This is a genomic window from Clostridium cibarium (genome assembly GCF_014836335.1).
GTDB lineage: Bacteria > Bacillota > Clostridia > Clostridiales > Clostridiaceae > Clostridium > Clostridium cibarium.
In genome coordinates this window covers 257,211-304,387 of sequence record NZ_JACSRA010000001.1, presented here as the reverse complement: position 1 = coordinate 304,387, position 47,177 = coordinate 257,211, and the positions used below count along the sequence as shown (strand labels likewise).

General features: G+C 29.4%; 17 protein-coding genes (1 of these 17 only partly in view). 8 read left to right on the top strand and 9 right to left on the bottom strand.

Features of this window, described 5'->3' with window-relative positions:
• Positions 1–73 precede the first annotated feature (73 nt).
• Together H9661_RS01275 and perR are read right to left on the bottom strand one after the other, a co-directional pair.
• A complete protein-coding gene (locus H9661_RS01275) occupies positions 74–997 on the bottom strand; it encodes a hypothetical protein (protein WP_191767500.1) in 924 nt (307 codons plus the stop codon).
• Positions 998–1,099: 102 nt separating this feature from the next.
• The gene (perR, locus tag H9661_RS01270; RefSeq protein ID WP_191767499.1) at positions 1,100–1,510 is read right to left on the bottom strand and encodes a transcriptional regulator PerR; all 411 of its coding nucleotides are present in this window, start codon (positions 1,508–1,510) and stop codon (positions 1,100–1,102) included.
• Between the two features lie 195 nt (positions 1,511–1,705).
• Here perR and H9661_RS01265 point away from each other — a divergent pair, with 195 nt between their 5' ends.
• Complete coding sequence (locus H9661_RS01265; protein WP_143316299.1) at positions 1,706–2,035, top strand: hypothetical protein; 330 nt, start codon at positions 1,706–1,708, stop codon at positions 2,033–2,035.
• Between the two features lie 236 nt (positions 2,036–2,271).
• On the top strand, positions 2,272–2,481 hold the full coding sequence (locus H9661_RS01260; protein WP_143316300.1) for a hypothetical protein: 210 nt from the start codon (positions 2,272–2,274) through the stop codon (positions 2,479–2,481).
• Positions 2,482–2,586: 105 nt separating this feature from the next.
• On the opposite strand, the gene H9661_RS01255 is transcribed toward H9661_RS01260, so the two are convergent.
• Positions 2,587–4,062 carry a nicotinate phosphoribosyltransferase gene (locus tag H9661_RS01255; RefSeq protein ID WP_191767498.1) on the bottom strand — a complete coding sequence of 492 codons (1,476 nt, stop codon included), beginning with the start codon at positions 4,060–4,062 and terminating at the stop codon, positions 2,587–2,589.
• A gap of 180 nt (positions 4,063–4,242) precedes the next feature.
• Here H9661_RS01255 and H9661_RS01250 point away from each other — a divergent pair, with 180 nt between their 5' ends.
• Both H9661_RS01250 and H9661_RS01245 read left to right on the top strand, forming a co-directional pair.
• Positions 4,243–6,243, top strand: a complete 2,001-nt coding sequence (locus tag H9661_RS01250) for an ATP-dependent helicase (protein WP_207729606.1) — start codon at positions 4,243–4,245, stop codon at positions 6,241–6,243.
• A 60-nt stretch (positions 6,244–6,303) separates the two neighbouring features.
• Positions 6,304–7,632 (top strand): CCA tRNA nucleotidyltransferase, encoded by a 1,329-nt coding sequence (locus tag H9661_RS01245; RefSeq protein ID WP_143316303.1) that lies wholly within the window; start codon positions 6,304–6,306, stop codon positions 7,630–7,632.
• Positions 7,633–7,966: 334 nt separating this feature from the next.
• On the opposite strand, the gene H9661_RS01240 is transcribed toward H9661_RS01245, so the two are convergent.
• Positions 7,967–8,995, bottom strand: coding sequence for a metallophosphoesterase family protein (locus tag H9661_RS01240; protein ID WP_143316304.1), 1,029 nt, complete (start codon positions 8,993–8,995; stop codon positions 7,967–7,969).
• 328 nt (positions 8,996–9,323) lie between these two features.
• On the opposite strand from H9661_RS01240, the gene polC reads away from it, so the two are divergent.
• On the top strand, positions 9,324–13,673 hold the full coding sequence (gene polC, locus H9661_RS01235) for a DNA polymerase III subunit alpha (RefSeq protein WP_191767497.1): 4,350 nt from the start codon (positions 9,324–9,326) through the stop codon (positions 13,671–13,673).
• Positions 13,674–14,175: 502 nt separating this feature from the next.
• On the opposite strand, the gene H9661_RS01230 is transcribed toward polC, so the two are convergent.
• From H9661_RS01230 to H9661_RS01220, 3 genes are all read right to left on the bottom strand, one after another.
• The gene (locus tag H9661_RS01230) at positions 14,176–15,225 is read right to left on the bottom strand and encodes a metallophosphoesterase family protein (RefSeq protein ID WP_143316305.1); all 1,050 of its coding nucleotides are present in this window, start codon (positions 15,223–15,225) and stop codon (positions 14,176–14,178) included.
• 228 nt (positions 15,226–15,453) lie between these two features.
• Positions 15,454–24,450, bottom strand: coding sequence for a hypothetical protein (locus tag H9661_RS01225; RefSeq protein ID WP_191767496.1), 8,997 nt, complete (start codon positions 24,448–24,450; stop codon positions 15,454–15,456).
• Positions 24,451–24,608: 158 nt separating this feature from the next.
• The gene (locus tag H9661_RS01220) at positions 24,609–33,161 is read right to left on the bottom strand and encodes a hypothetical protein (RefSeq protein WP_191767495.1); all 8,553 of its coding nucleotides are present in this window, start codon (positions 33,159–33,161) and stop codon (positions 24,609–24,611) included.
• A 314-nt stretch (positions 33,162–33,475) separates the two neighbouring features.
• Here H9661_RS01220 and H9661_RS01215 point away from each other — a divergent pair, with 314 nt between their 5' ends.
• The 3 genes from H9661_RS01215 to H9661_RS19810 all read left to right on the top strand — a co-directional run bounded on the left by H9661_RS01215 (position 33,476) and on the right by H9661_RS19810 (position 43,169).
• Positions 33,476–37,093, top strand: a complete 3,618-nt coding sequence (locus H9661_RS01215; RefSeq protein WP_191767494.1) for a carboxypeptidase regulatory-like domain-containing protein — start codon at positions 33,476–33,478, stop codon at positions 37,091–37,093.
• Between the two features lie 100 nt (positions 37,094–37,193).
• A complete protein-coding gene (locus tag H9661_RS01210) occupies positions 37,194–42,617 on the top strand; it encodes a hypothetical protein (RefSeq protein WP_191767493.1) in 5,424 nt (1,807 codons plus the stop codon).
• A gap of 429 nt (positions 42,618–43,046) precedes the next feature.
• The gene (locus H9661_RS19810) at positions 43,047–43,169 is read left to right on the top strand and encodes a hypothetical protein (protein WP_279290124.1); all 123 of its coding nucleotides are present in this window, start codon (positions 43,047–43,049) and stop codon (positions 43,167–43,169) included.
• 79 nt (positions 43,170–43,248) lie between these two features.
• On the opposite strand, the gene H9661_RS01205 is transcribed toward H9661_RS19810, so the two are convergent.
• The gene (locus tag H9661_RS01205; protein ID WP_191767492.1) at positions 43,249–45,612 is read right to left on the bottom strand and encodes a rhamnogalacturonan lyase family protein; all 2,364 of its coding nucleotides are present in this window, start codon (positions 45,610–45,612) and stop codon (positions 43,249–43,251) included.
• 69 nt (positions 45,613–45,681) lie between these two features.
• On the bottom strand, positions 45,682–47,177 hold the 3' portion of the coding sequence (locus H9661_RS01200; protein ID WP_191767491.1) for a rhamnogalacturonan lyase family protein. It continues 829 nt past the right edge of the window; only the last 1,496 of its 2,325 coding nucleotides appear in the window; its start codon lies beyond the right edge, outside the window — the gene reads right to left on this strand; it ends in the stop codon at positions 45,682–45,684.

The following is a 47,177-nucleotide window of genomic DNA, read 5'->3' as shown; positions in this document are numbered from 1 at the left end:
CGCCGTATACCGAACGGTACGTACGGTGGTGTGAGAGGTCGGTAGATAAAATAATTATCTACCTCCTACTCGATTAATTACTATAAAAAGATGAAATTTTAAAAGAGCCATCTATTGTTCGCTGACAAATTAGTTGAATAGTCAGTTGAGATTTAAAAGAGTCATTTTTGTCTTTAATAAACTTTTCAAAATTCAATTTCCATCTCATAGAAGATATGTTGCCTTCATTATCTATATTTTCATCATAAAAGAAACCATTTTGAAAGCTATAAGTGTTATGTTCTTTATCTAAATTCCAGAGTAGAGCTAATTCATTCTCTGACATACCTTCTTTAAAAATATTTGGTATTGCATCTACTTCATAATCTTTTTGAATTAAATTTATAAAATCTTGTATAATATCTATGCTATGAGGTGTTTTTGTATCTTTTGTAATATCCAAGAGTTTATTGTTGATTATCATGAAAGATGTAAAAAAGGAAGTGCTGTCAAAGGAATTGACATTATACACCTCAGGAGTTTTATTACAATTTGAATTTATAATTCCCAAAATATTTTTTTCACTTGTTAATATGTTCTTGAAATTGCCATTTTCCCAAGTGAATATATAATTAATGTTTTTTTTATCTTTAGTGCCTTGGACAATTATTTGAGGACAGGTTCCTCTTCCTAAGTTCTTAACATATAAGGATATTGGCCAATAAGAAGAATTAGAGGCTAAAATATTATTATTGCAAAAATTACTTAAATAATAAGTCTTATTATTTGAAGTGATTTGGACATCGCTAAAACCATTTTTAGAGATAACTGATAACGTGTCTTTTTTTCCATCTCCAGTTAAATCAATTTGGTTATTTTTATCTATATTTATTGGGTTAAAGACATCAGCAAATTTTGAAGAGTTATCAGGGATTAGTAACAAAAACATCATAATTGTGTAAATAAGTAAAATAGAAAAGTAGAGAATTTGTTTTTTAGATATAATAATTAATTTCATTAATAAATCACCTCCATAATTTATATGAAATGATTTATAAGAATATAATTTAACTATTGTAAAACAGATAATAATAAATAAAGATTGCCATATAGGCAATCTTTATTTATTACAACTTGGACATACTCCATAAAAATAAACTTTATTAGAGAGTACCTTGAAATTTGTATGTTTACTTGCTTCAATGTTTAAGTGGTCTAACTCAAAAGAAGTAAAATCTTCAACTTTACCACAATTTATACATTGTATATGAGGATGTGAAGCTACATTTCCATCATACCTAAAGTTCCCTTCACCCACATTAATTTCTTGAATTAAATCTACCTCAACTAGAGTTTTTAAAGCTTTGTAAACAGTAGCTAGACTCATTGTAGGATATTCAGGTTGAAGATCATTATAAATTTTTTCAGCTGATGGATGAGCTGTGGTTTGCATAAGGTATTTATATACAGCTAATCTTTGAGGAGTAAGCTTTAATTTCTTTTCTTTAAATATAGCAGTTATAGTATCCATTAAATACATTCCTTCCATTATAGTATAATTTATTATAGTTTATGGGATAAGAAAAGTCAATTGTTATTCATAGAGTGTTGTAACTAAATAATAATTGCTATTAAATTTTACAAGAAAATGAATATCGATAAATCATTGATTTTGTAATAAAATGGTGCTAAACTTTAATAAGAGAGTAAGCAAGGAGGAATCAATATGGCAAAATATAAAGTTGGAGAACAATTGATAATAGTAAATGATCCTAGTGAAGAAAAAGGAAAGCTAAAGGAATTAACACATTTAACTGTAGAGGATGATTATGCACAGTTTTCTTGGGGTATAAAGATACTTAATGTTGAATATGATAAGCCAAATGTAACATTAACATATAGAAACTTCAAAGGACAAAAGAATAAGGTTTTTGCTATTTGTTCAGATATAGAGAACTTTGATCAAGAAAAAGTTTTAGAAAAAGCTTTATTAAAGGCTTTCCAAAATGAAATTATTGATATATCAGTTTTTAAGAATACTAGCATAGAAAGATAGAAGGTTTACAACCTTCTTTTTTTGTTTTATTACTTTTTTATTATAAACAGATTATTACCTTTATGTTTTAATAAATCTATAATATAATGAAAGAAATAGTAAACTATAAAATGGTAACAATTTAAATTAGCTTTGACTATGGATAAACAAGAGGGAATAACAGAGTTTACTTAAAATGAGTAGTTGTATAAAATATGTCATAATTAATTATGAGGAATTTAAAGGGTGAGGATTTTATGAGTAAATGTCCATTTTGGTCAACTGGGAAAGAAAAAGTAGAATGTTATGGAGAATGTCCAATGAATAGATTTTTCGCTATAGAGGACAATTGTCCTTTTAAAGAATATCTATCGAATAGTAAAATTTCTTTTAAAGAGATTGGTGATTATGAATACTCTTTTGATGATGAACCAGAAATTGATTTTATTTCTGAAATGACAAAATAGTAATTTTAAAAGAATAGAGAATTTAAATAAGGCATAAAAACTACAGATTTAGGGGATTTGTAATTTTTATGCCTTGGTTTCTCTATAAGTAGAATCCTTGATGATTTACTTATAGATGTTACTATATTTATGAAGTAGATCTTGCTTTAAATTCCATAGCTTGTCTGATAAGTCAACATAATAAGTATGAGGATTTTCAAATCTAAGAACTTCTGGCCAAATTTTTTCTGTTTCCTTTTTAGCAAATTCTTTAATTTCTAAAACAGTAGGACTATTATAAACTAGTTGGCCTTCTTTAAATATAGGAATTAATAAATCTTTGGTGTAGAAATTGGTGAGTTTTTTTCTTTTCCAAGTGTGAACAGGATTAAATAGTTCTAAAACTTCATTTTCATTAATTTCTTCATCATGTAATGTCAAAACGTCAGCTAAAGCCATATGATTTTCTTTATCGAATATTCTTACTACCTTTTTAAATCCTGGATTAGTTATTTTTTCATCATTTTCACTTATTTTAATTTTAGGAATTATAGAGCTATCTTTTTCAATAGCAGAAAGCTTATAAACTCCACCAAAAACAGGTTCTGATTTAGCTGTAATTAATCTTTCACCAACTCCAAATGAATCTATGCAAGCGCCTTGTTCTAATACATCCCTTATTATATACTCATCCAAAGAATTTGAGATGACTATTTTACAATCAGTATATCCTGCATCATCTAGCATTTTTCTACAACGTTTAGTTAGATAAGTTATATCTCCAGAGTCTATCCTAATACCTGCAGGCCTAATCCCTTGTGGTTTTAGTATCTCGTCAAATACTTTTATTGCATTAGGTAATCCAGATTTTATTACATTATAAGTATCAATAAGTAGTACACAGTTATCTGGATAAATTTCAGCCCATGATCTGAAAGCTTCGTATTCAGTATCAAACAGTTGCACCCAACTATGAGCCATTGTACCTACGGCAGGTATGTTGAATAGCTTGTCTGAAATAGTACAAGCAGTTGAACTACAGCCTCCTATAACAGCAGCTCTAGCACCGTAAATTGCACCATCATATCCTTGGGCTCTTCTTGAACCAAATTCCATAACAGGACGCTCGTTTGCTGCTCTACAAATTCTATTTGCTTTAGTAGCTATTAATGTTTGATGGTTTACAGTTAATAGAATCATAGTTTCAACAAATTGTGCTTGTATAATTGGGCCTCGCACGGTAACTAAAGGCTCATTTGGAAAAACAGGATTTCCTTCTGGAACTGCCCAAACATCACATGAAAATTTGAAGTTTTTTAAATAAGTTAAAAATTCTTCAGAAAACATATTTTTATTTCTTAAATATTTTATATCATCATCTGAGAAGGCTAATGAACTAAGATATTCAATTAACTCTTCAACTCCTGCCATTATACAGTATCCGCCACCATCAGGTACTCTTCTAAAAAACATATCAAAGTATGCTATCCTATCTTGAAGCCCTTTTTCAAGATATCCATTTCCCATAGTTAATTCATAGAAGTCAACAAGCATTGTTAGATTTCTATCATTGTGTACATCAAATGAGTAAATATTGTTCATCTTAATCTCCTCTTTCAAAATAAATACTTATGCCTATTGTACCTCTATGAGAAAATTATTACAATGATAAGTGGAAGTCTCAATTTTATGTTTGGTTATTCTAATTTATATAGTGAGGAAATGTTGACGGAGTTTTAGTTTAATTAAATAAGGTAATACTTCAATAATAGGAGGATTATTATGAAGTTAGATAAATATCAGTTAAAAGCAGTGAAGGCAAAAGAAAGAAATATACTAGTAGTTGCAGCACCGGGTTCTGGAAAGACAACAGTAATAATTAATAGAATAAATTATTTAGTTAAAGATTTATCTATAAATGAAGGTAACATAATAGTCTTAACATTTACTAAAGCTGCAGCGCTAAACATGAAAAATAGATATTTAGATAGGTTTAAAAGAGATAGAAGTCCTTTCTTTGGTACATTTCATGGATTGTTTTATAAGATTTTATTAAGGGAAGGGCATAAGATAAATATAATTCAAGGATACATGGCTAATAAGATTGTAGAAGGTGTACTCAAGAAGTATTCAGATGATGTAAGTGAAGATAAAATTAAAGAAGCTATAAATAATATATCTTTATTTAAAACATCAGGCATGTCTATAGAAGCGTTTAAACCATCTATAACAAAAGAAATATTCATAGAATGTTATAATAAATATAAAATTTATAAAGAAGAAAATAATCTTATGGATTTTGATGACTTAGCAATTATAACTTTAGATCTAATGAGAAGAAATGAAAGACTAAGAGAAGGTTATAAGGAGTTATTCAAATATGTATTGGTAGATGAATTTCAAGATTGTGATGAACTTCAAATAGAGTTTTTAAAAATGATGAATGATACTAATTCATTATTTGCAGTTGGAGATGAAGATCAGTGTATTTATTCATTTAGAGGGTCAAAGCCAGAATATATGGTTACTTTTGATAAGATATTTAAAGGCGGAAGAAAGTATTATCTTTCAAAAAATTATAGAAGTAATAAAAATATAATTCAGGCTTCGAAAAAAGTAATAGCTTGCAATAATGAAAGAAATAATAAAGAGATTTTTGCAAATAAGGAAACAGAGGGAATAATAAATTGTGTAGCTCCGTATGATGAAAGAATTCAAGGGGAAGAGATATATAGATGTATAAAAGATCTTGAAGCAAGCGGAGAATATACCTATAGTGATAACATAATTCTTTATAGAACCAATATGGAATCAATGAGTATAGTAGATGCATTTATAAGATATAAAATTCCTTTTACAATGCTTGATAAAGAGTTTAATTTTTTTAATCATTTTATATGTAGAGATTTGATAGCTTACTTATCATTAGCAAATAATCCTTATGATAGGGAAGCGTTTATAAATATAATAAATAAACCATTTAGATATATAAGTAAAACTGCCTTAGCATATGTAAGAGAGTATAAGGAAGAAAAAAATCCTTTTGATATATTAATAAACAAAACAGATACGCCTCCTTTTCAAAAGAAAAAGTTAGATGAACTTAAGAGTGATTTTAATTATCTAAAAAAGTCTTCATTAAGTAGTAGTATTCAATTTATAATAACTGATTTAGGGTATATTGATTATTTAAAGGCATATGCTGAAAAGTTTAAAAGTAATTTTGAAGATTTAGAGGATATACTGGAGGAATTCAAAACTTCTGCAGTAGCTTTTAGAAGTATTCAAGAATTTTTTGTACATATAGATGAGGTAAGCAAAAAGCTTGAAGAAAGTAAGAAAAGTAGAAATGAAGATAGAGTGTTATTAAGCACTATTCATGGAGTGAAGGGAATGGAATTTAAGAATGTCTTTATGATTAATTGTAATGAAGATACAATCCCTCATGCGTCTGGTAAGGAAAATAATTTGGAAGAGGAAAGAAGACTTTTTTATGTTGGTATGACTAGAGCAATAGACAATTTATATCTTTTTGTACCTAAAATGAGAAAGGGGAAGTTTAAGGAAGCTTCTAGATTTATCATAGAAGGTGGATTTATTGAAGAAAGCAATTCACAACATAGTTTAAAGAAAGGAACAGAAGTGCACCATAGAACTTTTGGAAGTGGAAGAGTTGATGAGGTTAATGGTGATGAAGTTAAAATTAAGTTTGATGATGGAATAATGAGAAAGTTTTCAGGAAATGTTCTTATGAATAATGGATTAATTATGGTAATCCAATGAATCAAGTTACAATAAAGTAGAAAAAAATAATTATTGAGATAAATAGTGAGGTGATACTTAATGAGTATAAAAATTAATATACCTGAGGATGTAAATCTCATCTTAAAGACATTACAAAATAATGGTTATGAAGCATATATAGTTGGCGGATGCGTTAGGGACAGTATTTTAAATAGATCGGTTAATGATTGGGATATAACTACATCAGCAAGGCCCGAGGAAATAATAAAGTTATTTGAAAAGATTATTCCAACAGGATTACAACATGGAACTGTTACTGTCATGATTAATGATGAGGGATATGAAGTGACCACTTTTAGGAAAGATGGAGAGTATGAAGATAGTAGACATCCTAGTAAAGTAGAGTATGTAACTTCAATTTTACTAGATTTATCACGTAGAGATTTTACTATAAATTCGATGGCTTATAACGATGCAGTTGGTTTAGTAGATCCTTTTGAAGGTATAAAAGATCTAAAAAATAAATTAATCAGGTGTGTTGGGAGGGCTAAGGATAGATTTAGTGAAGATGCCTTAAGAATGTTAAGAGCACTAAGATTTTCAGCACAATTAGATTTTGATATTGACTTTGAAATTACAGAAGCTTCTAAAGAGTTACATGAAAGCTTAAATAAAATTTCGGTAGAGAGAATTCGAGAAGAATTTAATAAAATTCTAATTAGTAATAGTGAAAAACTAGAAATAGGATATGTTTTTAAATTAACAGAGTGCTGGGTGTCAGAGTTAAATGGATTAGAGGAGTTTAGCCAAGATAATCCGAATCATGTTTATTCTTTATTTGATCATACACTTAAGTCTACTAAATTAGTAGAAAATACATTGCATTTAAAATTAACGATGCTATTACATGATTTAGGAAAAGTTAATACAAAGACTATAGATGATGCCGGAATAGCTCACTATTATGGACATCCTAATGAATCAGCTAAAATTGCTGAAAAAATATTGAAGAGGCTAAAATATGATAATGATACTATAGAAAAAGTTTTAACTTTAGTGAAGTATCATGATTCAGAACTAAGAAGTAGGAAAAGTGTTAAAAAAATGTTGAATAGAATAGGAGAGGAGTTATTAAGAGATTTAATTAAGGTAAAGTGGGCAGATATATTATCACAAAATTTAGTATATGCTAAAGATAGACTTACAAACTTAGTTAATGTAGAACAGAAACTGAATGAAATTCTTGAAGCAAAAGAATGCTTTTGTATAAAAGATCTAGCCATCAATGGCAGTGATTTAATTAATTTAGGAGTAAAGCCAGGAAAAGAAATAGGAGTGTTGCTTAATATATTGTTAGATAAGGTAATAGAAGATAATAGTTTAAATAACAAAGAATTTTTGATAGAAATTTATAAAAAAATTATTTAGAAAATAAAGAAGAATGGCGTATATAGGGGGGCACCATTCTTCTTTATTGCATTATTTAATTCTAGGGGAACAAATAATGATTAACTACTATGGCTTTATTATATAAGGATATTGTGGGAATATAATGTGAAATGAATAAAATATTTAAAAGTAGAAGTAATTAAGTTCTTCTTTTTTATATAATTTGTTAACAATTCTTTTGGAGAATTTAGTATAAAAAAACAACTCCTTCTTATAATAAATTATTCTTGTTAAGAAGAAGTTGTCTTTATTAAGTTTACACAAGATTTAGTACAACGATTTATATCTAAATTATTTTCAGTATAATCTGTTATTAAAAATCAACAGTACGTGTATTTATTGTTTTACAGCCAGCATTTGTATATTTAACACCTGTCACAACTATACCATCAGTGTATACTGTAACGTGATATCCTTCAGGCCCATTGCTATCAACTTCTCCAATTGAAGGAACACTAAAAATTTGAGATGATGAATCACCTAAAGAATAGAAATTATCAAAATTCCATACATCATTATTACTAAATTGTTTATGAGTATGTCCAGTGAACATTACAATTTCAGGATGACCACTTAGTGCACTTTTAATAACATTACTGTTATTTGGATAGATGTATCCCCAAGAATCAAAATTAGATCCATAAGTTGTATCATATACAGGTTGATGTGAGAAAATAAACATAGGTTTTCTACCTTTGGCTGTTTTACTTCCTTCGTAAGTATTATCTCCAATAAATGAAGTTAACCAGTTTAATTGATTACTAGAAAGACTTGAAGAACATGGATTAACAGGTATTTCGTCAGTTCCTAAGAATGCAAGTCTATCATTTTTGCTATTAATGTATTGTGAATCATATGAGTTATTACGTTGAAAATTTGTTACTATACCTCTAGTATCTAGAGAACTTTGAATATCATTTATTCTGCTATTAAATAAGTTAAGACCGTAACTATAAGGTCCTAATGTATATGGGCTGCTTTCGGATGCATATTCATGATTACCAATATTAAAATATACAAATGGAAGATCATTTTTGCAGTTTTTCACAATTCTCTTCAATTCATCATAATTTTCAGTTTTAGAATTATCAACTACATCACCATTAATTACTATACACTGCTCATTTTTGTAGTAACTGGAATTTTTCATAGAATATTTTATAGCATTGAAGGTAGTTTCTAACTTCGTAGAAGTATCCCAGGACTTATCAGCGCCTATATGCGTATCAGAAATAACGTCGAATGAGTATGCTGCACTTGCAGAAATTGATGTTGCAGAAATTAATCCTATAGTAGAGATAGTTGCAATTAAAGTTTTTAAAAACATTTTTTTATTTTTCATAGATTACCCCCTAATTATTATAAGTGATTAGAATACACTTACTTAATATTGAAATTATATAACAATAATAAAAAAATGTCAAATCATGGCACAAAGGGTTGGGAATAGAGCTAAGTAAGATAATAAGGAATAATAAGTTAAATAATATAGAAATATTATTAGAAATTGCTAAAATTATGATTTAGTGGAGGCATAATGTTCGAAAAAATAATTATTCATTATATTCAAGAATACAAAATGGGAAGTGTTTGTGATAAAATTAAATGAAATATATTCTATAGATAATAATAATATGACAAAAAATTAAAAAAGAAGGATAATGAGTAGTATGAAAAGAGTAGGCGAAGTTTTTAGTGATTATAAAATGTATGGAAACATAAATACTGCCGTTATAGAATCTGTAGCTATACGAAAGAGAACTAGAATTTTAGAAATGGAAATTAGTTCAGGCAATTATATTGAAATAGAAGAAATTGATAAACTGAGTAAATTTATAAAGGAAAAATTTCAATTAAATGATTCTAGAATAACTGTAAAATATTCAGATGGAATAACTGTAAAACCTATTGAAGAAGAGTTGAAAAACATTGTACTTTATATGGCGAAAAAGCATCCAGTATTAAAGGCTGCAGTGAATAATAGTGAATATGAAGTAGAGGGAAGTAATATTAACTTCAATTTTAGAATTCCAATAGCAAATTTTTTCAAAACTATGGAATATGATAAAAAAATTCATAATGTTATAAAAAATATGTATGGCAAAACTTATAATATAAATTTTATTGATAAAGTAAGCGTTGAAGATATAGTAAGGATGGAAGAAGATAAACGTGCAAATGAGATGGAGTATATAAAAAATGAGATCAAAAATATACAAAATATTAATGCAGCTGTTGAACAATCTAAAAAAGTTGAAGAAAATAATCAGGAAACAAAAGGTAAAGGAGATAGTAAAAAAGGAAATCCATTCTTGATTTTGGGGAGAAGTGCAAATATTAAAGATCCTGTAGTAAAAATAATCCATATTACACCAAACGAAGGAAGAGTAGTAATAGAAGGAGAAATATCTAATATAGAAGCAAAGGAATTAAGAAGTGGAAAAACATTGATTTCTTTTGATTTATATGATGGATCAAGTTCTTTAACTTGTAAGGTGTTTTGCAAGCCTGGTGAAGAAGTAGAAGTGTTATCTAGACTTAAAAAGGCGAAAGGGGTTAAGCTTGCTGGAAATGCAGGGTATAGCAATTTCTCTCATGAAGTTGAACTTATTGCAAATATTGTAATTGAAACAGATGGAATTAAGAGAGTTAAAAGGCAAGATAATTCAGAGGTGAAGAGGGTAGAACTTCACATGCATACACAAATGAGTCAGATGGATGCCATGTCTAGTGCTACTGATTTGATTAAAAGGGCTATGAGCTGGGGAATGAAGTCTATTGCCATAACAGATCATGGAGTTGTACAGTCATTTCCTGAAGCACACAAGCTACTTGGAAGAGATAACAAAGATATGAAAGTAATATATGGGGTGGAAGCTTATTTAGCACCTGATAAAAAGCCATCTACAACCAATATAAAAGGTCAAAGTATTGATACTACATATTGTGTTTTAGATTTAGAAACTACGGGATTTTCCCCAGTAACAGAAAAAATTACTGAAATAGGTGTTATGAAAGTCAAGGATGGAAAGGTTATAGATAAATTTAGCTGTTTTGTAAATCCTCAAAAGCCAATTCCTGCAAGGGTTATAGAGGTTACTAATATAACTGATGATATGGTAAGTGATGCGGAAACTATAGAACAGGTATTTCCTAAACTTTTGGATTTTATTAAAGATACTGTTTTAGTTGCTCATAATGCTGAATTTGATATTAATTTTCTAAAACATAATGCAAGGGTTTTAGGATACGATTTTGATTTTACTTATATGGATACATTATCACTAGCACAGGAAATTTTTCCGGATTTTAAAACTTATAAATTAGGGAGAATTGCTAAGAATCTTGGTATAAAGGTTGAGGCAGCTCATAGAGCTTTAGATGATGTTGATACTACAGTTAAGGTATTTAACATAATGATTGACAAGTTAAAGGAAAGAGGAGCGCAGACTTTAGAAGATATTGATATATATGCTTCTGATGAAGAATCTAAGAAAGTATCTTATAAAAAGGTTAAGACTTATCATGCTATAATTTTAGCAAAGGATTATGTAGGATTAAAGAATCTTTACAAGCTTGTATCATACTCTCATTTAGATTATTTTTATAAAAAACCACGTATTTTAAAGAGTATGTATGAAAAATATTCAGAAGGTTTAATTCTTGGAAGTGCTTGTAGTGAAGGAGAGCTATTTCAATCAATTCTTCTAGGAAGATCTGATGAGCAGATAGAAGAAATTGCAAAGTACTATGATTATTTAGAAGTTCAACCTCTAGGAAATAATGATTATTTAGTAAGGCAGGGGCAAGTACCAAATAAAGAATATATACAAGAGATTAATAAAAAAATAATAGGACTTGCAGAAAAATTAAATAAGCCAGTAGTTGCAACAGGAGACGTTCACTTCTTAGATCCTGAGGATGAAATATATAGACGTATATTAGAAGCAGGACAGGGATTTAAAGATGCAGATGAGCAAGCACCATTATATTTAAGAACAACAGAAGAAATGCTTAAAGAATTTTCTTATTTAGGAAGAGAAAAAGCTTATGAGGTTGTAGTTACAAACACTAATAAGATAGCAGATATGTGTGAGCCAATAAGTCCTATATCTCCAGAAAAATGTCCGCCACATATTGAAGGTTGTGAGCAGACAATTAAGGATATTGCATATGGAAAGGCACATGAACTTTATGGAGATCCACTACCAGAAATCGTTCAGGCAAGACTTGATAAAGAACTTGATTCAATCATAAAAAATGGATTCTCAGTAATGTATATTATAGCTCAAAAATTGGTGTGGAAATCAAATGAAGATGGATACTTGGTTGGGTCTAGAGGATCTGTAGGATCTTCTTTTGTTGCCAATATGACTGGTATAACAGAAGTTAATGCACTTCCACCACATTATAGATGTGCCAAATGTAAGTATTCCGACTTTGAAGATTATGGTGTATTAAATGGTTTCGATTTACCTGATAAAGTATGTCCTGTTTGTGGAGAAAATCTACATAAGGATGGGATAGATATACCATTTGAAACTTTCTTAGGGTTTAATGGGGATAAGGAACCTGATATAGATTTAAACTTCTCAGGAGAATATCAAGCAAAAGCTCATAGATATACAGAGGTTATATTTGGGAAAGGTACAACATTTAAGGCTGGAACCATAGGTACTATAGCTGAAAAGACAGCTTTTGGGTATGTTAAAAAATATTATGATGAGAAGAATATTCCAATAAATAAGGCAGAGACAATAAGAATTTCAACAGGGTGTACTGGTATAAAAAGAACTTCTGGACAGCATCCAGGGGGGATTATAGTTGTGCCAAAGGGAAGAGAAATCTTTGAATTTTGTCCCGTACAGCATCCAGCAGATGATCCTAATTCAGATATTATAACAACCCATTTTGATTATCACTCAATTGACCAAAATCTTTTGAAGCTCGATATACTAGGACACGATGATCCAACAGTTATAAGAATGCTTCAAGACTTAACTGGAGTTGATCCGCATGAGATACCTATGGATGATAAAGAAACTATGTCCTTATTCTTCTCTACAGAGGCTCTTGGGGTAACTCCGCAGCAGATAAATTCACAGGTTGGAACCTTTGGGATTCCGGAGTTTGGTACTAAGTTTGTTAGAGGAATGCTTGTAGATACAAAGCCAAGAACTTTTTCTGATTTATTATGTATATCAGGTCTTTCTCATGGTACGGACGTATGGCTTGGAAATGCTAAGGACTTAATTGATAATGGAGTAATTACCAGCATAAGTGATGCAGTATGTACAAGAGATGATATTATGGTTTATTTAATTAAAAAAGGGCTTCCACCAAACACTGCCTTTAAGATAATGGAAACTGTCCGTAAGGGAAAAGCATTAAAGGAACCTAAATGGGGAGAGTATGAAGAATTAATGAGAGAAAATGATGTGCCAGAGTGGTATATAGAATCTTGTAAAAAAATAAAATACATGTTCCCTAAAGCCCATGCTGCAGCTTATGTAATGATGGCCTTTAGAATAGCTTGGTTTAAGGTTCATATACCTAAGGCTTATTATGCAACATACTTTAGTATTAGAGCAAAGGCTTTTGATGCCGAATTTATGATTTTTGGAAAAGAAAAAGTTAAGGAAAAGATGAAGGAAATCCAAGCTATGGGTAATGAAGCTGGACCTAAGGATAAAGATATGTACGATGATTTAGAGATAGTTCTTGAGATGTATGAGAGAGGAATTAAATTTCTTCCAATTGATTTATATAAATCTCATGCTACAAAGTTCCAACTTGAGGAGGAAGGCATAAGACCATCTTTAAATAGTATATCAGGTATGGGGAATGTGGCAGCGGAAAGTATAGCAAGTGCTGCTAAAGAAAAAACATTTAATTCAATAGAGGATGTAAAGAAACGTTCAAAGATTGGAAATGCTGCTATAGATTTGCTTAGAAGATTCGATTGCTTAAGAGGTCTTCCAGAAAGTGATCAAATGTGCTTTTTCGATGGTCTTATGTAGTGTAAGCAATTAAAAATTTCATGTGAATAGCATACAGAGAAAATACTATGGAGTTTGTTATATAAAATAAATAGAAAAAGCATTCTTCATAATGATATTATCCCTTTATAGTAAATAGTTTTAAATAATAAAACTATTTCTATGAAGGGAAATTTTTTAATAATTATTTAATAAGTAAATTGAATATGAGAAAGTTTTAAGAATGAAAAAAGATAATGCCTTAATTAAATATAAATAAAAAAGAATGGCTTAACATAAGGGGGAGATAAGCCATTCTAAAAAATGAATTTTTAAAGAGAAACAAATAATGCTTTAACTACTTTATGAGTCTAATTATAGAAGTATATTATGACAAAGATGTGGCAGTTTCGTTTAGAGCTATGAAATATGGAAGAAAAATTAATGCATATAATAGTAGAGGAACTTATTATGGAAATAAATAAAGAGGATATTATGAGAAAGTGCTCAATAATATCCTCTTTTAAATTTTATTATTAAATTTCTAGAAATCAACAGTACGTGTATTTACTATTTGACAACCGGCATTTGTATATCTAACGCCTGTTACAACTATGCCGTCGCTATAAACTGTAATATGATATCCTTGAGGGCCTTTGCCTGAATCATTTCCAATTGAAGGAACATTAAATATACTAGCAGAATTATCCCCTAAAGAAAAGAAATTATCGCTATTCCATTCATCATTTTCTTTAAATTGTTCATGAGTATGGCCAGTAAATACTACGATTTCAGGGTGTCCAGTTAACCACTGCTTAACATAGGTGGTGTTATTTGGATAAAGGTATCCCCAATCATCAAAAGTAGATCCATAAGTTGTTTGATATAATGGTTGGTGTAAAAAGATAAACATAGGTTTTTTTGAATCTCCACCCTCGTTTGTATTATCTTGAATTCTACCTTGTAGCCAATTAAGTTGAGTATCAGGATTAAGGTAAGCAGCGCAAGGATTAGTAGGTATTTCATCAGTACCTAGGAATAAAAGCCTATCATTTTTATTATTAATATATTGAATATCATATGAATTATCACGATCAGTATCAGTTACTTTACCCTTTGTATTTGCACTTAGAAGTTTTCGAATATTATTTGTATTACTGTTAAATCTATTAAGACCTGTATGAAAGTCTTCTATAATATTTGGTTGAACATAAGGATTAGCATCATATTCATGATTACCAATATTAAAATATATGTATGGAAGACCATCCTTTTGTTGATTTACTATATTATATAATTTATTATATGATGATTGTTGAGAGTTATCGACAACATCACCATTTATAACAATACATTGTTCATTTTTATATTTTCCGTTTTTTATGTTATTTTTTATAGATTCAAAGGTAGTGTTTAGATTTGCATTAGGATGAAAAGCACCATTAGGTGAAGGATCATCATCAGGTCCTATATGAGTGTCAGAAATGACATCGAATGAGTATGCAGCGCTTGCTGCAGTTGGTGTTACAGATATAAGCCCTATCGTTGAAATAGTTGCAATTAATAATGTTAATAAACTTTTGTGTTTTTTCATTGTTTTACCCCCTGTTAAGTTAAATTTTATAAAATATATAATAAATAAATTATATATTTTAAGAATACAACGACAAAAGAAGTATGTCAAATAATGATAAAAAGTGAAAAAAATATAATTATATACAAAAGCAGTAGATATACTTAAAAAGAACCATATAAATCTTTTGATTTATATGGTTCTTTATCAAAAATATTTTTTCGTAAAATTCAGCTTGCTTTGTAAAATCTAAAGAACTAAATTTTTACTAGCAATACCATTTTCATCTATTACATAATTAACATTATCTATAGTGATAGTGGTATTCCTTGCAGCATATCCCTTATCAGGATAGAAGTAATAAAGATATCCATTGATTGATTGAAGTCCTTTAGGGGCAGAGCCATCAGGGTTAAAATAATAGATATTAGAATTAATACTTTGCCATCCTGTTAGTAAAAAACCTAAAGAATTAAATCCATAAAAGGTTCCATTAATTGATATAACGCCAGTTTGCATAATACCAGTTTCATTGAAGTAGTATGTTTTACCGGTAATATTTCTAAATCCAGTTACCATATAAGCATATTGTGGATCAAAATAATATGTTTTACCACGATAGTTAAGCCAGCCAGTTTTAGCAATTCCAGTTGAATTGAAACAATAAATCTTAGAGTTTATAGTTTGCCAACCAGTAAGCATGATACCAGCATCACTAAATCCATAATTTGATCCATTAATAGTAATAACTCCGGTTTGCATGATACCAGTTTGAGCAAAGTAATATCTGTGATTATCGATAGTTTGCCAACCAGTTTGCATAATGCCATCAGTATTAAGAAAGTACTTACTAGCATTGTAAGTTATAAATCCTGTTTGCATAGCACCATCAGAACTAAAATAATATTTATTATTATTTAAATTTTGCCAGCCAGTAAGCATAATACCATTTGAATTAAAGTAATGTTGGCTAAAATTCTCATCTTTAAACCAACCGGTAAACATAGTACCGTTTTCGTTAAAATAGTAAGTATTATTATTTATTGACTGAATTCCAGTAAGCATAATACCATCTGAATTAAATCCATAATATTTATTATCTATATAGACGATCCCAGTAAGCATGGCACCATTAGAATTTAAGTAATACTTATTATTATTTAAAGTTAACCAACCAGTTTGCATAGCACCAGAAGCATCAAGATAATATTTATTGTAACTAACAGTAATCCAACCGGTTTGCATAACACCATCACTATCAAAATAATAAGTTTTATCATTTATAGTTTGGAAGCCAGTTAATTTATATCCTAAAGAAGGACTAAAATAATAAGTTTTATCTAAAAGTGTAATTAAGCTGGTATTAGCAACTCCATCAGAATTAAAGTAATAAGTATGTCCATTAATTGACTGAATTCCAGTAAGCATAATACCATCGCTACCAAATCCATAGAAATTATTGTTTATGGAAATAGCGCCAGTAGCCATACTTCCATTAGAATTGAAATAATATTTATTGTTAGCCAAAGTTAACCAACCAGTTTGCATAGCACCAGAGGTATCAAGATAATATTTATTGTAGCCAACAGTAATCCAACCAGTTTGCATAGCTCCGTCGCTATCAAAATAGTAAGTCTTATCATTTATAGTTTGGAAGCCAGTTAATTTATATCCTAAAGAAGGACTAAAATAGTAAGTTTTGTCTGAAAGTGCAATTAAACCAGTATTAGCAATTCCATCAGAATTAAAGTAATAAGTATGTCCATTAATTGATTGAATTCCAGTAAGCATAATACCATCACTATTAAATCCATAGAAATTGTTATTTATAGAAGTAATTCCAGTAAGCATAACACCATTAGAATTAAAGTAATATTTATTATTATTTAAAGTTAACCAACCAATTTGCATAGCACCAGAAGCATCAAGATGATATTTATTATAATTAACAGTAATCCAACCAGTTTGCATAACTCCTTCATTATCAAAATAATATGTACTATTATTTATGGTTAAGAAGCCAGTTTGCATAATACCATTTTCATTAAAATAATATTTTTTATTATCTAAAGTTAAGAAACCAGTTTGTCTTATACCGCTAGAATTTAGATAGTATCTATTTGAGTCAACAGTAACCCAACCAGTTTGGAGAGCACCAGTATTATCAAGATAATAGCTGTTGTTATTAACAGTAATAAAACCAGTCAATTTATATCCTAAGGTAGGACTAAAATAATAAGTTTTATCAGAAATTACAGTCCAACCAGTTTTAGCAGTACCATCAGCATTAAAATTGTAGGTATGATCATCAATAGTTTGCATGCCAGTAAGCATAATACCATTAACGTCAAATCCATAAATATATCCATTAATAGTTTGGATGTTAGTAGCCATAATACCGTTAGCATCAAAATAGTATTTATTACTATTAAGTACTAGCCATCCAGTTTGGCGAATTCCTGAAGGATTGAAATAGTATTTTTTTGAATCAATAGTGATAAAACCAGTTTGTAAAATACCATCATCATTAAAATAATAAAAGTAATTATTTATATTAACTAAACCGGTTAATTTATAACCTAAAGTTGGACTAAAATAGTATCTATTTGAATTAATTGTAGTGAAACCAGTAATAGCGATACCGTTAGTGTTAAAGTAATAGGTATGTCCATCAATAGTTTGCAATCCAGTAAGCATAAAGCCATTATTATCAAATGCATAAATATATCCGTTTATGTGAACTATACCAGTTTGAATTAAACCATTTGAATTAAAGTAGTAGATATGCCCATCTATACTTTGTAATCCATATACTCTAGCACCATAACTATTAAAGTAGTATTTATTAGAGTCAATGGTAATCCAGCCTGTTTTAGCAATACCATCAGAATTGAAACAGTAAGTATTTCCGTTTAACATTTGTAAACCAGTAAGCATTATACCATTATCATCAAATCCATAATAACTTCCGTTAATTAATAGAGTGCTACCAGTTTGCATAATCCCACTATTATTAGGATTAAAATAATAAGTCTTACCATCAATTGTTCTGAAACCAGTTTGTTTAATACCAGATAAATTTAGATAATATTTGTAAGAACCAACAGTAATAAAGCCAGTTTGCATAACACCATTGGTATCGAAGTAGTAAGTGTTATTATTTATATTTACAAAGCCTATCATCATATAACCATATGAAGGATGTGAATAGTACATTTTCCCAGAGTAAGGAACCCATCCAGTTTTAGCTTTTCCATCAACATTAAAGTAATAGTTATATCCATTTATAGAATGCCATCCGTACATCATAGTACCATCATTATTAAATCCATAGAAATTACCATTAATATTCTGTACACCAGTAAGCATAATACCATTAGTATCAAAATAATAATTAATGCCATTTATGGTTTGAAGCCCAGTAAGTTTTACACCAGATTCATTAAAATAGTAAGTGTTTCCACCTGATTTAATCCAGCCGGTTTGAAGGACACCATTAGAGTCAAAATAATAGACATTTTTGTCAATAGTTATAAATCCAACTTGCATATATGCGTATGATGGATCAAAATAATGTTTTTCTCCTGACAATGTAATAAAACCAGTTTGAGCAATGCCATCAGTATCGAAATAATAAAGATTTCCATTAATTTTTTGGAGACCAAAAAGCATAGCACCATTATTATCAAAACCATAATACTTACCATTGATTTTTTGTACTCCTGTAAGTAATACACCATTTGAATCAAAGTAATAATTTCTATCATCGATTGTTTGGAAACCTTTCTGTGCTATACCTGATGAATTCAAGTAATACCTATCAAGATGATAGATTGTTCCATAGTTATATCTTGAGTAATAATATGATGTGACATAATATTTTGAAGTCCATCCTGTTTGAATAAAACCATTTGCATTAAAATAGTAGATATTATTATTAATATTTTGTAAACCCATTTGCATTGTAGCATTATATGGGTTAAAGTAATATGTTCTCCCCGATAATGTAACAAAACCAGTTTGAGCAATGCCATTGGCATCAAAGAAATAGGTATTTCCATTGATAAATTGAAGTCCGAAAAGCATAACTCCATTATTATCGAAACCATAATACTTACCATTAATGGTTTGCACACCAGTTAGCATAACCCCATTGGAATTAAAATAATATTTAATTCCATTTATGATTTGAAGACCAATAACTTTTATTCCAGACTCATTAAAATAGTAAGTGCTACCACCTGATGTAACCCATCCAGTTTGAAGGACACCATTATTATCAAAGTAGTAAATATTGTTATTTATAGTTATAAGTCCAACTTGCATGTATGCATAAGATGGATCAAAATAATGTTTTTCTCCTGACAATGTAATAAAACCAGTTTGAGCAATACCGTTAGTATCGAAATAATAAAGATTTCCATTAATTTTTTGAAGTCCGAAAAGCATAGCACCATTATTATCAAAACCATAATACTTACCATTAATGTTTTGTACTCCTGTAAGTAATACACCATTTGAATTGAAGTAATAATTTTTACCATCGATTGTTTGTAAACCTTTCTGCGCTATACCAGATGAATTTAGGTAGTATCTATCAAGATGATAAATTGTTCCATAGTTATATCTTGAGTAATAATATGATGTAACATAATATGTTGAAATCCATCCAGTTTGCATAATACCATCTGTATTGAAATGGTAGATATTGTTATTGATAGTTTGTACCCCAGTTAGCATTACAGCGTTATATGGATTAAAGTAATATGTCTTACCTGATAATGTAATAAATCCAGTTTGAGCAATACCGTTAGAGTCAAAGTAATAAGTATTGCCATAAATAGTTTGGAGACCAAAGAGCATAGCACCATTATTATTAAATCCATAGTATTTACCAGCAATATTCTGTACACCAGTTAACATAATTCCGTTAGTGTTAAAGTAATATTTGTTGCCATCGATAGTTTGTAATCCAGTTAATCTAGTTCCAGTTGAATTTACATAATATCTATATGAACCTTCTTTAATCCAACCAGTGACTAATTTAGAAGTACTATCACTAGCAGTTTTCATAATACCGTTAGGATAGAAGAAATAGCTAGTTCCATTTAATATCATTGATCCTAATTGCATACATGCATTAGATGGATTAAAGTAATATGTCTGTCCTAGATAAGTTATAAATCCGGTATTAGCAACACCGTCAGAATTAATATAATAAGTATTTCCATCGATATATTGCCATCCTGTTAACATTATGCCATTACTGCTAAAGCCATAGTATTTACCATTTATATTACGCACACCAGTGAGCATGATTCCATTATAGTCAAAATAGTATTTATCCCCATCAATGGTTTGCCAACCAGTTAATCTAATTCCAGATTCATTAAGATAGTATCGAGTAGAACTTATATTTAGCCAACCAGTTTGCATAATACCATCAATTCCCAAATAGTAAACATTATTGGATATGTTTTGGAAACCATATTGCGCACAAGCATTTGAAGGGCTAAAGTAATAAGTTTTATTTAAGTAAGTCACAAGACCTGTTTTAGCTGAACCATCGGGATTAAAATAATACATATTTGTGCCAAAAACTTGAAAACCAGAAACCAAATGACCGGCATTATCAAATCCATAATAAGTATTATTAATTGAAATTACACAATTATTTTGCATTGCACCATTAGCATCAAAATAATATTTAGTGCCGTTAATAGTTTGCCAACCAGTTAGTCGAACTCCAGAGGAATCAAGATAATAATATGTTGAACCATATTTTATCCAACCAGTCTGCATAGTACCATCATAGCCAAAGTAGTAATATTTATTATTAATATATTGAAAGCCATATAACATATTCCCAGAGGTAGGGTGGAAATAATAAGTCTTATTCAAATAAGTAAATAGTCCAGTTTGGGCTGAACCGTCAGAAGTAAAATAATAAATATTATTATTAATGTTTTGCCAACCAGTAAGCATAATACCGTTTTTACTAAAGCCAAAGATTTTACCGTTAACATTTGCTGTAATAGTAGACATAGTACCGTTACCATCAAAATAGTATTTATTGTCATCAATAGTTTGCCAACCAGTTAATCTAATTCCAGATTCATTAAGATAGTATCGATTAGAACCTACATTTATCCAACCAGTAAGCATAACTCCATCAGTATCAAAATAATAAATATTACTATTAATATTCTGAAATCCGTATTGAGCACAAGCATTTGATGGATGAAAATAATATGTTTTACCTAAGTAAGTTACAAACCCTGTTTTAGCTGAACCATCGGGATTAAAATAATACATATTTGTGCCAAAAACTTGAAAACCAGAAACTAGATGACCGGCATTATCAAATCCGTAATAAGTATTATTAATTGAAATTGCACAATTATTTTGCATTGCACCATTAGCATCAAAATAATATTTAATGCCATTAATAGTTTGCCAACCAGTTAGTCGAATTCCAGAGGCATCAAGATAATAATATGTTGAACCATATTTTATCCAACCAGTCTGCATAGTACCATCATAGCCAAAGTAGTAATATTTATTATTAATATATTGAAAGCCATATAACATATTCCCAGCGGTAGGATGAAAATAATAAGTCTTATTCAAATAAGTAAATAGTCCAGTCTGGGCTGTACCATCAGAAGTAAAGTAATAAAGGTTGTTATTAATATTTTGCCATCCAGTAAGCATAATACCATCTTTATTAAAACCATAAGTTTTATTGTTAATAGTAACTAAACTAGTACACATAGTACCATTAGAATTAAAGAAATAGGTATTACCGTCAATAGTTTGCAAGCCAGTGACTCTAATACCTGATTCATTAAGGTAGTAACGATAAGATCCTAGATTTATCCAACCAGTTTGCATTTCTCCATTGTTATTAAAGTAATAATATTGATAGTTATCATATACAAATCCAGTTAACATAACTGCATTAGAAGGATTAAAATAGTAGGTTTTTCCTAGGTGATTAATAAATCTGGTTTGAGCAATACCATTATCGTTAAAATAGTAAGTGTTATTATTAATAACTTGCCATCCAGTAAGCATAATTCCGTTGTCATCAAATCCGTAATATTTCCCATTTATCGATATACAGCCAGTTTGCATACTATTAATTACATAGTAATAATATTTATTATCTTTAGTAATCCAATACCTAGTCATCAAACCATTACTCTCGAAGTAATAGTCTTTACCATCAATAGTAATCCAGCCAGTTTGTCTAACTCCATTACTATCAAAAAGATATGTATTTCCATTAATGGTTTGCAATCCGGTTTGCATAACACCGTTAGAATCAAAATAATAGTATTTGCCATTTATGTATATAAAGCCAGTTTGCATAACACTATTTATATAGTAATAGTATTTATTATCATTAATCACCCAATTTTGAGTAGCAACGCCATTATTATCGAAGAAGTAATCTTTTCCATTAATATTAATCCAACCGTTTTGTCTAATACCAGAAGTATTAAAGAAATAAGTTTTACCATTAATAGTTTGAAGACCAGTTAATAATTTTCCATCAGAATTAAATCCGTAGTAGTAACTACCAATAATAACTAATCCGTTTTGAATATTATAATTAGAATCAAAGTAATATTTGTCGTTATTATAGGTGATCCACCCATTTTGTCTAATTCCATTATCATTGAAGTAATAAGTTTTACCGTTAACATTTTGAATACCAGTTTGCATAATACCATTGGTATCAAAATAATAATACTTATTATTAATAGATAAAAGCCCAGTTTGCATAACACCATCTATATAGAAAGAACACTTATTATCATTGATAACCCAATTCTCAGTCATTATTCCAGAAGTATTAAAGAAATAATCTTTTCCATTAATAGTTATCCATCCAGTTTGCCTAATGCCAGAAGTATTAAAGAAATAAGTATTACCATTGATGTTTTGAAGACCAGTTAATAACTTACCATCGGCACCGAACCCATAAAAAGTATTATTAATATTAACTAATCCAGTTTGCATAACACCATTAGAATTAAAATAGTATTTGTCATTATTGTATGTAACAAAGCCAACTTGCCTAATACCAGAAGCATTAAAAAAATATGTGTTGCCATTAATGTTTTGAAGGCCAGTTAGCAATTTACCATTAGCACCGAACCCATAAAAAGTATTATTAATATTAACTAATCCGGTTTGCATAATACCATTAGAATTAAAATAATATTTGTCATTATTGTATGTAACAAAACCGACTTGTCTAATACCAGAAGTATTAAAGAAATATGTGCTTCCATCAATAGTTTGAAGTCCAGTTAATAATTTACCATCATCACTAAATCCATAAAAAGTATTATTGATGTTAACTAATCCGGTTTGCATAACACCATTGGAATTGAAATAATATTTATTATTTTCAAAATCAATAAATCCCGTTTGCATAACGCCATCAGCGTTAAAATAATAGGTGCTTTTATTTATTGATTTAAATCCCGTTTGCATAACACCATTAACATAGTAATAGTGTTTACCATTAACAATATCCCAACCTGTTTTTTTTGTAGTATCATCATTAGTATTTATGTTACTTGACATGGAATTACTTATATTTCCTGAAATGGCATTAGTTCTAGTAGAAGTTTCTGAATAATTATTTTGTGACTTGCTGCTTTTTTGAATTTCTTGAGTATTAGTTCCAGAAGACGAACTAATTAATTCTTTAGAATCCTCATTATTTGGGGCATTAACTAGGTTAGATTTAGCATCAGAAGTAGATTTGGAATCAATTTTTTCTGAAACGTTTTCATTACTAGCTGGACTAAATTGATTAGATGAGGAATTAGAAGCAGAGCTTGAGGCAACTTTAGTAGAGACATCTTCTTTATTTGAAGAATTATCTAAGCTAGGAGAGTTATTTTCTACAGAATTCAGATTAGGCTCTTCAGAAAAATCTGTATTATTAGATTTCATAACATTACTTGGTTGCAAAGTTGAATTTCCATTATTAACATCTTTTGAAGCTATAGTATTCGTGGCTGTGTTATCGTCTGCATTTGAACTCTTTGTAAGTTCATTAAATAAGTTATGATTATTTAATGACAAAAAATCGCTATATGACGAATTATTTTTTTCTACATTTGAAAGAGATTTTACTAATTTTCCATATTCAAAATTAGGCGTAGAGATAGATCCAGCTATATATATGCTTGACATTATCAATGTGAATTTATTTTTTAACATTTATGCCAACTCCTTTCAATTTCTATTTTATTACATAATGAGCTAAAATATCAATATAATAATTAAAATACTATTTTATGACAAAAAGAGACCTGCAAATTAATTGCAGGTCTTTCTTTTAGTTTAGGAATGTTTAAGAAAAAAGTTAATTGTTAAATTTAAATATTTTTAGTTTTATTAACAATACCATTTTCATCTATTACATAGCTAACATTATCTATAGTTATATTAGTATTTTTCGCAACATATCCATTATCAGGATGGAAGTAATAAAGATATCCATTAATTGATTGAAGTCCCTTAGGAGCAGAGCCATCAGGATTAAAATAATAAGTATTAGAATTAATAGTTTGCCATCCTGTTAGTAAGAAACCTAGAGAATTAAATCCATAAAAAGTTCCATTAATAGATATAACACCAGTTTGCATAATACCATTTTCATTGAAGTAATATGTTTTGCCAGTAATAGTTTTAAATCCAGTTATCATATAAGAATATTGTGGATCGAAATAATATGTTTTACCACGATAGTTAAGCCAGCCGTTTTTAGCAATACCAGTAGAGTTAAAGTAGTAAGTTTTAGAGTCTATAGTCTGCCATCCAGTAAGCATAACGCCGCTTAAATCAAATCCATAAACTGAATCATTTATAGTAGTAATCCCAGTTTGCATAGTGCCATTTTCATTAAAGAAGTATTTATGACCATTTAAGATTTGCCATCCAGTAGCCATAATACCATATTCGTTAAAATAGTATTTACTATTATTATAAGTGACAAAGCCAGTTTGCATAACACCTTTAGAATCAAAGTAATATATATTACCATTTATATTTTGTAAGCCAATAAGCATTATGCCATTATTGTCAAAATAGTGTTCATAAGAATTATCATCTTTAAGCCATCCAGTAAACATAACGCCATCAGAATTAAAATAATATGTTTGATTATTTATAATTTGCATTCCGGTAAGCATGACACCATCGGTATCAAAAGCATAGTTATTATCACCTATTGATACAATACCAGTTTGCATAGCACCATTAGAATTAAAGTAATATTTCTTATTATTTAGAGTTAGCCAACCAGTTTCTACTACGCCTTCTAAGTCAAGATAATATTTATTATAACCAAGGCTAATCCAACCACTTTGAAGAGCACCGTCATTATCCAAGTAATAAGTTTTGTCACTTATAGTTTGGAAACCAATTAATTTATATCCTAGGGAAGGGCTAAAATAATAAGTTTTATCAGAAAGTTTAATCCATCCAGTAATAGCAGTTCCGTCTGAATTAAAGTTATAAGTATATCCATTTATATTTTGTAATCCAGTAAGCATAACTCCATAACTATCGAATCCATATAACTTATTATTTATGGAAATAGTACCAGTAGCCATAATTCCATTAGTGTTAAGGTAGTATTTTTTACCACCAATTGTTTGGAAACCGCTAAGTCTAACTCCAGTAGAATCAAAATAGTATTTATTATAGTTAATATTAGCCCAACCAGTTTGCATAACACCATCATTATCGAAATAATAGGTATTGTTATTAATAGTTTGCCAACCAGTTTGCATAATACCGCTATCATCGAAGTAGTACTTTTTATTATCTAAAGTTAAGAAACCAGTTTGTCTTATACCACTTGAATTTAGATAGTATTTGTTTGAATTTACTGTAATCCATCCAGTTTGCAAAGCACCGTCAGCATCTAGATAGTAGTTCTTATTGTCAACGGTAATAAAACCAGTTAATTTATATCCTAAAGTAGGGCTGAAATAATAAGTTTTATTAGAAATTACGATCCATCCTGTGTTAGCATAACCGCTAGCATTAAAGTTATAAGTATGTCCATCTATAGTTTGTAAACCAGTAAGTAATATTCCCGCACTATTAAATCCATAAATATAACCACCAATATTTTGAACTCCAGTTTGCATAAAACCATCAGAGTTAAAATAATATCTGTTTGAATTAATTGTAATCCAACCAGTATTAGCACAACCATAATAATTAAAGTAATAAGTATGTCCACCTATAGTTTGTAAATCAGTAAGGGCGATACCATCACTACCAAGACCATAGACAGTATTACCTACTTTAACTATACCAGTTTGCATAATACCATTATCATTAAAGTAATAATAATGTCCATCTATAGATTGTGTACCTATAAGTGCATAACCATAATAATTAAAATAATACTTATCGGAGCCTATTATGTTCCAACCAATTTTAGCAGTACCAGTACTATTAAAGAAATAAATATTTCCGTCTAGTCTTTGTAAACCAGAAAGCATGACACCATTATCATCAAATCCATAGTAACTACCATTAATTGAAGTTGTACTAGTTTGCATAATACCATTACTATTAGGATTGAAGTAATAGGTTTTACCATTAATAGTCATAAATCCAGTTTGTCTAATTCCAGATGAATTCAAGTAATATTTGTAGGAATCAACAGTAATCCAACCAGTTTCCATAACCCCGTTATTATCGAAATAATAGGTATTATTATTGATAGTTGTAAAGCCAATACTCATATATCCATAGGAAGGATCTGAATAATACATCTTCCCTGAATAAGGTATCCATCCAGTTTTAGCAATACCATCAGAATTGAAATAGTAGTTTAATCCATTTATAGTATGCCAACCATATAGCATGCTTCCATCATTATCAAATCCATAATAAGTATTATTTATAGAAACAATGCCATTTGCCATAATGCCATTAGAATTAAAGTAATACTTCTTACCATTAATAGTTTGAAGACCAGTTTGTCTAATTCCATTTGAATCAAGATAGTATTGATATGAATTATATTTAATCCAACCAGTCTTTAGTGATCCGTCTTCGTCAAAGTAGTAAGTAGTGCCGTTAATGTTAATAAAACCGGTTTGCATATAAGCATAATAAGGATAGAAGTAATAAGTTTTTCCGAGGTAAGTATTCAAACCAGTTTTAGCAGTGCCATCAGAATTGAAATAATAAGTACTATCATTTATAATTTGCCATCCAGTAAGCATAACCCCGTCTTTACTAAATCCATAATAAGTTCCATTAATATTTTGTGCATCGGTTAGCATGACTCCATCAGAATTGAAATAGTATTTGTTTTTATCTATTACTTGGAAACCAGTTAACCTTATACCAGATTCATTAAGATAATAAGTTGAGTTACCTAGAGTAAGCCAGCCAGTTTTCATAGAATAATCATTGCCAAAATAATAGACATTTTTGTCTATAGTAATAAATCCTCTTTCTAAATATCCATAATCTTTATTTAAGTAACAAAGCTTGCCTAAGTAGTTTATCCATCCTGTTTTTATAGTGCCATCTGTGTTGAAATAATAAGTATTACCATTAATTGTATGCCAACCGTATAACATTGAACCATCATTATCAAATCCATAATAAATATTATTTATAGACACAATACCAATTAGCATACGACCATAAGAATTAAAGTAGTATTTCTTTCCGTCAATAACTTGCAAACCAGTTAGACATATTCCAGAAGAGTTGGCATAGTACATAAAATTATCCCATTTAATCCATCCAGTTAGTGAAATACCATCATTACCAAATATATAATAATTATTATTAATATTTATGACTCCAGTTAGTTTATCATGAGAATAGTAATAAGTATTAAAGTAATATCTTTTACCTGATATTGTAAGCAAACCACTTTGAGCGATACCACTAGAATTAAAATAATAGGTATATGATCCAATAGTTTGAAGGCCATAAAGCATAACACCATTATTATCAAATCCATAACAGTTACCATTAATATTTTGCATATCTTTTAGCATATTACAATTAGAATCAAAATAATATCTTTTACCATCTATTGTTTGAAATCCTGTTAACAATACACCATACGGATTTGAATAGTAAATATTAGAACCACAATTATTAGTAATCCATCCAGTTTGCATAACGCCTTTAATGTTAAAGTAATAATAATTATTAGTAATGTTTATTTGCCCAGTTTGCATTGTGGCATAATAAGGATCAAAGTAATATTTATTGTTTGATAGTGTAAGCCAGCCAGTTTGAGCAACTCCATTAGTGTTGAAGTAATAAGTACTTCCATTAATAGTTTGAAAACCATAAAGCATAATACCGTTAATATCAAAACCATAGCGATTACCATTAATAGTTTGCACACCGGTTAACATTATGCCATTAGTGTTGAAGTAATATCTTTTACCATCTATATTTTGTAATCCAGTTAATTTAGTGCCAGCTGAGTTTACGTAATAGTGGTAAGAACTATCTCTAATCCACCCAGTTGCTAATGTATTAGGACTATCACTAGCAGTTTTCATGATTCCATTAGTATAGAAATAGTAGTTAGTTCCGTTTATATTCAATGATCCTATTTGCATGCAACCATAAGTATCGAAGTAATATGTTTTTCCTAAATAAGTTATAAATCCAGTATTAGCAATACCATCAGAATTAAAATAATAAGTATTTCCATTAATACGTTGCCAACCTGTTAGCATTACACCAGAATTGTTAAATCCATAGTAATGTCCATTAATATTTTGTACACCAGTTTTTACACCATAATAATCAAAATAATATTTATTACCTTCAATTGTTTGCCATCCATTTAGTTTTATACCTGATTCATTAAAATAAGAACGGTAAGAACCATAATAATAGTAGCTAACCCAACCAGTTTGCATAGCACCATCATAGCCAAAATAATAAGAATTATTATTAATAGTTTGAAAACCACTATATGAATAAGGATTGAAGTAATAAGTTTTTCCTTGGTAAGTTACAAAATCTGTTTTTGCTGAACCATTAGAATTAAAATAATACATATGTCCATTAAAATATTGAAGACCAGTAACCATAATGCCCATGTTATTAAAGCCATAATAAGTATTATTAATAGAAAGCACACGGTTAGATTGCAGAGTACCGCTAGCATCAAAGTAATATCTATTGCCATTGATTGTTTGGAAACCAGTTACTGCTACACCATATACATCAAGGTAGTATTTTGTAGATCCATTAGTGACCCAGCCAGTTTGCATAGCACCATCGGTGCCGAAATAATAATATTTATTTCCAATATATTGATAACCATATAACATATTGCCATAGTTTTGATCAAAATAATAAGTCTTACCTAAATAAGTAAAAAATCCTTTTTGAGCTTTACCATCAGAATTAAAATAATAAGTATTACAGTATGAATATCCTGGGTCGTAAGCAATGGTTTGCCATCCAGTAAGCATAATACCATCTTTATTAAAACCATAGGTGTTTCCATTTACGGTAACTACAGTAGTACACATTTCACCATTAGAATTAAAGTAATACCTATTACCATCAATAGTTTGAAAACCAGTTAATCTAATACCAGTTGAATTAAGATAATAACGTGAGGAATTGACATTAATCCAACCAGTTTGCATAGAACCATCATTACCAAAATAATAATAATTATTGTCAACATATATAAACCCAGTTTGCATAATTCTATTAAAATAATAAGTATTGCCGAGATAAGTGACAAATCCTATTTGTGATTTACCAGTAGAATCAAAATAATATTTATAGCCGTTTATCATATGTAATCCAGTAAGGATATGACCGTTATTATCAAATCCGTAATAGTCATAATTTATATTAACTAGGCCAGTTTGCATAGTGCCAGAAGAATTAAAATAGTATTTTGTGCCATCAATAGTTTGCCATTCAGTAGCTGCAGCACCTGACTCTGTTAAATAGTAACGATAAGAACCGATATTAATCCATCCAGTTTGCATAACACCATTATTACTGAAATAATAATATTTGTTTCCAATATACTGATAGCCATATAACATATTTCCATAGTTTTGATCAAAATAGTATGTCTTCCCTAAATAAGTAAAGAACCCTTTTTGAGCTGTACCGTCAGGATTAAAATAATAAGTATTGCAGTATGAATATCCTGAGTCGTAAACAATGGCTTGCCATCCAGTTAACATAATACCATCTTTATTAAAACCATAGGTTTTACCACTGACTGTAACTGTATTGGTACACATTATACCATTGTAGTCAAAGTAATATTTATTACCATCAATAGTTTGGAAACCAGTTAATCTAATACCAGATTCATTAAGGTAATAACGTTGAGATCCAACATTAATCCAACCAGTAAGCATAATTCCATTATTATTAAAGTAATAATATTGGTCATTTATGTTTATAAATCCTCTTTCCATATATCCATAAGAAGGATTAAAGTAATAAGTCTTACCTCCATAGGTAATTAACCCAGTTTTAGCTAAACCATTATCATCAAAGTAATAGGTACGGTTATTAATGAATTGCCAACCAGTAAGCATAATTCCATTATCGTCAAATCCATAGTAATGGTTATTTATTGATATAGCACCAGTTTGCATACTGCCATTTACGTAATAGTAATATTTATTTTTGTTAAAAACCCAATAATAACACATGACACCATTGCCATCAAAGTAATAATCTTTACCATTAATAGTAACCCAACCAGTTTGGCGAACTCCGTTATTATCAAAGTAGTAAGTTTTTCCATCAATTGTTTGGAATCCAGTTTGCATAATGCCGTTATTGTCGAAGTAGTAGTATTTACCGTTTATGGATATAAGGGCAGTTTGTTTAATACCATTTATATTAAAGGAATATTTACCGTTATTAAGTATCCAGCTTTGAGTCATGATACCATTGAAATCAAAATAATAATCTCTTCCAGTAATAGTGATCCAGCCAGTTTGTCTAATACCTTCATTATCAAAATAATAAGTATTTCCATTAATAGATTGAAGACCGGTTAGTAATTTACCATCAAGGCCAAATCCATAATAGGAGTTATACCAGTAACCATATCTATAGTATTGCATGGGAAGCAATCCTGTTTGCATGGTACCATCTGAATTAAAATAATATTTATCTCCATTAATAGTAACCCAACCAGTTTGGCGAATTCCATTAGAGTCAAAATAATATGTTTTGCCATTAATTGTTTGGAGGCCAGTTAGTAATTTACCATCAAGGTCAAAGTCGTAATAATAACCACTGATATTAACCAAACCAGTTTGCATAATGCCAGAAGCATCAAAATAATATTTATTGTTATTGTATGTAACAAATCCAGATTGACGAATCCCATTAGTATCAAAATAGTATGACTTTCCATCAACTGTCTGTAGTCCAGTCTGCATAACACCATTAATGTCAAAATAGTAGTATTTATTGTTAATTAGTAAAAGGCCAGTTTGTTTAACACCATTTATATAGAAGGAATATTTATTATCATTAACAGTCCAATTCTGAGTCATAACACCATTGCTATCAAAGAAGTAATCCTTGTCATTAATAGTAATCCAACCAGTTTGTCTAATACCATCACCATTAAAATAATAAGTAGTGTTATTAACAGATTGAAGTCCAGTTAATAATTTACCGTCAGTACCAAATCCATAGTAGTAACCACTAATAGAAACTAGTCCAGTTTGCATAACACCAGAAGCATTAAAATAATATTTACTGCTATTATAGGTAATCCAACCAGTTTGCATAATTCCATCAGAATTAAAATAATAATTATTACCATTAATAGAATTAAGTCCAGTTAGTAATTTACCATTAGTACCAAATCCATAGTAGTAACCACTAATAGAAACTAGCCCAGTTTGCATGATACCAGAAGTATTAAAATAATATTTATTGTTATTATAGGTAATAAAGCCAGTTTGCATAATTCCATCAGAATTAAAATAATAATTATTACCATCAATAGAATGGAGCCCAGTTAGTAATTTACCTTCAGTACTAAAACCATAATAATTACCGTTGATATTAGATAAGCCCATTTGCATAATACCAGAAGCATCGCAATAATATTTATCCTCATTATAAGTAATCCAACCAGTTTGCATAATTCCATCAGAATTAAAATAATATGTTTTTTTATTAATAGTTTGAAAACCAGTTTGCATAACATCATTAATGTAATAGTATTTTTTACCATAATTAGTAATCCATCCGTTTTTAATGTTGCTATTATCAGCAACAATATTATTAGAAGAATTCATTGATTTAGATGTATAGCTATTAGATTTTTCTATGTTTGATGAATTTAAGTTGTTGGAAACTGATTTGTTATCTACTGAATTTACTTCAGTTTTTGAAAAAGAATTAGTTGAATTGTAAGAACTTTTTTTTTCAATTGAGTTAGTTTGTTTTACATTTGATTCAACAGGTTTTGATAAATCTCCACTCTTTGAAGAGGTAAGTTGGTTAGCTGAATTGGTTTCAGTAGAATTAGATTCAGCTGATTTAACTATAGTATCATTAATAGGATTAGTACTTGATGAGTTAGGATAATTACTTATAGATGAGGTGTTTGGTGACGATTGAATATTAGTATTTGGTAGTGAACTAGTATTGCTATTTGCAGAGCAATTCACAGAATCTTTTGTTTTTGCAGTATTTTGTATGTCGTTATTAGGTATATTTGAGTTTTTGAATGAATAAGGTGACTGATTTAGATCATTTTTAAACATAAGTCCATTATAAGCAGAGTCTTTTTTTTGTAAGTTTGTAAAGTTTTCTTCCAATTTGCTATACGCAAAAGTAGGAGTAGAAATAGAACCTGCTATATATATACCTGATAACAGTAATGTAATTTTATTTTTTACCATTTGCATCAACCCCTTTCGAGTTCTATTTTATTACATAATATACTAAAATATCAACAAGGCGTTAAAATTATTACATTTTACACAATTTTACTTAAGTAAATATTTTTTTTATATAACCATGAAATAAATGATTTTATAAATAGGTTAAAGTTAATGAAAAAGAAGATGCATATTTTGGAATGATATTACAAACGATTTAATTAATATGTAATTTTATGGGGATTTAGTGACATAAAAATAGAATTAAATCATTTAATTTACTATTATAGAATATTAATGAAATTAATGTTATAATTAATGTAGGAGGTGGGAATATGAGGAAGATTCAGAAGATATTGCTACTAGCGTCTATATCAGCAGCTACTAGTACATTTTTATTGGATAAGCCTACGTTAAAAGCATATGCAGTTGATGAATCTGCGTATAAAAATCAAATTACAAGTAATAATAAAATCAACATTTCTAAGGAAGAGACAACAAATGATAAAAAAATGGAGGGGGTGAATTTAAAAAAAGAGGAAGAGTTAGAATCTAAAAAAACTTCGTCTAATTCAAATGTAGGTGTTAATAAAGATAGTAAATCTTTAGCTATACAAAATAACTTGGCAGTTTCGAAAGCTATTAGTGTATCAGATGCAGTTAATAAAATAAATGCTGGCAATGGTGATATAGCAGAATATAGAGCATTGAGACTTACAAGGGTTAATAGGGATAACCTAAAGATCATAAATAAAGCTGTAATGGCTGAAAAAAGTGCACAAGGCAGAGACTTAACACTACCAGAAATTATGGATATAACATTACAAACTGGAGAAGGAATTCAAGAGGCATTTGAAAATATAAATAATGGAACTGGAACAGTTGATGATTATAAATTACTTGGAGCAGATTTTGTTAATGAAACAAATATAGATTCCGTAAATAAATATTTTAATGGAAAAGGGTATACTAACGTACTTAAGTTCCAAGATGTATCAAATAAGGCAGCAAGTGCTCTTAGACATATTAATGATGGAGAGGGTACGGAATCTGATTATAGCACGTTAGAGATAGGTAGTTATAATTCAATTTATAGCGATATTGTGAAAAAGTACATAAGTAAGGAAAAGGAAAGTAAAGGTAGAGATTTAACAATAGCAGAAATAGCAAGTGTAGTTAATACCACCATAGATAGAACTAAACAAGCTTTATATAATATGGATCAAGGAGTAGGTACTCTAGATGACTATAAATTTATTGGAGCTGATAATGTAGACGAACTGCATAGAGAAGATGTAAACAGTTTAGCAATGAATCAGAGATGGGGAGATGTAACTACAGCTCTTCAAGAAATAAATAATATATTAGGTTGGTTAAGTAATATTAACAATGGAGTAGGTGATGAACCTGACTATGGAAATACACATATTATAGATACGAATAAAGAATTTTTTGATTACGGTGTTGTTAATGCTGCAGTTCTCAAGAGAAAAGAAGCTAACAGTGGACAAGATTTAACAATAAATCAAATAAAAGAAGTTGTAGATAGTGTTAGAAAACTAACAAAATTTTATGAACGTGTAATAGCTGGACAAGCAACTGCAGAAGATTTTAAAGATGCAGGTTTTCCGGAAGTTGCTCAAGATGATGTTGCTACATTAAATGATATGCTTAAAGATGAGAGTTTAACATCATTGCAAGACAAGCTAAGGTCTATATTAGATTCGGTAAAAAACATTAATGCTGGAACAGGTAGTATTGATGATTACAACAATTTAAAAACAGATGCTGTTGATTTGTCAAAACTACAAGCTGTAAATGATGATATTTTAAAATTAAAAGCTGAAAAAGGTAGAGATTTGACTATAGCAGAAATAAGAGAATCAGTTAAGAAAACCATTGCAGCTTCTAAGGTTGTAAAAGGTGATGGTGAAGTCAAAGATTTCATTATAATAGGTATTAATGGTGTTACAGAAATAAATATACAGTTTATCAACGAAAAAATTAAAGAAAATGGTTCGATAACAATAATAAATATTAATATTGTAATTAAGCCAATAGTAGAATTATCTCAAGTATATGTAAGGATAGTATCTGGAGAAGGAACTCCAGAAGACTATAAAAAGTTAGGGATAAATAACGTTGATGAAAAGAACGTAATATATATAAATGCAGATTTAAAGAATAAAAAATATGCTAAAGTTCAAGACATACAAGTAAGAGTAGATAGTACTATAAGCAACATAGAGATAATAAATAAGATAAGTTCAGGTAATGGAATTATTGATGATTATATTAATATAGGTATTACAGATATTTATGAGGATATTTTGGTATATGTAAATGCAGATTTGAAAATCCAAAATTATAAATCTGTTGATGAAATAATTAGCAGAATACAAGCTAGAATAAGTAGCTATGAAGCATTGATGAGAATAAATTTAGGAGAGGCTATAACTGATGATTTTACTGCTTTAGGATTGACAGATATAACTGATGGTCTGCTTATATATGTAAGCACAGATTTGCAAAAGCAAAACTATAAAACTATTGATGAAGTAGTGAATAGAGTACAAGCTAAAATAAGTATTTATAAAGCATTGATGCAAATAAATTTAGGAAAAGCAACTGTTGCTGATTATAATGCTTTAGGTCTCTCACAAATAAATATTAATATACTTATATATGTAAATGCTGATTTACAAGGTAAGAAATTTGTAACGGTTGATGAAGTAAAAGCTCAAATTGAAAAAAATATTCAAATATACAAAGTATTATTAAAAATTAGTTCTGGAGAAGCTACTATAGAAGATTATAGGGCAATTGGAGTTAATGAGATAATTGATTACAATATTTCATACGTGAATATCAGAATAAAAAATGCAAATATATCCCAAGTTTCAGATGCTAAAATGGTTATTAACATAATAATTAATAATATGATATTTTCAAATGTAGGTGGTGTAATTACTGATTCAACAACAGGAAAACCACTACAAGGTGTTGAGATTAGATTTAGGATTGGAGCTAACAACACTACAGGGGACTATTTCACTAAAAATGGAGTTCCAGTTGTAGCAACAATAGATGCACAAGGAAAATATAGTATTCAATTGCCAGAAGGATGTTACACAGTAGAAATTAAGAAAGACGGATATGTTACTCAAAACTTTGTAATTACTTCAGATGGTAAAGCTAAGAATGTATTACAAAATATTCAACTAATAATGATTCAATATACTGTTAGTGGTGTAGTAAGGGATGCGGAAACAGGCAATCCTTTAGAAGGTGTAGCAATTAGATTTAGAGTTGGAGAAAATAATAAATCAGGAGATTACTATTCAGTTAATGGTACTGAAGTTGTAGTATACACAGATGCACAAGGGAAATATTCTGTTAGTTTAGCTGGTGGAACATATACAGCGGAAGCAAAAAAGGATGGAAATATTACTATATATAGTGTAATTATTTCAAGTGAGTCTGCTGAAAAGATGTTACAAGATATGGTATTATCTAAAACATTACCTGAAAACCAATATCGTGTAGTTCTATCTTGGGGAAGTAATCCTCATGATTTAGATTCATATTTTACTGGTAAAACAGGAGATGGGCAATCAATAAATGTATATTATCAGAATAAGACTGTTAAAGTAGGGGATACAGTTGTAACACTAGATAGAGATGATACTGATGGTAATGGTCCAGAAACAGTAACTTTTGTTGTTGATCAAAAAGGGAATTATACATATTCAGTATATGACTTAAGTGATAGTTCTACACCATCGTCAAATTTACTATCTTTATCAGGAGCTACAGTAAAAGTCTATAAAGGCAATCAAGAATTAAAAACATATGTAATTCCTACTAATGCCAGTGGAATTACATGGAATGTATTTAAAGTTGAAAATGGACAAATAGTTGATGTAAACACTATAACAAGTGATAAAAAGTAAGAAAAAAGATAATTAAATTATATACTTAAAATGATTAATAGATATAGGTGTAAACACACCTATATCTGTATTTATACTAAATTAATTAGGGGGGAAACATATGAATAATATTAAGAAAACTTTGCTGCTAGCATCAGTCTTAGCATTAAGTACAAAGATGTCTATAGATTTAGATATGATAAAAGCGCATGCAGCAGAAAATATTTCGGAAAGCAAAATTGAGGCTAAAGAAGAAAAACTACAAATAGAAAATAATGCAAGAGATAATGAAGTTCAGAAGGAAAAAAATATAAAAATAGACGATAATAAACTAGTAAAGAGTGGTACAGAGAGTGTTTTAGCCGTTGCAGCAGCAATTGATGAAGGAAAGTTAATCAATAGTATTAATGAAGGATCTGAAACTTTATCAGATTATAATTCATTGAAATTATATAAAGTAAGACCAGATAATATTAAGGTAATAGCACAAGCTATAAAAAATGCTAAGACAAATAAAGGGGCAAATTTAACAAAAGATGAAATTTCTAATACCATAACAAATGCTGTGCAAGATATTAGTGCTTCTCTTGATAGAATGGATAAAGGTAAAGCGACAGTTAACGACTATCAGCTATTGCTAATAACACAAGTAAACGATAGTAATTTAGAGGATGTTAATTATTGGTTGAAAGGGAAAAGATATCAATTGATAAGCAGAGTATCTGATATGGTAACAAAAATAGTTACTTCTGTTGCTAATATTAATAATGGAACTGAAAGTGGAAATGATTTTAATCAATTACAAATTTATAAAGCTAAAGATGAGTTAGTTCCATTTTTAAATAGAAATATACAAAGTGCAAAGGTAAATAAGGGAAGTGATCTAACTTCAAGAGAAATTGCTAAGGTAGTAGGAGATGCTTTAGATAAATTAAATCTAGCTTTCCAAAGAATTAATTTAGGACAAGCTACATTAGATGATTATCAATTTATTGGAGCTACAAATGTTAATGATGCCAACATATCAGATGTTAATGAATGGCTGAATGGTAAAGGCTGGAGTGAAATTGGTAATGTAGTTAATGAAATAAATTCAATTATAGAACCATTGAAAAAAATAAATAGTGGTAATGGTACAGTACCAGATTATGAAGCACTAAAGATATATGATGTAAATGATGATAACTTAGAAAATGTTAAGCCAATTGTAGCAGAAAAAAGACAAATCAAAGGAAAAGATTTAAGTATAGCAGAAATAATGGATGCAGTAAAAGAATCTGAAACAGTATGTAGTTTTTCTGATTTAATAAAAGCTGGAACAGCAAAGGTAAGTGATTATAATGATGCTAATTTAACTGGAGCTACAGAAAGTAATTTAGCCGACCTTAATGAATTGTTGAAAAATAGAAATTGCAGAACATTGAAAGAATTTCAAGATAATATAAATTCTATAATAAAATCATTAAAAAATATTAATGAAGGTACAGATACTATAGAGGATTATAGTAACTTAAATATTAGTGGAGTAACAGCTGACAATATAGGATTTATAAGAAATGATATAAAAAATGCAAGGGGTACTAGTGGAGATAACTTAAATAAATCAAAAATAGAAGAATCAGTTAAATCATCATTAAAGTGCCTTGCAGCAATGGATAAAATAAATGCTGGTAATGGAGCAATAGAAGATTATACTTTACTTGGAATAACAGGAGTTACAAATGATAACTTAACATTTGTAAATAATCAAGTAAAAGGAAGTAATTGCAAAACTATAGAAGAGCTTAAAGCTAAAGTAGCTGAAGCATTAAAATTATATGAATCATATAATAGAGCCAATAAAGGTGAAGGAACATATGAGGATTATATAAAAATAGGTATCAAAATAAAAATTGAAGAAGTAACATACTATAATGAGATATTCAAAGGTAAAAATTACTTTACCTATGAAGAGATGCAAATTGAAATTAAAGTATCAATAAGGGTAAGAACTGCTTATGAGCATATAAAGGATGGAATAGGAACTTTAGAAGATTTTAGGATTGTAAGATATACAGACGTAACAGAATACAATATTGATTTTATCAACAGATTAATAATTGAAGGTGGGGATTCAACTCCTGAAACTATTAAACAAATAATAACTAAAGTTAGCATTGATATAGAAATATTAATGAGATGGAGTAAAGGAGAAGTTACTGCTCAAGATGTTAAAGATTTAGGATTAGATATAGTTACAGAAAAAAATATTTCTTACATTATGGAAAGAGTAACAAAGGAGAAATTTTATAGTAAAACTGAATTAATACTTTCAATAAAAGCTATAATAAAGGAAAAAGAAATATATGAAAGAATTAATTTAGGTAAGGCTACTATAGAAGACTATCAATATATTAGAGTAACAGGAGTTACTACAACTAATATAAGCTCAATAAATGATTATGTTAAAAATGGAAATTTGATTACTAAAGAAACACTACAAGCAAAGATCGACATAGTTGTAGAACAAATCCAATCTATAACTCATACAGAAGTTGTTATTAACAGAATTGGTTTGGGACAGGCTGATGTTAGCGATTTTGAATTTATAGGCATAAGTATAGTAAATTCATTTAATATAGAATATGTAAATGAACATTTAAGAGTTGGAAAATATACAACAATTGAAGAGATAAAAGCAGCTGTTACTATGTTTGTAAGTCAATACAATTCTTATGAAGTTGTAAATAAGGGAGAAGCAACCGTAGATATATATACTTCATTAGGAATTACAGGTGTAACAGAAGCTAATATCGCATATATTAATTTAAATATTAAAGAAAGTAGATACTTTACAGTTGCTGAGATACAGGCTAAGGTAAATGTATTAATAAGCATATACCAATACTATGAAATTATAAATAAAGGAGAAGCAACTGTAGATATATATACTTCATTAGGGATTACAGGAGTTACAAGAGAAAACATATCATTTATTAATATTAATATTAAAGAAGGTAAATATTTTGAATTATCATCATTACAAAGTAATATAAAAATAATTGAAGAAAAGTATGAATCTTATGTAAAAATAAGCCTTGGACAAGCAACTGTAGAAAATTATAAAAAGATAGGAATAATTGGAGTAACTAGCGAGAATATATCTTATATTAACTTAAACATTAATTTGAATAGTTGTTTTGAAACAACCATAGTTCAGGAGAGAATAAATGTACTTGTTAAAGAATACAATTCTTATATTAGAATTAGTCAAGGTAGCGCTGTTGTTGAAGATTATGAAGTTATAAAAGTAAAAGGTGTTACTAATGAGAATATCAAATATATAAATTGTGTCTTGAAAGGCACTAGCTTTACTGAAATAATTAAAGTACAAGCTAGAATAGATGAAGTAATTAAGATTTATGAAGAATTAGTTAGAATAAATTCAGGTACAGCAACTGTTGTTGATTATACAACTATTGGAGTTAGTGGAGTTACTATAGATAATCTAATCTTGATAAATAAAGATATGAAGGAAAAAGGTTATTTAAGCGTAAGCGAAATTAAAGAAAGAATTGAAGCAATATTTAGTATTGAAACTGTTCTAGGAAGAATTAATTCAGGAAAAGGAACTATAAGTGATTATGGTGAAGCAGGTGTAATAGGGGTAACCTCTGCAAACTTAGATTATATAAATGTAAATATAAAAGGTAAGTTATTTGAGTCATTTAATGAAGTTCAGGCATCTGTAAAGGCAATCATAGCACAATATGAAATGAATATTAAGATTGAACAAATAGTGGAGAGAATTAATTTAGGCACAGCTACAGTTGAAGATTATAGATATATTGAAATTACAAGCGTAACTGAAGTAAATATCGATGCGATAAATGAGGATCTTAAGGGGAAAGATTTTAGTGATATAGTTGCTATTAAAGAGAGAGTAAATGTAGTAATAAAGATACAAGCTTCATTGGAAAGAGTTAATTTAGGGAAAGCTACATTAGAGGATTTTAGTATTTTAGGCATAACAGGGGTATATAAAGATATCTTAATATATGTAAATAGTGACTTAAAGGGATTGAATTATAAAAATATAGAAGATATTCAAAAGAGAATTGATGTAAACCTAAGTGTATATGTATTCTTAAATAAGGTGAATTTAGGACAAGCAACAATAGGTGATTATAATTCATTAAAAATAACAGGTGTAGACATAAATGTATTAGTTTATATAAATGAAGATTTAAAAGGTAAAAACTATACAACAATTGCAGAAATACAAGAAAGAATAAATAGTAGACTAAATATTTATTTAGCAATACAAAAAATAAATGCTGGAAATGCAGTACTTGCTAATTACTCAGTATTAGGAATAACAGATGTTGATGCTAATATATTGGTTTATGTTAATGAGGATTTAAAAGGCAGAAATTGTAAAATAGTAGAAGAAATTCAGACAAGAATAGCTGCTCAATTAAATATTTATAGAGCATTACAAAAAATAAATGCTGGAGAAGCAGTACTTAATGATTATTCAATATTAGGTATAACTGGTTTAGATTCTAGCTTAATAGTTTATGTTAATGCTGACTTAAAGGGCAAAAATTATACTAATGCTGATGAGGTTAAAGTCAGAATTGAGCAAAATCTTAATGTATATAAAATTTTAAAGAACATTAATGAAGGAAATGCGACTTTAGAGGATTATAGTGAAATTGGTATCACCGAAGTTATTGATTTTAACTTATATTATGTAAATATAAGAATAAAAGGATCATCTTTAGTGACTTTAGCAGAAGTTGAAGAAAGAGTAAGAAGTATAATAGATTCAATTCAAATATCAACAGCTAGTGGAGTTCTTAAAGATGCATCAACTGGTAATGTTGTGGCAGGAGTAGCAATTAGATTTAAAATAGGTGATGGAACTACTGGAGGATATCTTTCAAAAGATGGAGTGGAAATTGTAGTATATACAGACGCTCAGGGAAGATATAGTGTTGAATTACCAGAAGGAAGCTATACAGCAGTAGCTCAAAAAGATGGTTATATTATTGAGAATTTCTCAATTGTAGCTAATGCTGCTAATGAAAATGTGCAACAAAATGCAGCTTTAGTACCAGTGAGAACTGATGAAAAATATAGTATAGTATTAACTTGGAATGAAAATCCAAGTGATTTGGATTCTCACCTTTCAGGAACAACAGCTAATGGATCAACATTCCATGTAAATTATTCTAATACCTCAGTTAGTGAGAATGGGAAAGTGGTTGCAAGTTTAGATGTAGATGATAGAACTAGTTATGGACCAGAAACAATTACAGTTGCAGTAGATTCAAAGGGATCATATAAGTACTCAGTTTTTGATTATTCAGATAAATCAAATTCATCTTCAAGTATATTATCAAATTCAGGAGCTAAGGTAAGTGTTTATAAAGGTAACACACTAGTGAAAACTTATGTTATAGCTACAAATAAGGTTGGAGATATATGGAATGTATTTGAAATTAAAAATGGAGAAATTGTAGATGTTAATACTATAACTTATAGTACTGTAGCAGATTAATTTATATTTTAATTTGTGATAATGAAAGAGGCCTGCATGGTTTTGCAGGTCTTTTTCAAATAAAAAAAGAATGACTTGATCAAAGGGAGATAAGTCATTCAAAATATATTTCATTATCTATTTTAGGGGATAAATAATGCTTTTGTTACTTTACATTATTTATTATAAAATTGTAGTGTGTCAATAGTATGACAAATTAAATAAAATATAAATTTTTTGCGAACATATTGTAACTAATTTCAATATATAAATTTATATTGGTGAAAAAACTTGGAATTAACCAGAACATATATAAAGATATATATTTATTAAATAATTTTAAAATTAACATATTATTAAAACTGTCCTCATACATATATATAAATAAATATTAAGTAAACTTATTGAAGTTTATGATAAGTAAAGTTTATGGATGTAAGGGTGGGGAGTATGGATAAATTAATGACATTAGTTAATATGTTTAATAGTTTAAGCACAGATATGAAAATGTTTATTGCGGTAATAGTAGTTGCGGGAATATTATCAAAATTAAGTACTGAGCCAAATAGATAAAATAATTAATAAAAAAAGCTATCGTAAATATAGATATTCTATTTTAAGATAGCTTTTTTTATATTTAATTAGAGTTTATTTATTTTTGAGTTCTATTTTTAAGTTTTTTCTTAGTTGCAAAAACAATGCAGGTAGCTAAAGTTAATATGGATACTGAAGTAATAAAAATGATAGGAGTGCTATCACTAGTTTGTGAAATATTATTTTTTGTATTACTGTTTGTATTAGTAGTTGAAGTTTCGTTGTTATTGCTATTTGCATCTTCGTTTGTATATTGCTTTGTATCTGTATTTGACTGAGTTGCATTTTTGCTTGCTACTATGTTTATATTTTGTACAACTGTTTGATTTGTATCTTCAATAGTTCCATTTACAGTAGCTTGTCCTAATTTAGAGGTGTTTATAGTATCCCATATTACTGAAACAGGTTTCTTACTTCCATTATTAAAGGTTGCAAGTATATTTTGAGGTAATGTATAATTATCACCTTGAGTAATATCTATTGAATCAGCAAGAGTCAAGCTTGTTACTCTATTATTAGGAGTATAGATATTAGGTTTTGCAGGAGTTTTCATTCCTGTTCCCAAGAAATAACTTGTGTGTGGTGGTTGGTTATAACCAACATTTTGCCATGCAACATCTAATCTATAAATAGGATCGTGCATCAATGTGTCAAGACGATAATCAGTAACATCTGTCGTAGAATATATACGAAGCTCCTTGTTATCTGCAGTTCTCCAAACAACCTCTTCTCTCCAGTCACCTAGTATATCAGCTTGCAAAACAGGAGTAGCTTTTGTAGTGTTATTAGAAGCACAACCTGTAGCATCTACAATTGTATTCATTTTACTGTTTTCATAATCCCACTTATAAATTTTTGTATCATCTAAAAGTTCACGAGATAAGTCTCCATCCCACCATGTAGCAAAATTCATAGCACTAGGCTCATGTGCAGCAACAGCAATTTTTTCGCCTTTTATGGAATAGAGCCCAACTTGTTTAGCAGCCCATACTTCTTCTCCAGGGTAACGTGGATCTATATCAGCAGAAATACCACGTCCGCAATCTCCTTGTGCAACCTTAACTCCCCAAAGAATCTCACCAGTTTTTGCATCGCGGACATCGGCGTTGTATTTACATGTTTTTTCTTCATGAACTTGGAAAACTTCAAGCCCAGGTCTAGTAGGATCTAAATCGCCAACATGGAGAGCATCACCATGGGAAAGACCAGTTTGGTATAAGCCTTTACCATTATCATCTATTGTAGCTGAACCAAATATGATTTCATCTTTATTATCATTATCTACATCAGCAACAGCAAAATTGTGGTTACCTCTACCTTGGTAATCGCTATTTTGATTTTTATCAGCAACAAAATTCCAACGAGGAACTAATTTGTCATTTTTAAAGTCATAAGCAGAGATAGCAGTTTTTACGTAGTAACCTCTAGACATAATTATACTTGGGTGAACCCCATCTAAATAAGCAACACCAGCTAGAAATCTATCTACACGATTACCATAACTATCACCCCAGTCAGACACATTTCCACGTTCAGGGGCAAAAGGAATATTTGACATAATAGATCCTGTTTGTCCATTAAATATAGTTAAATATTCATTTCCGCTTAGAATATAACCTTTATCAGTTCTGTAGTCAGCATTTTTATCACCTATGACATTTCCAATCCCATCTACAGTTCCATCAGAAGTTCTAAATGCAACTTCTGCCTTTCCATCGCCATTAAAATCGTATGCCAAAAATTGAGTATAATGTGCACCAGCTCTAACGTTTTTACCTAAATCAATTCTCCAAAGACGAGTTCCGTCTTGCTTATATGCATCTATATACACATTGCCAGTATAGCCAGATTGAGAGTTATCCTTAGCATTTGTTGGATTCCATTTAACAATATATTCATATTGTCCATCTCCATCTAAATCAGCAACACTACCATCATTGGCATCATAGGTATAGTTAGCATCAGGACTTGTTCCAGCTTCTGGGATAGTTCCTCCTTCAGGAGCTTTAATTGAAATAGATATGTAAGGCGTGGTTGAAGGCTTTACATAATCAGTAGCAGCTAATTCAACACCATTGACAATAGGTCTAATAAAATATCTAGCGCTTCCATCAGCACCAGAATCTAGGTAGTTTGTGCTATTTGTAATAGGTTTAGAGTTGATTTTAATACCTTCTCTATAAATGTTAAATGAGATATTTGGATTATCTGTTCCTAGTTGACGCCATCCAATATATACACCGTCTTTAACTTTTGTGGTAATAAGTCCACGGTCTAAGTATTCCATTTGTCTTGCCCCAATAGGAATTGTAGATAAAACAGTTGCAGCATTTACTTTCTCTCCAATTGGTATAAAACCAGTTAGGGAAGATGAGATAACAAAAGCAGAGATAAAAAGAGAAATAATTTTTAATTTATGCATTTATAATACACACTCCTTAGAAAATATTATTTGGTAATCGTTTACTGAAAACGGCGATTATATATGTATTTATTTTGAAATCTTTTTGTTTTTATATGAAGTTAAATATAAAATTAAAGTCATTAATGAAGAAGTTACAAGAAAAGTTATTGGATTATTATCACTAGTTTTTGTAGTGGTGGAAGGTTCTTTATTGAGAATTTCAGAAGACTTGTTCATTTTGTTAGTGCTTTTTACTGCAATGCTATCAGCATTAATTTCTGCATTGGTCTTTTCAGATTTTAATAATATATTTACAGTTTCTGTAACGATTTGATTGGTTTCTTCTATAACTCCAGTAATTGAAGTAGTTCCAGGGTTTGAAGTATCTATGCTGTTCCAAGAAATGGTAACTTCATGATCAAAACCATTGTTAAATGTTCCAACAATTTTTTGTGGTAAATTAATTTTCTCGTTTTTATTTACATTTATTGAATCTGGTAAATTTAAGCGTGTAACTTTATTACCAATAGTATATATGTTTGATTTAGGTGGAGTTTTCATACCATTACCTAAAAAATAGCTAGTATGTGGAGGTTGGTTATAGCCAACATTCTGCCAAGCAACACCTAACCTATATACAGAGTCATGCATTAAGGTATCAAAACGATAGTTGGTGACATCTGTAGTTGAGTAAATTCGAAGTTCTTTGTTATCTTCAGTTCTCCAAATAATCTCTTCTCTCCAATCACCCAAAATATCAGCTTGAAGTACAGGATTAGCTTTAGTCGAGTTATTTGATGCACAGCCAGTAGCATCTAAAATTGTATTCATTTTTCCATTTTCATAATCCCATTTATAAATTTTAATTCCGTCTACAAGTTCACGAGATAAATCTCCGTCCCACCATCCGGCAAAATTCATAGAAGTAGGCGCATGTGTAGCATCAGCAATTTTTTCACCTTTTATGGAATAGAGTCCAACTTGTTTGGCAGCCCAAACTTCTTCACCTGGATAATGAGGATCAATATCTGCGGCAACTCCACATCCACAGTCACCATTTGCAACTTTCACGCCCCAAAGAACTTTACCAGTTTTTGCATCACGAACATCGGCATTGTATTTACAGCTTTTTTCTTCATGAACTTGAAAAACTTCGTAACCATCTCTGTTAGGATCCAAATCGCCAGCATGAAGAGCATCACCATGTGAAAGACCTGTTTGATATAATCCTTTACCGCTGTCATCTATCGTACAGGAACCGTATACGATTTCATCCTTACTGTCATTATCTACATCAAGAATGCTTAAATTATGATTTCCTTTACCTCTATAATCACTGTTAAGATTTTCATCAGCTACAAAATTCCAACGTGGGACCAACTTGCCATCTTTAAAGTCATATGAACTAAGACAAGTTTTAACATAATATCCTCTTGACATAACTATGCTTGGATGAATTCCATCTAAATAAGCAACAGCAGCTAAAAATCTATCTGCACGATTACCGTAGTTATCTCCCCAGTCTGATATATTCCCACGTTCAGGTACAAAAGGAATAGTAGACATAGAAACTCCGTTTTCTC

Excerpts from the sequence above, each read along its gene's own strand:
- H9661_RS01275 (WP_191767500.1), bottom strand. The coding sequence starts at position 997 with ATGAAATTAATTATTATATCTAAAAAACAAATTCTCTACTTTTCTATT.
- perR (WP_191767499.1), bottom strand. The coding sequence starts at position 1,510 with ATGGATACTATAACTGCTATATTTAAAGAAAAGAAATTAAAGCTTACT.
- H9661_RS01265 (WP_143316299.1), top strand. The coding sequence starts at position 1,706 with ATGGCAAAATATAAAGTTGGAGAACAATTGATAATAGTAAATGATCCT.
- H9661_RS01260 (WP_143316300.1), top strand. The coding sequence starts at position 2,272 with ATGAGTAAATGTCCATTTTGGTCAACTGGGAAAGAAAAAGTAGAATGT.
- H9661_RS01255 (WP_191767498.1), bottom strand. The coding sequence starts at position 4,062 with ATGAACAATATTTACTCATTTGATGTACACAATGATAGAAATCTAACA.
- H9661_RS01250 (WP_207729606.1), top strand. The coding sequence starts at position 4,243 with ATGAAGTTAGATAAATATCAGTTAAAAGCAGTGAAGGCAAAAGAAAGA.
- H9661_RS01245 (WP_143316303.1), top strand. The coding sequence starts at position 6,304 with ATGAGTATAAAAATTAATATACCTGAGGATGTAAATCTCATCTTAAAG.
- H9661_RS01240 (WP_143316304.1), bottom strand. The coding sequence starts at position 8,995 with ATGAAAAATAAAAAAATGTTTTTAAAAACTTTAATTGCAACTATCTCT.
- polC (WP_191767497.1), top strand. The coding sequence starts at position 9,324 with ATGAAAAGAGTAGGCGAAGTTTTTAGTGATTATAAAATGTATGGAAAC.
- H9661_RS01230 (WP_143316305.1), bottom strand. The coding sequence starts at position 15,225 with ATGAAAAAACACAAAAGTTTATTAACATTATTAATTGCAACTATTTCA.
- H9661_RS01225 (WP_191767496.1), bottom strand. The coding sequence starts at position 24,450 with ATGTTAAAAAATAAATTCACATTGATAATGTCAAGCATATATATAGCT.
- H9661_RS01220 (WP_191767495.1), bottom strand. The coding sequence starts at position 33,161 with ATGGTAAAAAATAAAATTACATTACTGTTATCAGGTATATATATAGCA.
- H9661_RS01215 (WP_191767494.1), top strand. The coding sequence starts at position 33,476 with ATGAGGAAGATTCAGAAGATATTGCTACTAGCGTCTATATCAGCAGCT.
- H9661_RS01210 (WP_191767493.1), top strand. The coding sequence starts at position 37,194 with ATGAATAATATTAAGAAAACTTTGCTGCTAGCATCAGTCTTAGCATTA.
- H9661_RS19810 (WP_279290124.1), top strand. The coding sequence starts at position 43,047 with ATGGATAAATTAATGACATTAGTTAATATGTTTAATAGTTTAAGCACA.
- H9661_RS01205 (WP_191767492.1), bottom strand. The coding sequence starts at position 45,612 with ATGCATAAATTAAAAATTATTTCTCTTTTTATCTCTGCTTTTGTTATC.